The following is a 56,672-nucleotide window of genomic DNA, read 5'->3' on the forward strand; positions in this document are numbered from 1 at the left end:
TTGCAGTTCTACGACGACGGCCCGAAGGTGACGGCGGTTGCCGGCGCGAGTGCGACGCTGTCGGTTGACGAGACGGCGGGCGCGCAGGTGGGCGACCATGATGTTGCCGGCGGTGTGTCGCAAAGCGCGGCGGTGAGCATCGCAGGTCTGTTCAATCCGGTGGTGTATGGCGCAGACGGGAACGGTGGGACGACGTATGCGCTGACGCATTCGGACGGAACGGCGTTCGGAACGACGGCTGGGACGGGTACGGCGACGGGGCTTCACGCGACCTCGGCGCCGGGGACGGAGATCTATCTGTTCCTGAACGGGTCGACGATCGAGGGCCATGTCGGCAACGACCCTGCAGGGGCGCTGGCGTTCACGGTTTCGATCAGCGGCACGAACGCCACGCTGACGCAGATCCTGGCGCTGGATCATCCGAATGTCGGGAACCCGAACGACCTGCTGACGCTGTCGGACAAGGTGTATGTGACGGCGACGGCGACGGATGGCGATCTGGACACGGCGTCGGCGACGTCGGCAAGCGGGTTGGCGTTGCAGTTCTACGACGACGGCCCCCAGTTTGGAACTGTGACCAACGCCTATGTTTCAAACGAAGTCGGGGATCTAAAGGGCGTCTTACAGTACGATACGGGAGCAGATGGCCTCGGATCGCTGACAATTTCCGGCATCACAAGCTTGCCAACAGACTGGACAACCAGTGCTGCCGGAGGCTCCTCGGTCAACATCTTCGCTCCCGACGGGACGCAGATCTTTACCGTGCAACTCCATCTCGATGGCACCTACGATGTCATCCAGTCGGCGGTGCGGCCTGGAACGTCGACAACGATTGATCTGGCTACCAGCATCGCGAATTCACCGACCGGAAATTATGACTTCGGCGTAGTGCAACTGACTGCCTTGACGGATGATACCGGGTCGGCGGCTACAGCTAACTTCAATGCGTATACGGACAATTCAGAGCCCGGCGGCCATGCATTCGGACTTGGAAATCCGACCTTCGACGTTAGCGACAGTTTCAAGATGGATTTTCCTAGCGCGTTGTCCAATTTCAGCCTGAAGATTGCCGATGTTGACAATAAAGGCGTGATAAGCGTTACAGTATCCGATGGTATAACAAGCGCTACAATACTTAAAACCATCGATTCAACGACCGCCTACCTTACTATCACGCAAAGCGACCTCACGGCCCACGGCTTAACAAGTATTACATCTGCGACACTGACGGGAGTTGATGAACCAGGTAAAACCAACGACATCAAGGTGTCGTTCTCGACGTTGTCCTACTCGGAATCCCATCCTGCTGGCGACATGCATTTCACTGTCAACGTGAGCGGCAAAGACGGGGACAATGATGCTGTCAGTACCAGCTTCGACGTCACCTCGGTTGGCGGAGCTACGCCGAACGACCACTTTGTCGGCACTGCGGCAAACGATGTTTTCCACGGCGGGAGCGGCACCGACCAATTTGATGGCGCCGGAGGGACACTGAATATTGTCGACTATTCGGGCAGCCATGACGCTATCTCGATCCATCTCGCCGACAACGGGTCCGCATCGGGCGCACCGGTAGACTTAAACAATCCGGCGCCGGGCAGTATCGGCGGCGGCGACGCGGCTGGTGACACGCTCACAAATATCCAAGGGCTGATCGGCGGCTCTGGCGACGATCATCTGTACGGCAACTCCGGAGACAATTATCTCTCAGGTGGAGCCGGTAACGACACCCTTGTTGGCGGGGCGGGCAACGACCTGCTTGTCGGCGGCGCAGGGGCAGACACACTAACTGGCGGGATCGGCGCCGATACTTTCAAGCTCGATCACCTCGAGCTGAGTATCAACGATCTGATCACCGACTATAACAGCGCGGACGGTGACAAGATCGATTTGACCGCACTGTTTGAGACGGCACCAGCCGGCAACATCAGCGACTATGTCCATTACACCAACGGCACGTTGAGCGTCGATGCCGATGGCACGACCGGTGGTGCCAATTTCGTGAGTGTGGCTCAACTCACAAATCCACCCGCCACCATCAACATTCTCTATGACGACAACGCACATGTGCAGCACACGGCCACCATTTAGCACTTATGCGCCACCACGCTTCCATGCTAAACATCAGCAACGCGTGAATTCGCAATTCGGAGAGGGGCTTACATGAGACATTCCGTAAGATTGCTGGCATCAGTCGCGGCGTTGCTGGTGGCCGGGTCGACGGGTTTTGCCGCCGATATCATCGGCGAGCCGGCGGTGAATTATTGCCGCACGGTGGGCACATCGGATCTGGTGCTGACCGACAACATGGTCGAGCTCAAGGACCATGTGGTGAAGCTGATGGACGAATCGGTCGCCGTCGCCAACAGCCCGGAATGGATCAACTCGTCGCGCCCCGCCTTCGTCTGGGCCTCGGAGGCCAAGGTCGCCTGCGGCATGGCCTATGGCTACCTCAAGACGAACTACAAGGACGAAGACACGCTCAACAAATGCGAGTGCTTCCACGACCGCATGGTCGAGTACATGCACTGAGCTGACGGGCAAACGGACGCCGGCTGGCTGCGATGGTGGCCGACGGAGAACCGGCGAAGGCGGTCGCGCTGGGCCGGTCCGGCGTTTCACCGAAACGGCGAAACGGTCCATCTCTTTGTCTTGACGCAATGCCGAACGGAAGACCGCTGCGCAGTTTTCCTGGAATTGCCCTGGCGGTCGCCTTGCTTGGCCTGGGGCAAACACCTGTCCACGCCAACTGGCTGGAACGACCGCAGCCGCAGCGGACGCAGCCCGTGCGCTGCGACGCGGCGCCCGAGCGGACGCGCGCGACATTCAAGGCATTCGCCACCTGCCAGGCCTCCCTCTACGGCCTCGAGCCGGTGCTGGCGCATGCGGTGATGGAGATCGAAAGCGGCTTCGATCCCGGCGTGCGCGGCGCCGACGGCGAGGTCGGGCTGATGCAGGTCATGCCGGCAACGGCGCGGATGCTCGGCTTTCGCGGCTCGCTCGACGAGCTTGGCGAGCCGGCCACCAACATCGCGCTCGGCGTCAGATATCTGGCGCAGGCAAACAGGCTCGCCGCGGGCGATCTTTGCACCACCGTGATGAAATACCGCGCCGGGCACGGGGAGACCCGCTTCTCGGTCCGTTCGGTCGACTACTGCCGGCGCGCACGCGCAATCCTGGCACGGGAAGGGCTCGACGCGGCCGGGCCGCTGCCGGTGGCGACGATCGGCTTCTCCGACGTCTGGACGATCGGATTCTCCGACGTCTCGACGATCGGGTTCTCCGACGCTTCCCAAGACGGCGCCGTTACCGGCCAGGAGAAACGCGTCTGCGTGCGCCGATCGTTCGTGCCGGGGCCGCGCTACATGAAATGCGCCGACTATCGCAGCCCGGCGCAGGCGAGGACGATCCAGGCGCTGAGAGCGCGGCTGTTCGACGGCTGAAGCCATGACGCAAGAATTGCGGGACGGCCGGGCAGGCAAACGTTAAGAGAAGTGAAGGCAGACCGGGACGAATACTGGCGGCAGATGGGATGGAAGCATCAAATGAAATGTGAGCGGCACGATCCGCGTCTGTTGGCTCTCGCTCTCGGGCTCGTCGCGACGCTGTGCGCATGCCAGTCCAAGAGCGGCGCGTCTGACGTGCTCGATCCGTCGGCGGTCGCTGCACCCGCCGGCCAGGCGGGCGCGCCCGCGGCGCCTGCCCAGCAGGCAAGCGGCCAGACCTTGGGTAGTCCGGCCTTGGCCAGCGCGACCTCGGCCGGCCCGGCCTCGGCCGCCGCCGCCAAGGCCCAGCTGACGCTCGGCACGGGGCCGACCAAGGTGGCCATGCTGCTGCCGCTTTCGGCGCCCGGGAGCACGGGCGAGAACGGCCGGAAAATGTATGACGGCGCGCGGCTGGCGATGGCCGATCTCGGCGACAAGCTTCTGACGCTGACGATCGAGGATACGCGCGGCGACAGCGGCTACGCCAAGGACCTCGCGGTGAAGGCGATCACGTCCGGCCCGGTCAAGGTCGTCATCGGGCCGTCCGAGCTTGCGGCCGCGCAGCACCTTGCCAAGCTCTCCGGCTCCAAGCGGCCGCCGGTGCTGGCGCTGGCCGACAATTTCGCCGGCGGCCCCGGCGTCTATTCCGTGCGGCTCGGCGAAGCCGATAGCGCTGCGGCGGGCGCGGCGGCGGTCGCCGCCAAGGGCGCCAGGAAATTCGTGCTGCTGGTGCCTTCGGGCGCGGACTCAAGCCCGATTGAATCCCGGGTGGCCAACGCGCTCAGCATCTATGGCGCCACGCTTGCGGTGACGCTGCCCTATTCGGCGAGCGACGGCGGCGCCAAGGTGGTGTCCGACATGGGCTCGCTGGTCGAGGCGCCCGACGCCGTGGTCGTCGCCTGCGGCGACGGCAGCCCTATCGCCGTGCTCGCGGCGCTGAAGGCCAAAAGCATTCCGGGCAAGGCGGTGACGCTGATCGGCACCGACCGCTGGCTCGAGCGCCCGATGGATCCGCTCTACGAAGGCGCCTATATCGCGACGCTCGACCAGAGCGAGACCGGCCCGATCGCCGACCGCTTCAAGGCCACCTACAACTACCAGCCGGACGTCAACGTGGCCTATGCCTACGACGTGGTGGCGCTGAGCGCGGGCATCGCCAGCTCCGCCGGCCCCGACGGCTTCAGCAAGCAGGTGCTGGAAAACACCAGCGGCTTCCGCGGCTCGACCGGCCTGTTCCGCTTCCGCGCCGACGGCTCGAGCCAAAGGTCGATGCCGTTCTTCAGGGTGGAGAAGGGTAAGCTTAAGCTGATGGAGAAGTCGACGTCGGGGTTTTAGGGGGCGGAGACGTCTGATGTTAGCTGTGCATTTGCAGCGGCGAGTCGTGGCTGATATCCCGCGATAAATTTCACGGCAAGAATAGAGACTAACCCCACGATCGTGCCTGCAATCACATCAATGAGGTGATGCCCGCCTTCTGGAAGCGTGCTGATGATCATTATCCCATTCAGGCAAGCTACGGGCCAGAAGAGCCACCGATAGTCGCGAAGCGCGTAGACGACCAAAATGCCTAGTGCGGTGTGAAAGGACGGGAAAGTAACGAGGCCCTCGGCTCTTGTAACCAAGAGATGAAACGGCTCTCCCGATCGGAGCTTCATCAGTTCAGTGAAATGCCACATTCCCGCTCGGGCCGTGAAATTGCTGAACTCGATTGGACCTGGCTGGAAATATGCGTAGGCTCCAGCCGCCGGTACAAACAACATTAGCGTGGCGGTCAGCGCCGACGAGACTGCCAGCAAGGCAGTGAACTCGGTGAGGCGAGGACGTCTTGCGAAAGCCAGCAAAAGGATCAGGAGCGGAAGCTGCCGCCCCAATGCATGATAGGCGAAAACGAGCGTCTCGGCGACTAGCGGCTGCTTGTTCGTAAACGAGAGAAAGGCTCGCCAGTCAAACCCGATCGCCGCGTCAAATGCTGCGAGCGTTTGATCCATCAATGGCCTGTCGGTTGCGGACGCCAGATACATGAACCAGACTGATGCAAACGTCAGCGGGACGAACAGGGAGGCGTTCGCGGCCAAAGAGCAGACGGCCGTGGCGCTGGTCGCAATGAACCCCCCAATCCGTGATTTGTCCTGTCTTATTCGCCGTTCAACGAGCTTCATCGTGACAACGACTGCTGCCAGCACCATTAAAACTTGGGCAAGCTCGAACCAGTTTCGTGGATCGAGAACGATGTTCGAACCGTGGAAACAAAAAAAGTCCGCGACAAAGAAGCCTAGTGCAATTGCAACGATGGTAGCGACCAGTCTGAACCCGGTACTGCGCACGGCAACGCCTAGCTCCCTTAGTTCAGTTGTTCCAGTATGCCGGAACTGGTTGCCACCACGATGGCGTGGTACATTTGTAGGGCCACCGCGCATATGGCAGCGGCGGATATCGGCACTCCGAACGGCACGATCCCCTTGCGGTCCATGTGCTGCACGTAGTGGCGGAACATTCCCGCTGGCAGCAGGAAGGGATTCTTGACCACGGCCAGCGTAGCGAGCGCGAAAGCGAGCAGAAATATCGAGAACATGGCGAGGTTGCTTCCGCCAATCAGAAACGGCGTGGCGCTCATCAACTTCACGTCTCCGGCACCGATCTTTTGTAAAAGCCAGAACGGGAAAAGTGCAAGGAACAAGGCAAGACCGCCGAATGCGCTGATGCCCATTTCCAACCATGAATGAGCTTGCAAGGATTGAAATTGCAAAGTCCCTAGGCCAAGGCAAAGCAAAAGCAGTACATCTCGGTTGGATATGCGCTGCGTGGAGAAATCAGTCCAGGCAATCCGCCCGAGCAGCAGAATTGCTACTGCCTTGAACACAAGCGACGCAACCAACAAAAGACTCATGAGCGCTCGATGTTCCGCACGCTGGACGACAGCAGCTTCAGATTGTTGGCGATCGTCGGATCGTTGGGCGCCAGTTCATAGGCCTTGAGGAAATTGCTGCGCGCGTCCTGAAGCTTGCCGCGCAGCAGATAGGAATAGCCGAGATTGTTGTAATATTCCGGCGTCGCGCCGAGCAGCCGGTAAGCCCTGCCGTAAGCCATGTCGGCAAGGTCGAAGCGCCGGATGCGATCGCAGGAGGCGGCGAGGCCAAGCCAGGCGACGCCGTCATTGGGTGCCAGCCTTGTGGCCTTGTAGAACAACGCACCGGCATTGCCGTAATTTTCGGAACGGAACTGCGTCTTTGCTTCGGTGACTGCCTGGTCGGAGGCATAGTAGTCAACATCGCTCACTGTCTTCAGGCCGTCGAAAGTATCGCCGAAGGCCGTATAGTCGCCCTTGGCGGGCTCGTTGGTACGCACCACGCCGCCCGTGGAGTCGCTCGTCTGGCAACCGGCTAAGAAGATCAGCAGCAGACTGGCCGCGGCTGCGAGGCGCTTTGTCATTGTGTGTCCCACGAGTCCCCGACTCTATTTTAGAATCTAATCATATGACGGACTAGAAGAAAATGCCCTTCATGCGAATGATCACCGGCAGCATAATCACCATCATCACGACAGGAAAGATACAGAGCCCCAGCGGGATCATCATCTTGACCGGCAAGGCGTTGGCGCGCTCCTCAGCGTGCAGGATACGCTGGCCGCGCATTTCGGCGCTGTAAACGCGCAAGGCATCGGTTAAGCTGGTGCCCAGCTCTTCCGATTGCCGGAACAGCACCGCCAAAGCCTTTGCTTCTTCGAGCCCGATGCGATCGGAGAGCTCGCGCAAGGCCTCGCGCAACGGCTTGCCCGCTCGCAACTGCAGGTTCATGATCGTAAGTTGGATGCCGAGCCATTTGTGCGTGCCGGCCATTTCCTGGCTGACTCGCTCGACCGCCGCCTCCAAGCTCATGCCGGCGTCGGCGCAGGTAATCATCATGTCCATGAAATCAGGAAAGGCGCGTCGATAGATCAGCTTTTGCGCATTCTCGAAGCGGTCAAGCATGATGCTCGGGATGACGATGCAGCCGAGACCGATCAAGCCAGCGCCAGCGAACGCAACGAAGCCGGGCAGGCGCGGCGGCAATACTTTTGAAAAGAGAGCGTAGGCCAACAGAAAGCCTATGGCGACAGCGCCCAGTCGGCATAGCGTGTAGATAAGGGGGGCACTGGTCTGATAAAAGCCGGCGCGAAAGAGCTTAGCCTCGAGGGCGTCCGGCTCGTTGCGCTCCTTCTCCATCGACTTGAAATAGGCTTCGATCGGTCTCTGCGCCGCCGCCTTGGCAAGCTTATCCTGTCCTAGGATCGAACGGCGATCCACTGGACCATCCCCTACGAGACTGTCGGTAACCAGCCTACGCGTCTGCATCGCCGGCAGAAATACTAAGGCAGCGAACAGGAACAACGCCCCTGCCGCCACGAAAACGGCCAGGGAGACGAAAAGTGTCAAGTCATTTGTATTCGAAAGTAGGCCCACGCCGCCGCCCCTAGAAGTCGAAAGTGACCATACGATACATAATGTAGTCACCAAGTAGCGCCCATAACCCGAACGACAAGAATACTGGCAAAATCAGGGGGCTGTCCCAGACTTTGCCGTAATATGACGGTGATATGAGCATCAGGATCAGAAACATGATCGCAGGAAACAATGAAATGATCCATGCGGAAATGCGACCCTCAGCCGAAAGCGCCCTGATTTTCAATTTCAACTTCTGCCGTTCGCGCAGCACGGACGATAGGTTCGCAAGGATCTCGGTGAGGTTGCCGCCGGTCTTGGCCTGGATCGAAAGCGCCACCGAGAGCAGATGCAAACCTTCGAAACCGACCCGCTCCGACAATTTCCGTACCGCCTGCTCCATGCTGAGCCCGAAGGTGATCTCATCGGCGACGATGCCGAACTCGGTGCCAAGCGGATCAGGCATTTCGCGCGCGACGAGCCCGATGGCCACCGAAGCTGGATGGCCGGCGCGGAGCGAACGCACGATCATGTCGAGCGCATCCGGCAATTGCCTGGCGAATTTTTGGATTCGCTTGTTGCAAGACCGACGCAAGACGAGAAGCGGCAATACGAAACTCACCGCCAGGAATAAGATGAGCGCTGCTGGCGCCGAGAAGCGAAGCAGGAACCAAGAAACTAGAGCTAACGTCAAACCGGCGAGAACGAACGACGCCGCGAAGGTCATTGGATTTCCGGTGATGCCGGATTGGGTATACAGCCGGTTCAACCAGACAAAGCCGGAGACGAAGTCGCCTGTGTCGGTCAGGCCGCGTTCACGCAGCAGGTTTTGCAATGTCTGTTCCGCAGGCGCGTCGTCGGCAATACGGCGCAACCGGTGATTGACCGCAAGTTGGCGCGAGCGGCGGCGGGTAAGGGAGAGGTACAAAGCCTCGCCGGCAAGAATGACAGCGGCGGCCGCGACCACATAGATGAAGTAGAGTAGTGCCTGTCCCGTCAGCATTACAGCGGCACCTGCGGGTTGAAGGCATCCTTGGCGAAATGAAGCCCTAGCGTAGCGGCTTCGGAGGCAAAGCGCGGACGAACACCGGTGGCGCGGAAATCACCGACTATAGCGCCATCGGCGGCAACATCGCGCCTGACATACTGGTAGATTTCCTGCAACTGGACGATGTTGCCTTCCATGCCGGTGATCTCGGAGATGGAGACGACGCGCCTTCCTCCGTCGGATAGACGCTGCGTCTGCACGATGATGTCGATGGCCGACGCGATCTGCGCCCGGATCGAGTCATGGGTCATCGGCAATCCGGCCATGCCGACCATCTGCTCCAGGCGCGAGATTGCATCGCGCGGCGTGTTGGCATGGATCGTCGTCATCGAGCCTTCGTGGCCGGTGTTCATGGCCTGCAGCATGTCGAATGCCTCCTCGCCGCGCACTTCGCCGACGATGATGCGGTCGGGCCGCATGCGCAGCGCATTCTTCACCAGCTCGCGCTGCCGTATCTCGCCCTTGCCCTCGACATTGGGGGGGCGCGTCTCCAGCCGGCCGACATGCGGCTGCTGCAGTTGCAGTTCCGCCGCGTCCTCGATGGTGACCAGGCGCTCCTTCGATGGAATGTAACTCGACAGCGCGTTGAGCAGCGTCGTCTTGCCGCTGCCGGTACCGCCTGAAACCAGGATCGACTTGCGCGCCTGCACCGCGATCCTGAGCATATCGATCATCGGCTGGCGGATCGAATTGAACGCCATCAGGCGTTCCAGCGAATAAGGATTCTTCGAAAATTTACGGATCGAGACCAGCGGGCCATCGACCGAAACCGGCCGCACGGCAATATTGACGCGCGAGCCGTCGGCCAGGCGCGCATCCGCCATCGGCGCGGATTCGTCGACCCGGCGGCCAATGGCCGAGACTATCTTATTGATGATGCGCAGCAGGTGCGCCTCATCGCGGAAGCGGATCGCGGTTTCCTCGATCATGCCGCGACGTTCGATGAAGACGCGCTCATGGGTGTTGATCATGATGTCGGTGATCGAATCGTCCTTGAGCAGAGGCTCTATCGGACCAAGTCCCAACATCTCGTCGGCCGTGTCGCTGGTCAGTTGATCGAGCTCGCGGGCGTTCAAGGGGACGTTCCGACTGCGCACGAACTCGCGCACGATCGGCCGGATCTCATCCAAGATCTCGTCCTTCGACGAATTTTCCAGCGCCGTCAGGTTGAAACGGTCGATGAGATGGCGATGAAGCTCGACCTTCAAGGTCAGAAAGTCGAGACCTTGCGGTTCGGCATCCGTTGCCGCGGCTGTCCCGTTGGCCGCCGCAACCACAGGCGCCACCTGCTGCGCCCGTTGCTCACCTTGCCCTTTGATGAAGCGACCCAACATGCCGCCCGCCCCTTTTTGTTCCCGAGCCTGAAACTAAGCGTTAACCACGAGTGGCACAAGCGGCCTCCGGGCCACAGTCCATGTATTACTTGCGACATAGTTAAGAAGGCGATCAAACTTCCATATAACTGCTTCAAACCCGCTCCACTTACACAGACCAAAGTCCTAAGACCTTTGCCGCGACTAATACACTTAAGTCTGCTAAGGCATTAGATATACTGAATTATGTCGAATTTCTAATACGCCGGCAATGGGACGCTGCCGCGGCGGAATTGTGAATGAATGGTTAAAATGACTTGAAAAATGAGGCGAATCAAGCCTTTATCGAAATTGAGAGAGCTTCAGATCGAGTATTGAAGGGTTAAACTTCCGTTAATCCGTTTGACACTGCTTTTTCGCGCGACCTAGGATTGAACGTGACGGGGGATGCTTGGGTATGGGGTTCATCCTTAGCTCTGTCTCGTCGGGTTCAAACCTCCAAAGGGAGAAATTGGCATGAAGAAGCTCATGACGATGACCCGGCAGTTCCGCGACGACGAAAACGGCGCTGCTATGGTCGAATATACGATCCTTCTCGGCTTGATCGCTGCCGCCACGATCGCGACGATCGTCTTGGTCGCGACCTGGATCACGGGAACGTGGAGCGCCCTCTGCACCACGCTGGATACAAATTCAACTGTGGCCTGCGGCTGAGCCGATAGCCTTGTCAGGCCCGAACAAATCGTTCGGGCCTGACATTCATTCGACCGAAAATTAATCAACAGCTGCGGGGGCAGCGAGAAATGCGCGCCAATACACTCATCATGATCGTGCTCGCCGGTATCTTCGGCGTGCTGGCGGTCGTACTCGTCAACATCTGGCTGGCGGGCCAGCGTAGCGCTTTGGCTCAATCCAACGGCGTGCAGGTCAGCACAGTTGTAGTCGCGGCGGTGCCGCTGAAATTTGGCGACGCTTTGAATACCGACAAATTGCGCGAGATTGCGTGGCCGGCGGGAGCTGTGCCGGTGGGCGCCTTCAAGACGGTCAAAGAGGCGATGGCCGGTAACGGGGCGCGCCAGGCGCTGCAATCGATCAGCGCCAATGAACCTATTCTCGCGACCAAGATTACCGGCCCGGGCCAGCGCGCCACGCTATCAGCTGTGCTGGCCGAGGGCATGAAAGCAGTTTCCATCCGCGTCAACGACGTGCTCGGCGTCGCGGGGTTTGTATTTCCCGGCGACAGGGTCGACGTCCTGCTGACGCGCACTTCGCGTGGCGATGACGGTGCCGACAAGAGCTTCGTCGACGTTCTGCTGCAAAGCGTCAAGGTGCTCGCCGTCGACCAGGTCGCCGACGAAAGCAAGGACGCGCCGCAGGTCGTGAAGGCAGTTACGGTCGAAGTCAACACCAAAGACGCGCAGAAGCTAACGCTTGCGGCCGGCGCCGGACAATTGTCACTGGCATTGCGCCAGGCCGCCGAAAGCAAAAGCGAAACGAATGAGAGGGTAACGCTCGCGGACTTGACCGCTGACACCCCAGAGGACCTCGCCAAGCGCCAGGCCGAGCTTGACAGGCAGGCCGCCGAGGAGGCCGCGCGCAAGCAGGCCGACCAGAAGATCGATGGCCTGGCCAAGGCGGTGGAACGGGTCGGCAGCCAACTCGACCAGATGAGCAAGACAAAGCCGGTTACGGTCGTGACTGCCGCGCCTCAGCAGCCGGCGAAGGAAGTGATCAAATACGTGCAGCCGGAACCGCCCAAGCTGGCGACGATCGGGGTGTTCCGTGGTATCAAGCTGGAGTCGTATGAAGTGCCGCGACAAGACTGACGAGGGTCGGCGCGGCGGAGGCTGTCCTGGGGCAGCAAGCGGGGAGACGGGGAATGAAGGGGTTTTGGGTCAGGATAGCGGCGGCCGCGCTATCCGTGTTGGGCGTATCGGCGATCTCCGGCCATCCGGCTGCGGCGGCCGACCGCTTCATCGACGTGTCGAGCCCGTCGCTGCACCGCGTGTTCGTGCCCGTTTCCCAATCCGCCACGATCCAGGTGAACGCTACCCTGGGCGACATCGTCGTCGGCGACGAGAAGATCGCCGACGCGCAGCCCATGACCGACAAGACGCTCTACATCATCGGCAAGAGCGTCGGCACCACCACGGTCAATCTCTTCTCCGAGGACAAGCGCTCGCTAGGCGCGATCCAGATCGAGGTCGGCCAGGATGTCAGCGATATGGCTGTAGCCATTCGCCAGGTGGCGCCGAAGGCGCGGATCGAGATCGGCTCGATCAACGGCAAGGTTCGCCTGAGCGGTCACGTCAAGGACGCCGCGACGCTGGCATCCATCGTGGAAGTCACGCAGCAATACGGGCCTGACTCCATCATCAATGCCGTCACCATTGACGACAGCGAACAGGTCAATCTTTCGGTGCGCATCCTCGAGGCCAAGCGCAATGCAGGCCGCGATCTCGGTGTATCGATCAGGAGTACGAACAGTCGCGGCACGACGCTAACGGGTACGGGCGTTGCGGCAGTTGATAAGGACAAGGTCGTGCTGGGGTCAGGCGACCTTCTCAGCGGGCTGCTGTCCACTGCTAGTCCATTTGGAGCATTGATTACCCGGGTCATCGACAGCAACGTAAAGGTCGATCTCATCATTGAAGCCTTGGAGTCGAAAGGCGTTGTGCGTCTTCTGGCCGAGCCGAATCTGACGACGGTCTCCGGCGAAACCGCCAGCTTCAACGCCGGCGGCGAAGTGCCAATACGCAGCGTCAACGGACAAGGCGAAGTTGAGATCGTGTTCAAGCAGTTCGGCGTCAATTTGAACTTCACGCCGGTGGTGCTGGACGACGGCAAGATCCATATCAAGCTGGCGCCGGAAGTCAGCGACCTGACCGGCTTCACCCCCGCCGGCGATCCGATCTTCACCAATCGCAAGCTGGCAACGGTGGTTGATTTGCGCGACGGTCAGAGCTTCGCGGTCGGCGGACTGCTCTCCAGCAAGAACACCAGGCAGCAGGATCAGGTGCCCTGGCTCGGCCAGGTGCCGATCATCGGCGCGCTGTTCCATAATTCGAGCACACAGAAGGAAGAGACCGAGCTGGTCGTCATCGTGACGCCGCATCTGGTGCGCCCGGTGCGGCCCGGCGAGCAGTTGGCAACGCCTTTCGACAAGACGAGACCGGCCAACGACCCGGAGCTCATGCTGCTCGGCCAGCTCGAAGTCAACAAGGACATGATCCGCATGTACGAGCATGGCGAAGGCGTCACCGGCCCCTACGGCCACATGCTGGACGTGAAATCGAAGGACAAGCTGGTCTATGTCAAGAAATAAGCTCCTGCTCGTCCTTCTCGGCACCAGCCTGCTGACGGGCTGCGCGGCCGACTATCTGAACAATTACGATACGATGACGCTGGCTTCCGGCGACTCGCAGAAGACCAATCAGCTGCTGCAGACGGTCGACCCGTACAATCCGGTTTCCAACAACACGAAGATCGAGGGCAACGGCGCGCGGTCAGTCGCCGTGGTTCAGAAATACAAACTTCCGCCAGGTGGGTCCGCGCCGGCGACCAACATGACGGTCAATGTCGGCCCGTCGAGCGAGACCAGCGCAGCGAAGTAGAAGGATGCGGTTCGTCAGGCAAGCGAGGACGCCTGGCACGAATGGAACAGAGAGTAGGATCATGTTGAGGACCATTCGTGAATTCTGGCGCGATCAGCGCGGCATAGCGCTCGTCCTTGTCAGCATCATGCTGCCGGCAATCATCGGCTTTTCGCTGCTGGTCATCGACATGAGCCGGGCGAACAACATGCATTTCGATCTGCAGAAAGGGGCGGACGCATTTGCGCTGGCTGCTGCAGCCGAACTTGACGGTCAATCCGACGGTATCGTCCGAGCCGATCGCGCACTTACGACGCTGGTCTCCAATCAGTACAGCTTTTCAGACTCGCAAACCCCAGGGCCACAGGCGCTTTCAGCAGCCGGGGTGACAAGGCGCTATCTGACCAGTCTGCCAGCAGACAATGCCCCGATTCCGGCGGCCTATGTCATTACCGACGAAGTAACTGACGCCAAGAAGGCCCGTTTCGTGCAAATCACCGTGACCCCAGTTGGGTTCTCTGCGATGTTCCCGGTGTCGTTTCTAAGTTCCTCAGCAACTGGAAGTTTCAATATTGCTGCCACTGCGGTGGCTGGATTCACGACATCCGTCTGCGACTACACGCCAGTATTTATCTGTAATCCCTACGAAAATAATCCGGGTGGCATTTCACTTGAGACGGCCGCGAATAATCAGGCCTATCGGCGAAAGCAGATCAAGTTGCGTGGCGACGGGTATTATACCCCCGGAAATTTCGCGTTCCTGCAATCTCCCCTTGGCACCGGCGCCAGTAATCTCGAAAAGTCGCTAGCCAAAGCGAAGCCCTCGGGATGCTACTCTCTCAACGGGGTTAGCACCGAGCCCGGACAAAACGCCGGCCCGGTGAAGGATGGCTTGAATGCCCGTTTTGGCCTCACCAGCACCTATGTCACCAGCGATCCGCCCGGGCCCAATGTCCGGATGGGCCTGAAGACCGTCACATGTCAGAAAGGTGCGGTGAAATCTTATACCTTTGAAACTAATGTAACCATGGGTGCAGGCCTCACACGAGATTCATGCTACCCGAACTGCACACCGCTTGATGGTACGAGAACAGATGCCGGAATGCTCGGCAACGGTGACTGGAAACCATCACTCTATTGGCAATATGCCCACAGCGCCTCGTCAGAACCGTCACTCCCTACGGCACTAGGCACCAACCCGACACGCTATGAAGTCTATCAGTACGAGACCTACACTCACCCTGACCGCATCAAAGACATGTCGTCGAATAACGACGCCGGCGTCCCGGCGTGCAATATCGCTTCAACATCCATTCCGGAGAGGCGAATCCTCTACGGCGCGATCTTGGATTGCAACAGTCTCACGGCACAGGGCTACAAGCTTAGCGGGAGACTGACGAATGTTCCCGCCCGCGCCTTCGGTAGCTTTTTCATCACCGAGCCGATCAAGGACGGCAAGGAAATATTCGTTGAGTTGGTTGACATCACTGGCAAGGGCGGACGTGGCACTTTGGACAACTTCTTCCGCGACGAAGCGCAACTCTACAGGTGATGGCGATGTTTCGGTCTATTGCCCGCAGGTCAAGGAGATTCGGTAGAGACCAGCATGGCGCGGTGCTCGTTGAGATGACACTCGTGGCGCCGTTAATGCTGCTTCTGTCGGCCGGCGTTTTCGAATTTGGCAATCTGATTCACGACAGGTTGCTGATGCAGGCCGGTCTTACCGATGCGGCCCGTTTCGGGGCGCGCTGCAACAGCCAACTTTATACCGATGCCGGCCTGACGATCGATTGTGCAACTGTTGCCGCCAACATCGCGGTGTTCGGCAACACGACAGGAACAGGCAGTCCGCGCGTTCCAAATTGGAATACACAAAGTCCAAATGTGACGGTAACCATTGCCGCCAGTGCCTCCTGCCATGACGCAGTCGTTTCGGGTGTCACCCAATATCGCTCAGTTACCCCGCAGGTCTGCATCGTCCGCGCAGACGGTACCTACGCCTATAGCGGCGTCGGGATGCTGGCGCTTCTCAACATCGGCCCGATCACCTTGAACGACTTCCACGAGGAGCGGTTGATCCGGTTCTGACAATGATGAGGCGCTTCGCAAAATCAGAGCACGGCGCGGCCATGGTCGAGATGACTATCGTCGCTCCCCTGCTCTTTGCGCTGACGTTCGGCTTCGTCGATTTCGGCTACGCTCTCTATCAATGGAACGGTGCAACCAAGGCCGTCCAGATCGGCGCCAGGCTTGCCTCGATTTCCGATCCGGTGGTGTCGACAACCGCGCTGGCTAACGCGGCGCCAAGCTCGGTTCCTGGCGCGCCGGTCGCCGCCGGCTCCTATTCATTCGTCTGCAAATACACTGTCAGCACCGGGGCCTGCAAAGACCAGAACGGCACATCCACCATTTTCGACACCAATGCCTCCAACGCCTTCAGCCGCATCTTCAGAGGCGACACAGCGATCACGAACGATGACGCCTGCCCCGCCCTCACCGGAACCCAAAGGCCCGGCATGTGCCATTTCCTTCCGGGCCTGAAGCGAAGCGAGGTCGTCATCACCTATTCGGCGACAGGACTCGGTTTCCAGACCAGGCTCGGCGGCCCCGTGCCCACCATTACCGTCGAACTGCAAAACCGGACTTTCCAGTTCTTCTTCCTGAGCGGATTGATGGGCTTCGGAAATATCAACATGCCCTCCATGCTGAGCACGGTGACGGGCGAAGACCTGAAAACGAGCGCGCCAACATGAACGCCATCGACACCAGAGTCCTCCCCACAAAACGCAAGCAGGTGGCCCTGTTTTCCGGCGATGCGAATTTCAAGCGCGATGTCACCACGCGGCTCGACGCGCTGGCGATCTATGACGTCAAAGTCTCGGACGCGGCGGAGTTCCTCAAGGGGCCGCCTGTCGACAGCCGGCCCGGCATCATCATCCTCGATCTCGCCAATGGCGAGCTGCTCGGCAATCCGGCAATCGTCGAGGCGCGCGCGGCCTGGGCGTCGGTGCCGCTGATCGCGATTTCCGACGAGCTCACCTCCGAGCAGACGCGCGTTCTGGTGCGCATGAACGCGTCCGACTGGCTGCACAAGCCGCTCGACCCCAAGGAGCTGCTCAACGCCGTTACCTTCCACGACACCGGCAGCCAGGGCACCAAGAGCCGCATCGTCACCTTCATTGCAGCCAGCGGCGGCGCCGGCGCGACCACGCTGGCGATCTCGGCGGCCGAGTATCTGGCCTCGAAATCGGCCGAGCGGGCGGCCTCGACCTGCCTCGTCGATCTCGACTTCCAGAGCGCCAATTGCGGCGCCTATCTCAACCAGTTCAACCAGTTCGACCTGTCCGGCATCATCGGCCAGCCGGACCGGCTCGACGTCGAGCTGATGGACGTCATCAAATTGTCGCGGCCCTCCGGCCTCACGCTCTATTCCTTCGAGCGGCCGCAACTGCCGTTCGAGCCGCGCGGTTCCGACTTCGTCTTCAGGCTGCTCGATCTCGTCGCCTACCGCTTCGACGACATCGTCATCGACCTGCCCAACATCGAGACGCCGTGGCACGATTCGGTGCTGCGCACGAGCGACGAGATCTTCATCGTCTTCGAGCTCAACGTCGCTTCGCTCAGGCAAGGCAAGCGGCTCTACAAGAAGATCCGCGAATTGCGCGGCAACAAGGTCAGCATCACGCTGGTCGCCAACAAGCACAAGCGCAAATGGTTCGGCAACCACTTCTCGCGCAGCGAGCTGGAGAAGATCTTCAAGGCGCCGCACATCAAATCGCTGGCGCTGGACAACGCGCTTCTGGCCGACGCGCTGAATCGCGCCATCCTGCCTTCCGAGGTGGACGGACGCGCGCGCTTCAACAAGGACCTCAAACGCATGTTCAAGGAACGGCTGGACAATGCCCAGCGCTAGCCGATTCACTGCCGCGCGCCTGGCCGGCGCCTTTATGGCGGGCATGATGCTGGTGTCGGCCTGCGGTTTGGCGCAGGCCGGATCGGGACTGCCGCCGCTTCCGGCCATGGGCCCCAGCCTGCGCAAGGCGGTCACCTTCGAGACCGGCGAGCAGCCCGGCACGATCGTCATCCGCAAAAACGAGAAGGCGCTCTATCTGGTGACGGCAGCGGGGCATGCGCTGCGCTACCAGATCAGCGTCGGCCGCGACGGCTTCGGCTGGACCGGAACGGTCAAGATAGCCTCCAAGACCGAATGGCCGGAATGGCGCCCGCCCAGGGAAATGCGCGCGCGCCGGCCGGAGCTGCCGGCAATGGTGCCGGCCGGCCCCTACAATCCGCTCGGCGCCAGGGCGCTTTATCTGTCACGCGACGGGCGCGACACGCTCTATCGCATCCATGGCACCAACGATCCCAAGGGCGTCGGTTTCGACGGCACGTCCGGATGCTTCCGGCTGACGAACACCGATGTGATCGATCTCTTCAAACGCGTCGCGGTGGGCGCAAAGGTGGTGGTTGAATGACGATGATCAGCGAGCCGGACGTTCCGGCAATCGAACTCGGTCACCGGGAAGCCGCTCCGGGAAAGCCCAGCCGGGCCAGGCTGATCGGCGTCGTGGCGGTGGGTGCGTTGCTCGTCACCGTCGTCAACGTGACGGCCGCAGTCTATCTCTATCGCGGCGTCAACGACCTCAAGACGATGGAGGCGCGGCTGGAGCAGCTCGGCCAGTTCGAGCAGCGGATCGGCGCGCGCATCGACACCGTCAATAACGGTTTCCAGAGCCGGTTCGAGACGCTGGACCATCAGTTGCAGGCGAATTTCGGCCGGATCAACGGCAATATCGCCAAGCTTGAGCAAGGCCAGCCCGTCGCCGCCAGCGAGCCGGCGCCCGGCGCGGCCGAGCCGGCCGTGCTCGACAACACTACGGTGGCGGATGCGTCAGCGGCCGACGGAGGCGCTGGCGCCGGAGACGGACAGCCCGCGTTCAAGCGCAAGGTCGCGCCCCCGGGGCCCAACCCGTCCTACCAGCGCATCCAGCAGCCCGACGGCAAGGTCTATTACAAGAAGATCAACTGAGCAGGCGGGTTTTCGCCGCCCGGACCGGCAGATTACAGATCGCGCTGCAGCGCAAGCATGCGGACAGCGCGGGCTTCGGCACGCAGCTTTGCCTCGCGCAGAAACGCGACATGGCAGTAGGCGCATGCCGCGAGACCGAGGCACAGCACCAGGCTGTTCTTCAAGCTGAAGTCGAGCATAAGCGAAAAGCGCCAGCCGTTCGGTACGGTGAAGGCTGCGATGGTGCTCGCCGTTTCCGCGTTGCTGCTCAGCGCCATCATCTTGCCGGCAAAGATCAGCGCGGCGTGATTGGCGAGGAAGAAACCGGCGGACCATTTTGAGCGGCTGGCCATCCAGCAGGCGCCCGCCGCGAAAACGACAATGGCCGCATCGAGCGCCATCGATCCGCCGAGATAGGCGTGCACCTGCTGCCAGAACATGGTCGAGAACGGCCGCAGCTCGAGCCAGGCGTGCCACGCAGCGGGGCTCGCCGGATAGAAGCCGAGAAGCAGCGCCGCCGCTCGCTCCGCCGCCAGCAGAATGAGCACCAGGGCCGGAAAGGCAAAAAGCAGTATCGGCTTGCGCATCATGTCATCCCCTCGACATCCGATGGCGATTCTAGGCCGCATTGGTTGCGCGAGACTTAACGCAACGCCTTGCTTTTCAAGGAATGTCGCTCACATCTAATGTATGGTCCGGTTCAGCGGTCGGGGGTGGCGCCATGTCGACAGGAGCTAACGGGTCGGGCTCGGGTTGCACCGCCGGCAATCGGCACGATCCCGCGGAGGCCCGCGCGTGAACAAGGTGAGCCCGTCCGGCCGCCCGCTGCTGGCGTCCGCGCTAGCGCGTTTCACCGTTTCACGGAAACGACGAAACGCCCTATCTCTTTGTTTTTTATACAATTCCGGACGGAAAACCGCTCACACTTTTCCTGGAATTGCTCTCGGCGGTCTCGGTCTGCTCGCAGGCATGGTGCTGATCGTCGAGGGTGGCCGCCTGCTGCCGCCCACTTCGATCACACCGGCTCAGGACGCCGGCGACCTGAAGCCGGCCTTCCATGGCCCGATCCATGACGCGCGGCCAGGCCGGCCGGCGCGCAAGATCGCCGAGGACCTCATTGCGCCGCCGCCGCTCGACCCATCCGGGATCGAGCGCATCGAACCGCGTCCTCCGCTTGGCGAACTCGGACTTGCGCCGCGGCCGCAGACGCCGATGCCGCAGGATTGGCGCGAGACGCTGCTTTTCCGTCCCGTCGCGACCTCCTCGGCGGTCGTCGAAGCCATGGGACGCACCGTCGCCATCAGCGGGACGGTCGACATAGGCCCCGACAGGACCTGCATGTTCGACGACACCGCCTGGCCCTGCGGCCGGCGGGCGCGGGCCGCCTTCAACGCCTGGCTGCGCGGGCGGGCGCTGAAATGCTTCCTGCCGCCGGACGTCGACCGTTTCGCCATCGCCGCGCCCTGCGCGCTCGGCACGCAGGATGTCGGCGCCTGGCTGGTTTCCAACGGCTGGGCGATGGCCGCTCGCAGCGGCATTTACGGCAAGGCGGAGGTGGTGGCGAGGACCGCCCGGATGGGCATTTTCGGCCCGCCGCAATAGCGCTGCCGCGAGAAAACCGGTGGCCGGTTCCCTCGCGCACTTGCGTGAAAGCAGAATGGTCAGAGCGGTTCAGCACTTCTAAAACCCGGACTGGGCCGACGACCGGCAGGTCGTCAGCCGTGGACCGCGGCCGCCGGTGTGCCGGACCTTGGCATGGAGACGATGGCGACTTGCATCAAATTGTACGCTTCCCTGACACCGAAATCGTAACGGACCTCCTGTAAGCCGATGCATCGAACAGGAGATTGGCCCTTGACCACGAGAACACCGACCGCGCCGGTTCGCACGTGGCAGCACCTTATCTGGCTGGCCGCGCTTGGCACCGCCGCCTGCGTCGCGCTTTCGCTCGGCTTGAACTACCTGCTGCTTTTCAGCGACAGCCTCACGCCATTCGGCCGCGGGGCCATTACGGCAATCATCGTGCCGATCGTCATCGGTCTGCCGTTGTTTGCCCTGCTCGGCTGGCAACAGGTGGAGATCCGCCGCTATCGGCAGGAACTCACGAGGTCCGGCACCTACGATCAGCTGACCGGCTGCCTGAACGGCAAGGTGTTCACCTCGATGGTCGACAGGAGGGCGGCGAAACCAGCCGGCCCGCGCTCCGGCGCTTTTCTGGTCATCCATCCGGAACATCTGGCATCGATCAACCTGCGTTTCGGTCTCGAATGGGGCGACGAGGCCTTGCGGCTGATCGCATCGGCCATCCGATCCGCGGTGCGCAAGGACGATCTGATCGGCCGGATCGGAACCTCGATGTTCGGCGTCTTCCTGCCGGGCGCGAGCGAAGAGGACGCCAAGGACGTCGGCGAGCGCATTCGCGGCACGGTCGGCGAGATCTATTTCGCGCCGAAAGGCGACAAGGACGTGCTCGCGATCAAAGTCGGCGGCGTCATTTTCGAGCGCGAGCTGGATTTCGGGGACATGTTCCGCTTCGCGGAGGAAGGCATGGTCGAGAACCCGGACGAAGCCGGCCTGCGGTTGTCGCATGTCACCAACTGAGCCGGCGTGATCGCCCGACACGCCCACCAGGATGTTTCGGAAAGCTGGTGCTGCGAGAGAGGATTGAACTCTCGACCTCTCCCTTACCAAGGGAGTGCTCTACCACTGAGCTACCGCAGCCTGCGATGGCGGCGCTTCTGCCATATCGAACCGGTTAGCGCAAGGCCAAGAAAAACCCAAAGCGTCGCATGTGATTCCCGCCAGCAATTATGCGGTTTGGGGCGGCATGCGCGGCCGATCCACAGGATCAAATCCGGCTCTCGGCCCGCTTTCATGACATGGCCGCGCGAAAATGCTAGCCATTGCGGAATCGCGGCCGGCTGACCGCCGGTCAGGAATGGACGATGGACGACAAGGCAAATCCACCGAAAAAAGGCGGCGGCGAGCGCAAGGACCGGCTGGCCGAGGCGCTGCGCGCCAATCTGCAGAAGCGCAAGATGCAGGCGCGTTCGCGACGGGTTGGTGACCCTGACAAGCAGCGCGCTGGCGACGTTCACAAGCAGCGCGCCCGCGACGCTGACGAACAGCGCGTCGGCGATCCCGACGATCGGCCGGAAGGGTTGCCGGCTGCTGGAAAAATGCACAAGGACTGACCAAATCAGCCATACTGGCCGGCCACAGTCGGTCCGGTTTTGAGAAAAATCCTATTTCTTGAACCAAGCCGGCCAATAGTCTAAGCCGGGCACACTCAACCGATTGAAGCGGCCTGTTCCGGGCCGAGGGGACGTTTTCTCATGGATCGCATCAGAATTGTCGGCGGCAATGAGCTTGCCGGCACCATTCCGATCTCGGGCGCCAAGAACGCGGCATTGCCGCTGATGATCGCCTCACTGCTCACCGACGACACGCTGACGCTGGAAAACGTGCCGCATCTGGCCGATGTCGAGCAGCTGATCCGCATCCTCGGCAATCACGGCGTCGATTATTCCGTCAACGGCCGGCGCGAAAAGCAGCAGGAAGGCTATTCGCGCACCATCAATTTTTCCGCCCGCAATATCGTCGACACCACCGCTCCCTACGAGCTGGTGTCAAAGATGCGCGCTTCCTTCTGGGTGATCGGGCCGTTGCTTGCCCGCATGGGCGAGGCCAAGGTGTCGCTGCCCGGCGGCTGCGCCATCGGCACGCGCCCGGTCGACCTGTTCCTCGAGGGCCTGCAGGTTCTCGGCGCCGAGCTCGACGTCGACAATGGCTATGTCATGGCCAAGACCAAGAACGGCCGCCTGATCGGCAATCGCTACGTGTTCCCGAAGGTCTCGGTCGGCGCCACCCATGTGCTGATGATGGCGGCCTCGCTCGCCAAGGGCGAGACGGTGCTGGAGAACGCCGCCTGCGAGCCGGAAATCGTCAATCTCGCCGAATGCCTGATCGCCATGGGCGCCAAGATCCACGGCGCCGGCACCTCGACCATCACCATCCACGGCGTCGAGGTGCTGTCGGGGGCGCGCGTGCGCGTCATCCCCGACCGCATCGAGACCGGCACCTATGCCATGGCGGTGGCCATGACCGGCGGCGACGTGATGCTCGCTGGCGCTCGTCCAGACCTGTTGCAGACCGCGCTCGACGTGCTTGTCGAGACCGGGGCCGAGATCACGCCGACCAATGAGGGCATCCGCGTCAAGCGCAACGGCTCAGGCATTGCGCCGGTCGACGTGACCACCGCCCCCTTCCCCGCCTTCCCGACCGACCTGCAGGCGCAGTTCATGGGTCTGATGACGATGGCCAAGGGCAAGTCGCGCATCACCGAAACGATCTTCGAGAACCGCTTCATGCATGTGCAGGAGCTCGCACGGCTGGGCGCCCACATCACCCTTTCCGGCCAGACGGCGATCGTCGACGGCGTCGCCAGACTGAAGGGCGCGCCCGTGATGGCGACCGACCTGCGCGCCTCGGTGTCGCTGGTCATCGCCGGCCTTGCCGCCGAAGGCGAAACCACGGTCAACCGCGTCTATCACCTCGACCGCGGCTTCGAGCGGCTGGAGGAGAAGCTCTCCGGTTGCGGCGCGGTGATCGAGCGCATTTCGGGCTGATACGCACGAAGCAGGTGCCCGAGACAAAATAAACCTCTCGCGTGTTGGTGCCGCCAATTTTCGAAATCGGCGCCGCCCCTCATCTGCCTGCCGGCATCTTCTCCCCGTGAACGGGGAGAAGGGGCTGTCCGCAGCCTTGGCGCCCTTCCTGAAACGTTCGCGATTGGCGAAGTCGCCGGCGAAAGCGCCACTTCTCCCCGTCACTATACGGGGAGAAGTGCCCTGCAGGGCGATGAGGGGCAGCACAGAGCTGACGTGATTGCCTTTTGCTGCGTCCGTATCGAGGTTGCACGGACTGGAAAGACCGCCTAACAGAAGGCTGAAACCAACCTTAGGTGCGCATTCCGCATGGCAGCTCTCAAGCTCATCGCGCTCGACGACCAGGATCTGAGCATCGTCTCGGCGCATGTCCAGGACGCCGTGATGAAGGTCTCCGACCTCGAATATCTGCCGGCGGCCAAGCGCTTCGTGCTGACCATGAACCGCTTCGTCTGGGAGGCGAAATCCGGCTTGTTCCGCCAGCACAATGAACGGCGCCAGAGCGTCTTGCATTTCGATCGCGTGCTCGGCGCCAAGACCAGCGGCATTGCGCGCGGCAAGCCGGCCGAGGTGCTGTCGCTGCTGGCGGTCAGCTTCATCGCCATCAGCAAGCCGGCCGGCATCGTCGAGCTGATCTTTTCGGGCGGCGGCACCATTATGCTCGACGTCGAATGCATCGAGGCCAGGCTTGCCGATATCGGCGGCTCCTGGGAAGCCACCTCGCGCCCCCTGCACAGAGGCTGAAGCGCGATGGCGATAACGCTCCGACAGCAGGACGCCGATTTCGAACAGCGTTTTTCGGCGTTCCTCACCACCAAGCGCGAGGTGTCGGCCGATGTCGAGGCCGTGGTGCGCGACATCATCGCCCGCGTGCGCGCCGAAGGCGACAAGGCGCTTGTCGATTACACGCTGAAGTTCGACAAAGCCGATCTCAACACGCTCGGCATCGCGGTGTCGAAGGAAGACATCGCCAAGGCCTATGAAGCGGCCGATCCGGCGACCGTCGAGGCGCTCAAATTCGCGCGCGACCGCATCCGCTCGCATCACGAGCGACAGAAGCCGAGGGACGATTGCTATACGGATGCCGCGGGCGTCGAGCTCGGCTCGCGCTGGACGGCGATCGAAGCCGTCGGCCTTTACGTGCCGGGCGGCACGGCGAGCTATCCAAGCTCGGTGCTGATGAACGCCGTGCCGGCCAGGGTCGCCGGCGTCGAGCGCATCGTCATCGTCGTGCCGGCCTCGGGCGGCGTCATCAATCCGCTGGTGCTGGTGGCGGCCGACCTTGCCGGCGTTTCGGAGATCTACCGCGTCGGCGGCGCGCAGGCCGTTGCAGCGCTCGCCTATGGCACCGAGACGATCAGGCCGGTCGCCAAGATCGTCGGTCCAGGCAATGCCTATGTCGCGGCGGCGAAGCGCCAGGTGTTCGGCACGGTCGGCATCGACATGATTGCCGGGCCGTCGGAAGTGCTGGTGGTGGCCGACGCCGACAACGATCCGGACTGGATCGCGGCCGACCTTTTGGCGCAGGCCGAGCATGACGTTTCGGCGCAATCGATCCTGATCACCGACGATCCGGAATTCGGCAAGGCGGTCGAGCAGGCGGTCGAGCACCAGCTCAAGGTGCTGCCGCGCGGCGAGACGGCCGGGGCGAGCTGGCGCGATTTCGGCGCGTTGATCTTGGTGCCGACGCTCGACGCATCGCTGCCGCTGGTCGACAGGATCGCGGCCGAGCATGTCGAGCTCGCCTTCGACGACGCCGAGGCATTCCTTTCCAGGATGCGCAACGCGGGCGCCGTGTTTATCGGCCGCCACACCCCGGAAGTGATCGGCGATTATGTCGGCGGCTCCAACCACGTCTTGCCGACGGCGCGGTCGGCGCGTTTCTCGTCGGGTCTGTCCGTGCTCGATTTCGTCAAGCGCAGCTCGATCCTGAAGCTCGGGCCGGAGCAGCTCAAGGCGCTGGCGCCCGCCGCGATCGCGCTCGCCAAGGCCGAAGGGCTCGATGCCCATGCCCGCTCCGTCGCGATCAGGTTGAACATGTAACGATGTCCGGCCGCGACCAGACCCGCGACAGGCTGATCGACGTCGAGCTCGACGAATCGATCGGGCGTTCGACGCCCGACGTCGAGCACGAGCGGGCCGTGGCGATCTTCGACCTCATCGAGGAGAACCGTTTTCGGCCGGTCAATGATGATGGCGCGGGTCCTTACAAGCTCAAGCTTTCACTGGCCGAGTCCCGCCTGGTCTTCGGCGTCAGCCGCGAGGACGGCGCCGAGGTGGTCACCCACATCCTGTCGCTGACGCCGCTGAGGCGCATCGTCAAGGACTACTACCTGATCTGCGAAAGCTACTACGAGGCCATCCGCTCCTCGACGCCGAGCCATATCGAGGCGATCGACATGGGCCGGCGCGGCCTGCACAATGAAGGCTCGCAGACGCTGATGGACCGGCTAGCCGGCAAGATCGAGATCGACTTCGACACGGCGCGCCGGCTGTTCACGCTGGTCTGCGTGCTGCACTGGCGGGGCTAGATCAGGATGATGTTTCGTTGAAACACCATCCTGATCCAGTTCTTTGTTGGAGCATGATCTTTTCCAAAAACCGGTTCCCACTTTTTGGGATCATGCTCTAGTGGCCGCCCTGCCCCATTCGATCCTGTTCCTATGCGGCATGAACGCCGTGCGCTCGCCGATCGCGGAACAAATGGCGCGCCGCATGCTTCCCGCCACCACCTTCGTCGCTTCGGCCGGTGTGCGCGCCGGCGAGCGCGACCCGTTCGTCGATGCAGTGCTCGCCGAAGAAGGCGTGTCGCTTGGCGAGCGCCAACCCAGGACGCTGGCGGACATGGAGGACGATTATTTCGACCTGATCGTAACGTTGGCGCCGGAGGCGCATCATGCGGCGCTCGAGCTCACCCGCTCGCTCGCCGTCGAGGTCGAATACTGGCCGATGCCGGACCCGACCGACGCAGGCGGCACGCGGGAGCACATCATGGCCGCCTATCGCGATGTGCGCGAGCGGCTGAAAGCGCGCATAAGCCGACGTTTTCTGCTTCCTGAGGCAAAAACCCGGCCGATTAAGCATGTTCACAAGCGGGCGATTATCATATAGGTTCCGCCGCAAATTCCGGCCGGAGTCGGATGATTTCCGGTCGGTTCGGCCGGAAATCATCCGACTCCGGATCAAAGAACTAGAGCACGATGTCGCCCGAAAACCGCTTGACACTTTTCGGCATCATGCTCTAGCCGCCGGAACCGCCATCCAAGCAAAGGTATCGAATGCCGAAGGAAGAAGTCCTCGAGTTTCCAGGTGTGGTCACCGAACTGCTGCCCAATGCGATGTTCCGGGTGAAGCTCGAAAACGAACACGAAATCATCGCCCACACGGCCGGCCGCATGCGCAAGAACCGCATTCGCGTGCTGACCGGCGACAAGGTCCTGGTCGAGATGACGCCCTACGACCTGACTAAGGGCCGCATCACCTATCGCTTCAAGTAACCATCTAGCGCGGACCCAGAGCCGGATGATTTCAGGTCTGCTCGACCTGAAATCATCCGGCTCCAACTCAGGGAGTGGAGCATGATGTCGTCCGAAAACCGCTTCACACTTTTCGGCATCATGCTCCCATGAGCATCCTGCAGAAGCTCGTACTTGCGTCTGGTTCTCCGCGCCGCATCGAACTCTTGCAGCAGGCCGGCATCGAGCCGGACCGGGTGCTGCCCGCCGACGTCGACGAGACGCCGCTGCGCGCCGAGCATCCGCGCTCGCTGGCCAAGCGCCTTTGCAAGGACAAGGCCGAGAAGGCGCTGACCTCGCTGAAGAGCGAGGAGGACTATGCGCCTGCCTTCATCCTCGCCGCCGACACGGTGGTGGCGGTCGGACGGCGCATCCTGCCCAAGGCCGAGACGATCGACGACGCCGTCAATTGCCTCGGCCTGCTTTCCGGCCGCTCGCACCGGGTGTATTCCGGCATCTGCCTGATCACGCCCGGCGGCAAGCTGCGCCAGCGGCTGGTGGAGACAAGGGTGCGCTTCAAGCGGCTACCGCGCGAGGAGATCGACGCCTATGTCGCGTCGGGCGAGTGGCGGGGCAAGGCCGGCGGCTACGCCGTGCAGGGCCTGGCCGGCTCGTTCGTCGTCAAGCTGGTCGGCTCCTACACCAATGTGGTCGGCCTGCCGCTCTACGAGAGCGTGGCGCTGCTTTCCGGCGAAGGCTTCAAGGCGCACCAGCACTGGCACGCCGCGCGCTCATGAGCATAGTCTACACATGAGCTCGGGCGACAAGGTAACGCCGCTGAGGCCGAAGCGGCCCTGCCCCGAATGCGGCAAACCGTCGGCGCGCGAGCATTATCCGTTCTGCTCGGCGCGCTGCAAGGACATCGACCTCAACCGCTGGCTGAAGGGCGCCTATGTCATTCCCGGCCGCGACGGCGAAGAGGAAGAAGACGACAGCCCGAAGCCGGGCCCGACGCCCAAGGACGAGCCGTGAGCGCAGCCGGCGACCGGTCGTTTTCCAGCGATTTTTCTTTCCTGACGAAATCAACACCTAGGCGCTGGACAGGCAAGATTCCCGTGCTATAACCCACGCGCTTTCAAGGGGCGCCGCCTGGCGCCTTCGTGAAACCCGGTGGGCGCATCCCGTTAGCCGGCACAGGCCCAGATAGCTCAGTTGGTAGAGCAGCGGACTGAAAATCCGCGTGTCGGTGGTTCGAATCCGCCTCTGGGCACCATCCCCTCATTCTCCCGATATTCCCCTTCGCCGAAGCCTCTACGCTCAGTCGAAGAAACCCGCATCCTCTTCCCTGAGATATTTCCTGGCCGCCTCGGCATCGATATCGAGTCCCAGCCCCGGCGCTTCCAGCAGGTCCACCATGCTGTCCTTCACGATCTGCGGCGGCAGGCCGATGACGATGTCTTCCCACCAGGGATCGGACGCGCTCGGATATTCGAAGGCAATGTAGTTAGCGGGCAAGGTGGCGCAGACATTGATCAGCGCGCCGAGGCCGAGCAGGCCGTTGGCGGTGCCGTGCGGCGCCATCAGGATGGAATGCATGTAGGCGTGCTCCGCCACCCATTTGAGCTCGGCGATACCGCCTATATCGGCCGGATCCGGGCCGATGACGCGCACCGCCTGCGTCTCGATCAGCTCCTTGAAATTGTGCCGCAGGTAGATCTGCTCGCCGGTATGGATCGGCGTCGAGGTGGAGGTGGTCAGCTCCCGATAGGCCTGCGGATTGACCCACGGCACATAGTCGCCGGTCAGCATGTCCTCGAGCCACATCAAATTGTACTTCTCGACCGCGCGGGCGAACCTGATGGCATCGGGCAGCATCCAGCCCGGGCCGCAGTCGAGCGCCAGGCTGACCTTGTCGCCCAGCGCCTCCTTCATCGCGATCACGCAGTCGAGCACATGGTTGAAGCCGCGCTCGCTGATAACCCCCTGATCCATGGCGCCGTGATAGCCGGCCTTCTTCTGCGTCACGCCGTAGTGAAAGCCCTCGACGCTGTCCTTCATATTGGAGTGGAACGAGATGCCCTGCTTGACCATGAAGAAGTTCTGCGGCTGCTCCATCATCCATTTGACGTCGGCGGCGTAGTCCTCCGGCCGGTCGCCGGTGCGCTTGCGGCGGATCGAGCCGTTGTAGACGCGCACCTTGTCGCGCACCTTGCCGCCAAGCAGCTTATAGACCGGCACGCCCGCGGCCTTGCCGGCAATGTCCCACAGCGCATGCTCGATGGCGCTAACCGCCGCGCCATAGGGCTTGAAGGAGCCGCGCTGGCGGATCTTCAGCATCACCCGCTCGACGTCGGTCGGGTCCTCGCCGATCAGCGCCTCGCGGAAATGCAGCACAAAGGGCTTGAGGTAGGTCTTGGTGAACTCGACTTCGCCAAGGCCGTAAAGACCTTCGTCGGTCACGATGCGCACGATGGGGTGCTGGCCGATGACGGCGCAGCGCAGGTCGGTGATCTTCATGGCGCAGTCCTAGTTCACAGAGGAGAAAGCCGTCGGCGTGAGCAGTTGGCTGCTGATATTGGCAATGATCTGCCCGTCGCGCTCAGACTCGTCCGGGGCCCTGTGCCATGCCGGATCGGTGACGAAAGCCGTCCATTTCACCTCACGCTCGGCCAGCGAATCCCAGGCGAGGAAATAGGTGAGGCGATTGCTGTTTTCGCCGATCGCCGTGGTGAAAAACCCGGCTTGGCGGATGCCATGCCTCTCCCAGATGGCCAGCGTTTGGTCGGAAAAGCGCTTGAGCAAAGCCGGCAGCCTGCCCGGCAGGCAGTCATAGATACGCAGTTCGTAGATCATGCTTTCGTCCGTTTCCTTCTTCACCTCTCCCTTGGGAGAGGTCGACACGAATGGTCGGTCGTTGGCCCTGTGAACCTGGGGGAATGAGGGCGGGGGGTCTGGCTAACTCCAGGTCCGGTCCCAGCTATATTCATTGTCCCAATGCTCGGTGGATTGCCATATCCCCCCGACACCGGGCTGCAGATGCTGCGCGATCACCTCGTCGACGACGTCATCGATCCCCAAGCCCGGTCTGTCCGGAACGGTGATGAAGCCGTCCTTGACGAGCGGCGTCGGCAGGCCGGTGACGATATCGTCCCACCAGTCGACATCGGCGGAATGGTATTCGAGCGCCATGAAGTTCTCGGTCGCGGCCGCGACATGTGCAGCGGCCATCGCAGCGATCGGGCTTTCGGCCATGTGGATCGCCATGGCGACGCCGTGGTCCTGCGCCATGTCGCCGATCTTCTTGGTCTCGAGGATACCGCCGCTGGTGAGCAGATCAGGATGGACTATGGAGAGGCCGCCGCTCTTCAGCAGAGGTTCGAAGCCCTCCTTGAGGTAGATGTCCTCGCCGGTGCAGATCGGCACCGAAGTCGCTTGCTGCAGCTGCCGGTACTGCTCGGTGTACTGCCAGGGAATGACGTCCTCGAGCCAGGCAGGGACATATTTCTCGATGCGACGCGACAGGCGGATGCCGTCCTGCAATGAGATGTGGCCGACATGGTCGATGGCCAACGGGATCTCATAGCCGATGACCTCGCGAACCTCGTGAATGTACCGCTCGAGAAGGTCGATGCCCTTCTCGGTGAAATGCAGACCGGTGAACGGGTGCCGCACGTTCTGCGCGTCATAGGCGAGGTTGCGGGCCTTGCGCTCCTCGATCGTGCCGCCGCGGCCGCGCGGATTGGCGTGAAACCCTTCGAGCGCGCCGGCGGGCGATGTCACAGTGCCCGGAATATGGGCGATCTGCATCAGGCCTAGATCCATCTTCAGGAAGGTGAACCCGCGGTCCATGCGTTCCTTGAGGCGCTTGCCGGTCTCGGTGCCGCTCGGTTTCTCGGCGTCGGTATCGCAATAGACGCGCACGTGATCGCGGAACTTGCCGCCCAGCATCTGGTAGATCGGCACGCCGTAGGCCTTGCCGGCGAGATCCCATAGCGCGATCTCGACCGCCGACACGCCGCCGCCTTGCCGCCCGTGGCCGCCGAACTGCTTGATGCGTCGGAACAGGCGGTCGACATCGCAGGGGTTTTCGCCGAGCAGCCGGCTCTTCAACATCAGCGCATAAGTGGCGCTGGCGCCGTCGCGCACCTCGCCAAGCCCGACGATGCCCTGGTTGGTGTAGATCTTGAGCAGCGCCGAGGTGAACGGCGCGCCGACGATCTCGGCCACCCGCATATCGGTGATGCGGAGCTCGGACGGCCTGGAATTCGTATTCACCCGATTGAGGGCCTCGTCGGCTACACCCGTCTTTGGCATGACTTATCCTCGTTCTCGTCGATGGGTTATGCCCCTCGCGCGGCCCGCACAGGTCGTTGCTAGCCCAACTCGATCTCGTGGGCCTGCAGGTAGTCGCGATTCATCTCAACACCGAGACCCGGCTTCGACGTCAACCTGAGGCTGCCGTTCGAAACGTCGAGCGGCCTGTCGATGAGGTGATCGTATTTGGAGAGGTCCCACTCCGAGGTTTCGAGCTTGTAGAAGTTGGGAACGGTCATCATCACTTGCGCCCCCGCGACCACGTTGATCGGTCCGGCGGCGTCATGCGGCGAAACCGGCACATAGTAGGCTTCACAGAGGGCAGAAATCTTCTTGAGCTCGGTGATGCCGCCGGTCCAGGTGACGTCGGGCATGATGTAGTCGGCGAGCTTGTTCTCGAGCACCGGCACGAAATCCCACTTCGTGTGGCCGCGCTCGCCCCACGAGATGGCGGCGCTGATCTTGTCGCGCACCTGTTTGAGCGCATTGAGGCTCTCGGGCGGACAGGGCTCCTCGAACCAATCGATCTGGCCCGCCTCTTCGAGGCTGCGGCAGAGGCGAATGGCGGTCGGAACATCGAAGCGGCCATGCGCATCGATGAGGATGTCGACATCGGGGCCTGCCGTTTCGCGGATCAGGGCCGTCAGTTCGGCGGCTTCGCGCTCGTCCTTGCGGGTCATGCTGCCGTCGAGATAACCGTCCCGCCTTTCGCGGGCCACGCCATCGACGCTGGGGCCCTGATGGGGAAAAGGATCGAACTTGAGCCCGGTATGCCCGGACTCGACAATATCTCGAATCTCGCGGACCACCGCCTCCTTGCTGGTGAATTTGGCTTGGTTGGGATGGGTATAAAGCGCGATTTCATCGCGTACCGGTCCGCCCAGCAGCTCGTAGATCGGCTTGCCGAGGACTTTGCCCCGGATGTCCCAGAGGGCTATGTCGATGGCGCTGACGCATTCGACGGCGGCGCCGCGGCTGCCCATATAGGTGAAGCTGCGGAAAATCTTGTGCCAGAGATATTCGATACGGGCCGGGTCCTCGCCCGTCACGGCTATCCCGATCTGCCGCAGGATCGTACACAGTGCGCGGTTGGCGAGCTTTGTCGTGGTGGTGATCTCCCCCCAGCCGCTGACCCCCTCGTCGGTCGTCACTTCGACGAACAGATACTCGCCCCAATAGGACGCGTCGGACTTGATCAGCCATGGCCGAATGCTGGTGATTTTCATCTGAACTACCCTTTTTTGAAGTGGCCAGGATGATGTTGCCGATCGGCTATCCGGCTCGAGCCGCAATGCGCGCGCGCATATGTTCGAGCACATGTCGGCCGGAGCCCTCGACATGGCGGGCAATGAGTTCGGCCGCCTTCTCGGCGTCTCCCGATTTAACCAGCGCGATGAGCTCGCGGTGCTCGCGGATGATCGCGGCGCGTCTGGCAAGCGTGAAATTGAACCGTCGGCTGACCGCCCTCAGCACCTCGCGATGCTTCCACCAGAGCTCGGCCGCATGGCGGTTATAATGCCGCTGATACATCACGGTGTGGAAGGCGGTATCGAGCTCGCTGTGCCTTAACGTGTCGACAAAATTGTTCTCCTCGATCAGGCCCTGGAGACGTTCGAGCTCGGCGATGTCCTCGTCGGTGGCCATGTTCACGAACCATCGCGTCAGGGCGGGTTCGATCAGGACGCCGATCTCGTAGATATCCCGGACAAAGTCCTGATCTATGGGTCGCACGCGCGCACCGCGATTGGGGCTGAAGATGACAAAGCCCTCTCCGCGCAACAATTGCAGGGCCTCGCGCACCGGGTTGGTCGAGGTGCCGTGACGCCGGGCGAGATCGGCGACCACAAGCCGTTCGTTGGCGGCTAGCCGTCCCTCGATGATGTCATCCCTGATCAGTTCATAAAGCGAGGCGCCCTCGCTGGAAGCCCCGATGGGGTCAATTCCCGCAGGTGGCTCCGCTTTGAAATCGCTTGTCTCGGCCAAGGCCCATCTCCCCCAAGTGAATACACCCTCCGCCCTATATCACGCTCGGTTTCGATAAAACAATGTACGATTCTTCGCGTTGACAGATAATCTGTGATCTGAAAACGTACAAAGTCGTCGAAGGGATACATTAGAACCGGCAAATATCCCGCGATCGAACGAGCAACGACCGCTTGCCTCGACGCAGAGCGGCACGGGAGAGAAACCTGGAGGATACCTATGACGAGGATTACGCTCGGCGGTGCCGTCCTGCGCGGCACTGTCTCCACTGCGTTAATGGCATCGTTGATGGCCGCGCCGGCGCTGGGCGCGCCGCCGGTCGACCTGAGCAAGTGGTCGCCGGAATATGTGCGCTCCATTGCGGGCACGCAGGATTTTGATACTGCGGGCGATTGCGCCAAGGTCACCCCGCTCGACTACAAGGGGCGACTGACCTTCTGGTATCAGGGCGTGTTCGAGGGCGATCCGGACCTTTTGCGCCAATACTACAAGGATTTCTTCGCAACCTTCCGCAAGACCTATCCGAACATCCAGCTCGAGGAACAAGCACTCACCTATAACGACCTTCTCGACAAGTTCCGCACGGCGCTGCTCGGCAACGCAGCGCCGATGGCGGTCCGCCTGCAAATCCTGGGCGGCACCGAGTTCGCCTCGAAGGGCTATCTGCAGCCGCTCAAGCCTGAGGATGTGGGGTATTCGACCGAGGACTTCTGGCCCGGCGCCATGAAGGCCGTCACCTGGGACGGCGTGACCTACGGCATTCCGACCAACAACGAGACGATGGCGTTCATCTGGAACGCCGACATCTTCAAGCGCGCGGGCCTCGATCCGAACAAGCCCCCGGCAACCTGGGACGATGTCGTCAAATATTCCAAGCAGATCCACGACAAGCTCGGCATTGCCGGTTACGGCCTGGTGGCGCGCAAGAATGCCGGCAACACGCCTTACCGCTTCATGCCGCAGTTGTGGGCCTATGGCGGCGGCGTCTTCGACGAGGCCACCGCCAACCCCACCTACAAGCAGATCGAGCTCGACAGCCCGCAGAGCAAGGCGGCGCTGCAAGCCTCCTACGACATGTATGTTCGCGACAAATCGGTTCCGGTCTCGGCGCTCACCAACCAGCAGGCCGACAACCAGCCCCTGTTTCTCGCTGGCCAGCTCGGCATGATGATCTCGCATCCGTCCGACTACAACGTCATGCTCGACCTGCAGAAGAAGGCGACGGGCACCGACAAGGACAAGGCACAGACCGTCATCGACAACATGCGCTACGGCCTGATTCCGACCGGCCCCGACGGCAAGCGCGCCGTCGTGTTCGGCGGCTCGAACATCCACATCCTGAAGCCCGAATATGTCGAAGGGGGCAAGGTGGACGAGCCGGCCGCAAAGGCCATCATCTGCATGTGGACGAGCCCGGAATGGTCGCTGAAGATGGCCTATGCCGGATCGAACCCGGGCAACCTCAACGGCTTCAAGACCAAATGGATGAAGGAACGCCTGGATAACATCAAGTTCCTCGACGTCACGACCTCGATGCTGCCATACGGCATCCCGTTCCCGGCGCTGCCGCAGTCGCCCGAAATCATGAACATCATCGTCCCGGACATGCTGCAGAATGCCCTGACCGGAGCGATGACCGTCGACCAGGCGGCGGACGACGCGGCCAAGAAGGTGAAAGACCTGATGGGAGGCGGGCTCTAATCCGGGCCTGACCGACGATCCGATCGGCTGCGCCGCGAGCGCAGCCGATACTTCCCCAAGAACAAGGGCGCGCTACAGTGACGATCGCGACCGGCAAGGCCGAGGCTCGCCGCAGATTGCAACCCGCCGGGTCCGGCTTGCTCCGCAGTATCTGGGAGCATCGCGCCGACTACGCGTATGTGCTTCCCGCGATCGCCGTGATGCTCATCGTCATCGCCTATCCGATCTACTACACAATCGAGCTGTCCTTCTTCAACACCCCGCCCGGCCTGCAGCTTCGCGACAAGATCTTCGTCGGCATCAACAACTACACGGCCATCCTCACAAGCGAGGTGTTCTGGAAGGTCACCTGGAACACGCTTATCTGGACAGCGGCCTCCACTTTCATTTCCTTCGTCCTTGGCTTTTGCGCCGCGCTGGCGCTCCACCGTGACTTTGTCGGCCGCGGTATCCTGCGCGCCATCCTGATCATTCCCTGGGTCATCAGCGCGGTCGCCGCTTCCTATATCTGGAAGTGGATCTACCATTCGGATTTCGGGGTCATAGGCGCGGTTCTGGTTGGCCTCGGATTGGCCGGAGGGCCGCCGAATTTCATCGATAATGTCAGCACGGTGCTGCCCTCCCTGATCGTCGTCAATATCTGGCGCGAGTTTCCGTTTGCCATGATCATGATGATGGCCGGCCTGCAGACGGTTCCCGACCAGTTGCTGCGCGCCGCGACGGTCGACGGTGCCAATGCATGGCAACGCTTTTGGCACGTCACCTTCCCGCATTTGAGAAACGTCTCGACGGTGACGATCCTGCTGCTCGCGGTAGCCAACTTCAACTCCTTCATCATCCCATGGATCATGACCGGCGGCGGGCCGTCCAACGCGTCGCATATCTGGATCACCCACATCTATGAGCTTGCCTTCGGCCGGCAGCGCTGGGGCGTGGCGTCGGCCTATTCGGTGCTGCTGTTCTTCATCCTGATGACACTCGGCTATTTCTATGTCCGTGCGCTGAGCGGCAACGAGCGGAAGGACGGGAGCGCATGAGCACGATTGCCGAGACGGCCCCTCGAGACCGGGCCCGTCGCCGCATGCGAATCGACGGATGGCGGTGGGGCGGCCGCATATTCCTGGTGTTCATGCTGCTTTACACCGCCTTGCCGATGATCTGGATGCTGCTGACCTCGATCAAGTCCGGCTTCGCGGCGATGCAATTTCCGCCGCAATGGTGGCCGGACCAGCCCACTCTTGCCAGCTACCAAAAGCTGCTCGATCCGCAGAACAGCGTCGGCCAGGATTTCCTGCGCTTCTTCTGGAACAGCCTTTACGTTTCCAGTGCCACGACCATCCTTTCGGTGATCGTGGCGGTTCCCGCGGCCTACGCGTTTTCGCGCTTCACCTTCCCGGGCCGGAACTTCCTGTTCTTCGCAGTGCTGCTCCGAAATATGTTCCCGGCGGTGATCTTTCTCGTGCCGCTGTTCATCCTGATGCGCGCGCTCGGGCTGGTGAACACGCATGGATCGCTCATCCTCACCTATCTGACCTTCGGCCTGCCGCTGGCGATCTGGCTGCTCAAGGGCTTCTACGACAACATCCCGGTGCAGCTCGAGCAGGCGGCGCGCATCGACGGCGCTACACGTTTCCAGGCATTCATCCTGATCGTGATGCCGCTCTCGACGCCGGGGATCATCGCCACCGCGATCTATTCCTTCATCGGCGCCTGGAACGAGTACATCTACGCCTACACCTTCCTCTCCAAGAACGAACAGTTGACCCTGCCGGTCGGCATCCAGCGCTTCTTCTCGGAAAATACGACGGACTTCCCGGGCCTGATGGCGGCAAGCTTCATAATGAGCGTGCCCGTCGTCGTGCTGTTTCTCGTCTTGCAACGATACTTCGTACGCGCCCTGACGGAAGGCGCGGTCAAGCACTAGGAGTCGCTGCCGATGGCCCACGTGGTCCTCAAAGATCTCGTCAAGACCTATGGCGGCTTCAAAGCTGTCAACGACGTCTCGCTGACGGTCAACGACGGGGAGTTCGTCGCTCTCGTCGGCCCTTCAGGCTGCGGCAAGACAACCACGCTTAATCTCGTAGCAGGTCTGACCTCGGCAACATCGGGCGACATCGTCATCGGGGACCGCGTGGTCAACGGCCTCGATCCCAAGGACCGGGACATCGCGATGGTGTTCCAGAACTATGCGCTCTACCCGCAGAAATCGGTCTACAAGAACCTGGCCTTCCCGCTGCAGATGCGCAGGCTGCCCAGGGACGAGATCGACAAGAAGGTCAGGGAAGCGGCGCGCGTGCTCGATATGACGCAGTTGCTCGAGCGCAAGCCGCGCGAGCTTTCGGGTGGTCAGCAGCAGCGCGTGGCCCTGGGCCGCGCCCTCGTTCGAGATCCCGCTGTGTTCCTGATGGACGAGCCGCTCTCCAATCTCGACGCAAAACTGCGCGTTCAGATGCGGTCCGAGATAAAGCGGTTCCACCAGGACCTGAAGGCGACGATCATCTATGTGACGCACGACCAGCTCGAGGCCGTGACTATGGCGGACAGGATGGCGGTGATGAACGGCGGCTATCTGCAGCAATATGATTCGCCGGCGCAGGTTTTCGCCCATCCCGTGAACATGTTCGTCGCAAGCTTCGTGGGCAGCCCGGCAATGAGCCTTATTCCGCTCGAGGCATCGACGGCGAACGGCGGCACGGTGTTGACCAGCGCGGAGGGCTGGAGCCTTGAACTGTCGCCGCCCAATGCCCGGAAGGTCGCGACAGCAACGACCCGGAAAGTCGTGCTCGGCGCGCGACATTCGACGATCAAGCTGCACAAGAGTGCGGTGCCGGGCAGCGTTCCGGCCAAGGCCTACACGGTGGAGCCGACCGGCGACGTGACTTTCGTTCAGGCGTTCCTGTCCGGCGCCATCGTCAATGTCAGCGTGCCGCCGAGCATTGCCGTCGCGCCCGACGAGCGGATCTGGCTCGAGTTCGACCAGGAGCGGATGCATCTGTTCGACAGCGAAACCGAAATGGCCCTCAGGGCCGATTGACGCGGTGGATGCGTGTGGACGTGGCGCGAATGACGACGAAACTTAAGATCACCGCGATCAAGCCCTACCCAGTGTGGGTGGGAACGCGCAACCAGATGCTTGTCAAGGTCGAGACCGACCAGGGCATCTTCGGCTGGGGCGAGAGCGGCTTGAGCGGCCGCGAGAAGGCCGTGGCCGGCGCCGTCGAGCATTATCGCGAGTTCCTCGTCGGCCGCGACGCCATGCAGATCGGCCGGATCTGGCAGGAGCTTTATCGCTGCCAGTATTTCGAGGGCGGGCGGGTTCTGCAGGCGGCGATTTCCGCCATCGACATCGCCCTTCACGACATCAAGGGCAAGGCGCTGGGAGTGCCGGTCTACGAACTGCTCGGCGGCAAGCAGCGCGACCGCATCCCCACCTTCGCCTCGACCGGAGACGAGGCCGAGGGCGATGCTGCCATCGAACGCGCCCATGAGTTGCGCGCGCAGGGATGGCAGGCGATCCGCTTCTTTCCCTCCGGCCAAAGCAGCAAGGACATCTTCGAGCCGCGCGAGTCGATCGGCGCTACGGCGAGCATGCTGAACAAGGCGCGCGCGGCGCTGGGCGAGGACGTGGTGCTCGGCATCGACTATCATCATCGGCTGTCGGTGGCGGAGGCCGCGAGCTTCTGCAACAAGCTCGGCCGCGGCGTGCTCGATTTCCTCGAGGAGCCGATACGCGACGAGACGCCGGAGGCCTACGAGTCCCTGCGCAGGATGACCGACATCCCCTTTGCCATCGGCGAGGAATTTGCCAGCAAGTGGCAGTTCCTGCCCTATATCGAGCGCGGCATCCACCAATTCAACCGGCTCGATGTCTGCAATGTCGGCGGGCTCACCGAGGCGATGAAGGTAGCCGGCTGGAGCGAAGCGCATTATGTGGACCTGATGCCGCACAACCCGCTCGGTCCGGTGTGCACCGCCGCGACCGTGCATCTGGCCGCCGCGGTGCCCAATTTCGCCTGGCTCGAAACCAGGGCGCCTGAACGAAAGCTGGGCTTCGATAACTCCGACTTCTTCCCTGTGCAGCCGCGGCTCGACGGGACCGATTACCCGGTGGGCGATCTGCCGGGGCTCGGCGTCGAGGTCAACGAGGAGGCGATCAAGGCGCAGAGTTTCCGCTTCTGGGAAGCGCCTCATCTCAAGCGCCGCGACGGTTCCGTCACCAACTGGTAATTCTTTCACACCGGAGTTCGACAATGACGCATATTCCCGACATCACGCGTCCGCCCAAGGACGTGATCGACGCGCTGAAGGAGATCGGCGCCGCGACGGTTGCCGGCACGCTTGGCCATATGGGCTTCCGCAGTCCGCACATGGTCGGCCCGGTGGCACAGAACCATGGCAAGTCGATCGTCGGACCGGCGTTGACGCTGCAATTCCTGCCGCAGCGGCCGGACCTGTTCGACGAGGGAGAATATACCGATCCGGAGACGCAACTGCACCGGCACGTGCTCTACCATGCGCAGGAGGGCGACGTGGTCGTGGTCGACGCCCGCGGCGATATGAGCTCGGGCGTCTTCGGCGATATGATGTCGACCTATTTCAAGGGCAGAGGCGGCGCCGGCATCGTCATCGATGGATGCATGCGCGACCGGCCCAATGTCGAAAAGCTCGATCTGCCCCTGTGGCTGCGCGGCTGGACGCCAAACTATCATGTGCAGACCAGCATCTATCCCAACGCGGTCAATGTTCCGATTGCCTGCGGCGGCGTCACGGTGATCCCCGGCGACATCATCGTCGCCGACGATGACGGCGCGGTGGTGGTTCCCGTCGCAATGGCCGCCAAGGTCATCGAAGAGGCACAGAAGCATCACGATTGGGAAGAGTTTTCACGCGAGAAGCTGATGCAGGGCGCTCCCTTGCAACGATACTATCCGCTGCACGACGATGCCCGCACAGAGTATGAGGAGTGGCGCAGGACAAGACGCCTTTGAGTTGGCAAGCGCGCTCCCAGCCCGGCGGCACGAGGCATCGACCATCCGGTCGCGCAAAGGCGGCTTCCCTCGCCATGAAGGCCTATTCGAACGAGTAGGTAAATCCTTCCGGCGACGCGCCGACGATGACTTTCGCCATCTTCTTGCCCTCGAGCGAGCGGTTGAGGACGCCGCGGCTGAGTTCAGGCAGCAGCGTGTTGGTGAGGATGGCGTCGATCATGCGGCCGCCGGACTCGATCTCCGTGCAGCGCGCCTTGACCAAGTCCATGACGCCGTCGCCGATCACGAGCTCGGCGTCATTGGTGTCCTTGAGGCGCTTGGCGATCTTGCCGAACTGGTGACGGGCGATCGCCTCGATCATGGAATCCGACAACGGGTAATAGGGTATCGTGACGACGCGACCGAGGAAGGCGGCCGGGAAGACCTTCAGCAGCGGGGCGCGCAGCGCGGTATCGAGATCGTCGATGCCGGTGCGCACCGTGCCGTTCCTGGTGCGATCCATGATGACGTCGGATCCGACATTCGAGGTGAGCAGGATCAGCGTGTTCTTGAAGTCGATGCGGCGGCCTTCGCTGTCGTCCATCATGCCCTTGTCGAAGACCTGGAAGAATATCTCGTGCACGTCGGGATGCGCCTTCTCGACCTCGTCGAGCAGGATCACCGAATAGGGTTTCCTGCGCACCGCCTCAGTCAGGATGCCGCCCTTGCCGTAGCCGACATAGCCGGGCGGCGCGCCCTTGAGCGTCGAGACGGTGTGCGCTTCCTGGAACTCCGACATGTTGATCGAGATCAGGTTCTGCTCGCCGCCGTAAAGCGTCTCGGCAAGCGCCAGCGCGGTCTCGGTCTTGCCGACGCCGGAGGGGCCGCAAAGCAGGAACACGCCGACCGGTTTTTCCGGGGCGCCGAGGCCGGCGCGGCTGGTCTGCACGCGCCTGGCGATCATCTCCATCGCGTGATCCTGACCGACCACGCGCTCGGACAGGGTCGCGACGAGCCTGAGCGCCTTTTCTGTCTGGCTGGACAGCATGCGTCCGGTCGGGATGCCGGTCCAGTCCTGTACCACGGCGGCGACCGCATTGCGGTCAACCGAGGGCAGGATGAGCGGTGTCTCCCCCTGCGCCGCGGCAAGCTCGGCCATCAGTTCGCGCAGCCGCGCCAGATTGGCAGCGGCTTCGTCCGCCGGCTCGGCGGACACCGCTTCGGCCTTCGCAGCCTTGGCGTTCGTGGCCTCGGCCTTCTTGGTCTCGGCAGCCTTGCCGTCGCCAATCTTGCTCTCGCCGATCTTGCTCTCGGGAGCCCTTTGCTCTGGCGCCTTCGCCGCGCCCTCCGCGCTCTCTGCCTCCGCAGCGGCCCCTTCGTCCGGCGCCGCATCGAGCGGCACGCCCTCGCCGCGCAATTTTGCGCGCAGGTCGAGTATCTCGGCCACCAAGGCCTTTTCCCGGTCCCAGCGCGCCTGGGCAGCGGCCAAAGCGGTCGCGGTTTCCGCCAGCCCGGCGTCGACACGGGCCTGCCGGTCGGCGACGTCGATGCCGATCGCGGCCTCGCGGCCGATGATGCCGCTCTCGACCTCCAGCGCCTGGCGGCGGCGCAGGATGTCCTCGACCTCGGCCGGCGTCGCATGCTGCGAAACCGCGACGCGCGCGCAGGCGGTATCGAGCAGGCTGACCGCCTTGTCCGGCAATTGCCTAGCCGGGATGTAGCGGTGCGACAGCGAGACCGCCGCCTCGATCGCCTCGTCCAGGATCTGCACCTTGTGGTGCTGCTCCAGCACGCCGGCGACGCCGCGCAGCATCAGCACGGCCACCGCTTCCGACGGCTCGTCGATCTTGACCACCTGGAAACGGCGGGTGAGCGCCGGGTCCTTCTCGATATGCTGCTTGTACTCAGCCCAGGTCGTGGCCGCGATGGTGCGAAGCTCGCCGCGCGCCAATGCCGGTTTCAAGAGATTGGCGGCATCGCCGGTCCCGGCCGCGCCGCCAGCGCCGATCAGCGTATGCGCCTCGTCGATGAACAGGATGATCGGCACCTCTGAGGCCTGGACCTCGTCGATGACCGCCTTCAGCCGCTTCTCGAATTCGCCCTTGACGCTGGCGCCGGCCTGCATCAGCCCGACATCGAGCATGCGCACGCTGACATTCTGCAGTGTCGGCGGCACGTCGCCCTGGGCGATGCGCAGCGCAAAACCCTCGACGACCGCGGTCTTGCCGACGCCGGCCTCGCCAGTCAGGATCGGGTTGTTTTGCCGACGGCGCATCAGGATATCGACGATCTGCCTGATTTCCGGGTCGCGGCCGACGACAGGGTCGATCTTGCCGTCGCGGGCGCGCTGGGTGAGGTCGGTGGCATATTTCGCCAGCGCCGAATCCCCACCCGGACCGCGCTTCATCGGTGTCTCGGCAGCGCGCTCGGCGGGCGGTGAGCCGGCCTCGAGCGAGCCTTCGGTGACATCGGCGAAGCGGGAGATGACCCCATCGGCGTCGATCTTGTCGAATTCGGCGCTGATCTTGGAGACCAGGCCCTCCAGCACCGGCGTCTTCAGGCAGGCAAGCAGGATATGGGCGCTGCGCACTTCCTCGACGCCGAACTCCAGCGTCGCAAGATTCCATCCTTCCTGGATGGCGTGGAAGATGTGGTCGGAAAATTCCTCCACCGAGGTGGCGCCGTAGGGCAGCTTGTCGATGGCACGGGTCATGTCGGCCGTCAGCCGGCTGGCATCGAGTCCGGCGTCGGCGACGATCATCTGTACATCCGAGCGCTCTGACAGCACCAGTTGCTGGATGAAATGGACAAGCTCGACATAAGGATTGCCGCGCAGCTTGGCCGTGTCGGCCGCGGCCTTGAAGGCGCGCACCCCGGTGGCGTTCAGCTTGGCGACCAGTTCCTTACGCTTGAAGCTCTGCGATGACCGGCGCTGTTCCATCGAACCTGCTCCCGCAACCTGCCGACCGTACCCTGCCATATAAGCGGCTGCTTGACAAAGCCGCATGCCGGATAAGGTTTTTTGAATCCATCCGGGCGGCACCGCCCGGTTACACAAGCCTTGCAAACTCGTGGCCAACAAACACGATTGCTCTCCAGGCTATGCGAGCCATTTCACATACCGGGTCCGGCAATCGCGCAATGGGTTTGGCCGAAGAAAAAACGGTGGCGTTTAGCTTCCGTTAGTTTTTGCGCAGTTGCTCAATTGTCGTCGCATGAGGCCGGTGATAACGTTACGTCACATAGGGGTCTCAGGGCCGCTGGCTGGGGGTTGGTGTGATTGATCTCGCACTCTGGCTGAATCCTCTGAACGGTGAGAATCCGTCGGGAGAGGACTTGCGCAACGACCCGGCCTTTCATGAGCTGGAGCGCCTGGCCGAGCCTCAGCTCAAAGTTGTCCATGACGGCAACAGCAAGCCCACTTCGCAATCCAGTCCGGTCGACTGGGCGGCGGTGCTCGAAAGGGCCGAAGAGTTGCGCGCCCGCGGCCGGGACCTGCGCCTGCTGGTTATCGTCACGCGGGCCTTGGCCAACGAGGAAGGGCTGGCCGGCCTCGCCCAGGGCCTGACGTTGATCGCCAAGACGTTCGACCAGCATTGGGACACGATGCATCCGGCATTACGGGCGAACGCGCCGCCGCGCGATGCTGCCTTGCGGCGCATCAACGCGCTGCTCGATCTGCAGAACGGCCAGGAAGGCTTGCTGGCGAACCTCAGGCAGATGGCCTTCTTCTCCCCGCGCGCGATCGGACCGATCAGCGGCCGGGACCTCGAACAGGCTGCGCTCGACGAACGCGTCATGCTCCAGGAAGCAGCCTCCGGCCTTGGGACCGCCGAAAAGGCGGCGCTGACGAGCGCCCACAATCAGCTGTTGAACCGCGTGCGGACCGGATGCGCGGCGCAAATCGATCAAGCAGCGGATGTGATGACGTCGCTGCTCGCCGACGCGCGGGCCGCGATCGCCGCCCTCGACGCGGTGGACGCCGCGCTCAATGCCCGCATCGACGGCCATGGCGCCACGGTCCCGGAATTGAAGAAGTTCCTGCAGCGTTTGCTGACGACGCTGGAGCGGAATTCCGGTGCCGGCGCCACGGCGAATGGCGCCGCGAAGGCCGCTCCGCAGGCGGCGGCGGAACCAGCAATGCCCGCCCGCAACGGTCATGGAGCCGAGACGATGGCAAGTGTGGCAAGCCCTGTGGACGCGGGCGCCGGTCTGCCGGACCGGATCAACTCGCGTGACGAGGTCGTCAAATGCCTCGACCTCGTGGTCGCCTTCTACGACCGCACCGAACCATCCAGCCCCATTCCGCATCTGGCGCGGCGCGTGCGCCGGATGGTGCACATGGATTTCGTGGAACTGATGGAAGATCTCGCCCCGTCGGGGCTGAAGGAGTTCCGGCTGCTTGCCGGCGTTCCCGATCCCAAGAAGCCGGCCCAGAAGGATGAAAGGTAGAAAAGCATGCCAGCAGAGAGCAAAGCGAAGGTCATCGAAAGAAACCGCGCGCCGCGCGTGCAGATCGCCTACGACGTCGAAACGTACGGCAGCCCGACGACGATCGAACTGCCGTTCGTCATGGCCGTGATGGCCGACCTTGCGGGCGCTTCGCAGACCAAGGAAGCGTCGAAGTCGGTGCTCGACCGCAACTTCGTCGAAACCGACGCCAACCGCTTCCCGAAATTCATGGAGGCGATGGGGCCGCGCGTGAAGGCGCGGGTGAAGAACACCCTGCCGCAGGCCGAGGGCCAGGAGCGGGACGAAGAGCTCATGGTCGATCTCACCTTCTCCAAGATGGGCGACTTCGCGCCGGACAAGATCGCCGAGCAGGTCCCGCAATTGGCCGAGATCCTGAAGATGCGCCGTCAGCTCGAGGAGCTGCTCGGCTTCATGGACGGCCGGGTCGACGCGGAGAAGCGCATCGCGCAGCTTTTGAACAACGAGCCGCTGCTGAGCAAGATCGCCAGCCAGGCGATGGATGACGGCAAGGGCGAGGAGTAAGTCATGGCCGAAGAGCAAAAGACCGCAGCCGCCACCGCCGAGGCGGAAGCCATAGATCTTGGCGAATTCAGCGGACTTCTGGAAAAGGACTTCAAGGTCAAGAAGGACGACAGCGAGAAGCTGCAGCAACTGGTGCGCAACCTGGCTTTGGCCGCACAGTCGCGCTCCGAGACCACAACCATCTCTTCCAATGCGATCAAGTCGATCAAGTCGCTGATCGCCGGCATCGACAAGATGCTGACGACGCAGGTCAACGAGATCCTGCATGCGCCGGAAGTGCGCGAGATGGAAGGCACGTGGCGCGGCCTCTGGTACCTGATCAACAACACCGAGACCGATACCAAGCTGAAGATCCGGGTGATGAACATCTCCAAGGAGCAGCTGGCCGACACGCTCGAGGATTATGAAGGCCAGATGTGGGACCAGAGCCCGATCTTCAAGAAGGTCTACACGGACGAGTATTCGATGCTGGGCGGCGAGCCGATCGGCTGCATCATCGGCGCCTACGAGTTCTCGAACCACCCGCGCGACGTCGGCCTGCTGCGCAACATCTCCGGCGTCTGCGCCTCGGCGCACACGCCGTTCATCGCCGCCGCCTCGCCGCGGCTGTTCCGCATGGACAGCTGGCAGGAACTGCCCAACCCGCAGGACCTGCAGATGATCGTCAACAACCCGGCCTATGCCTCGTGGCAGTCGCTGCGCGAGAGCGAGGACGCCCGCTATATCGGGCTCACCATGCCGCGCGTGCTGGCGCGCCTGCCCTACGGCTCCGAAACCGTTCCGGTAAAGGGCTTCACCTTCGAGGAGGAGGTGGGCGGCGACCACAACAAATATGTCTGGATGAACGCCGCCTTTCCCATGGGCGTCAACATCAACCGCAGCCACAAGCTCTATGGCTGGGGCACGCAGATCCGCGGCGTCGAGAATGGCGGCACGGTGCTCAACCTGCCGGTGCACGCCTTCCCGACAGACGACGGCTCGATCGCAATGAAATGCCCGACCGAGGTCGCCATCGACGACCGGCGCGAGGCGGAACTGGCCAAGCTCGGCCTGATGCCGATCCTGCACCGCAAGAATACCGACCTGGCGGCCTTCATCGGCGCTCATTCGCTGCAGGACGACGAGACGCGCGCCGGGCGCCTGGTCGACCCCGACGCCCAGTCGAACGAACGGCTGAGCGCCAACCTGCCCTACCTCTTCCCGGTGTCGCGCTTCGCGCATTACCTGAAGGCGATCGCGCGCGACAAGATCGGCTCGTTCAAGGAACGCACCGACATGCAGATCTGGTTGACCGAATGGATCAACCGGTACGTGCTGGCCAATCCAGCCTTCGCCGACGACAAGGCGCGCGCCAAGCGCCCGCTCGCTGCGGCCGAGGTCCAGGTCGACAGCGTCGAGGGCCGGCCCGGTTACTACAATGCCCGTTTCTACCTGCGTCCGCACTACCAGCTGGAAGGCATCAATGCCTCGCTCCGGCTGGTGTCGGAATTGCCGTCAGTGAAGGGCTGAAATCGCAAGCAAAGTCATCTTGTTTCGTAGCGGTGGAGAAAGACAATGCCAGAAAGAACCGATGCGCCTTCGATGAAGATCGACGGCTTCCTGAAAGTCCCGGACATCAAGGGCCCTAGCAAGCGCGACGGCCATGAAGACGAAATCGAGATTCATGGCGTCGACTACAAGATGATCGCGCCTTACGACCCCAATTCGCTGTCGCGGCGCGGCCGCGTGTCGATGGGAATGATCAAATTCTTCAAGCATTATGACAAGTCGTCGCCCTACCTGAAGAAGGCGCTGTTCGAGAACAAGGCGCTCGACGAGGTGGTGTTTTCGGCGCGCCGCACCATCGACGGCGAGACCAGCGACTATCTGGTGGTCACGCTCACCGACGCCTCGATCATGGAATACGACATGCGGCAGGCCCGCGACGAGGCGGACCTGATCGAGGAAGAAGTCAGCTTCGCCTACAAGAAGATCAAGTTCGTCTACGACAAGGACGACGAGATCGAAATGGACGTCTATGTCGGCAAGTGAGGCCAAGCGGCCTGGCTCGAAAGCGCAGCTCGCGGGCAGCTCGCGGGCAAAACGCGAGGCGGTCCAGCCCTCCCTCTGGGACCGCCTCGTCAACGATCTGCCCGGGCTGACGTCGGAAATCGACGGGCTGCGCCGCCTGCTGGACGAAGAACTCGGCGCCGAGCGCGCCGAGGCTCTTCTTGCCGGCAGCGCGCGCGCCATCGATGCCGATGCCGAGTTGACATCCGAGCAGAAACGGCGGCTGCACAGGCTGGTCTTCCAGACCGAGCACCGCACCGAGATCGAAAGCCGCGGCGTGGTGGTGTCGGCGCGCGTGCTCAGGGAAGCGGTCCGGCGCGACATCGAGGCCCTGTTCAACACCGAGCGTTTCGAGTCCGTCCCGATGCTTTCCGATGCCGAGCATGAACAGCCTTTGGACGAATTGCCGCCGCTCGCCGACTTTCCGGAAGTGCGCCGCAGCGTCGTCAATTACGGCGTGCCGTCCTTTTCGGGCCGTTCGTCGCGGGATTTCGACCGCGATACTTTAGCGCGCGAGATCCGCGCGGTGCTCGCCACTTTCGAGCCGCGTCTCAGGGAAAGCGCGACGACCGTGAATGTCACGCTTGGCGACAAGACCGTCGGTCTCAAGATCGAGATCGACGCGGTGCTGATCATGACGCCGACGCCGGAACGCATGCGGCTGCGCACCACGATCAATCTCGACAACGGCCTGGCGCGAACCGAATTCCGGGAGACCTGAGATGGATCGGGTCTTCGTGGAGTATTACGAAGAGGAACTGACCCATATCCGCGCGCTGGCCGCGGAATTCGCCGACATGCATCCGGCGGTGGCCCGCAATCTTTCCCTCGACACCGTCCCCTGCCCCGATCCCTATGTCGAACGGCTGCTCGACGGCGTGGCCTTCCTGGCGGCACGCACGCGGCTCAAGGTCGACGCGGAGCGCTCGCGCTTCTCGCGCGCCGTGCTCGACGTGCTCTATCCCGACCTTGTGACGCCGGCGCCGGCGACGGCGATGGCCGTGCTGAAACCTGGACAGCAGGTGCAGTCGATGATCGCCGGCCATGCCGTGGCGCGTGGCACGCGGCTGGTTTCCGGCCTGCATCCTGGGCTTTCGACGCGCTCAACCTTCACCACCGCGCAAGAGGTCACGCTGTGGCCGATCGCGATCGATTCGGTCAGCTATTTCCAGGACCGCAGCGCGCTGGCCGCCGCCGGCATCGCGGCGGTCGGCGGCGTGCGCGGCGAAGCGGCGTTCCGCATCGCGCTTACCCGGACCGGAAAGAGCAATCTCGGCGAATTGTCGCTCGACCGTCTCGACCTCTATTTCGCCGGGCGCGCCAAGGCGCCGCTCATCTTCGACGCGATCTTCGGCGCCTGTTCGGCCGTCGGCGCGCGGCCGGAAGGCAAGACCAATCCGCTCACCGCCCTGCCCGAGCCCGAAATGATCGGCATCCACGACGATGAAGCGCTGATGCCGCGCACGCGGCCGACCTTCGAGGGATACCGGCTGCTGCGCGAATATTTCATGATCCCCGAGCGCTTCCACTATGTGCGCGTCGCCGGCCTTCAGCCGGTGGTGCGCAAATGCGACGGGGGAATGGAGATCATCTTCCTGTTCCGACGTCCGGTGCCGGAACTCGCCGATGTGGCAGTGGCCGATTTCGAGCTGTTCGCGACGCCGATCATCAATCTGTTCGAACGCGAGTGCAACGTCATCGAGATCGATCCGCGGCGGACGCGCCAGGTGCTGCACGCCGACCGCACGCGGGCGCGCGACTTCGAGATATTCCGGGTAACGCGGGTTGAGGACGCCGACGCGGAAGGCAGCGAGGCAATCATTCCTGAATTGTTCAGCCTGGGGCAGAACCGCGGCAGCGGCTGGGTCTATTCGACCGAGCGGCGCCCGCGACGGGCCACGGAGGATGAGCGGCGCGACGGCCTGACCCGCACCTCCTACACCGGCGACGACGTCTTCCTCGCCATCTCGCGGCCGGCCGGCAGCCAACCCAACCGGGCGCTCAAGCGGCTCGACGTGATGGCGCTCTGCACCAACCGCGACCTGCCGATCCTGGACGATACGCCGTCGCTGACGCTGGAGACCGCCGACCCGGTGGAAGCGGTGCGCCTGCTCGGCGCGCTGCGGCCGCCGCAGCCGGCGATCCCGGCAGCGCTGCCGGCCGGCGCCGAAGGCGAATCCCGCGCCGACAATCTCGCCTGGCGGCTGGTGGCGCAGCTCTCGCTCAATTTCCTGAGTCTCGCCAAGGAAGGCCGCGGCGTCGATCCGCTGCATGCCTTGCTCGACCTCTATGCCGATCGCGGCGATCCTAGCCTTGCCCGCAACGTGCATTCTATCACCCGCATCGACTCGCGGCCGGTGATCGAGCGGCTCAAGATCGACGGACCGATGTGTTTCGGCCGCGGCACCGAAGTCACGCTGCATGTCGACCAGTCGGTGCTGGCGGGGCAAAGCACGCTGCTGCTTTCGGCCCTGCTGGCGCGGCTGTTTGCCCGCCATGCCGGGATAAACGGTTTCGTGCGGACGCGTACGCGGCTGCTGCAGAAGCAGGAGGATGTGCCATGGCCGATGACGCCCGGCAATCGCTACCTGATCTAGCGCAGCCGGCCCCAGCCGAGACCGAGGCGCTGTCGGAGAGCTTCGACTTCTTCGAGCTGCTGCGCCGCCTGGAGCAGCGGCGCGGACTGTTCGGGCATTCCGGAACCGCCGACCGCGAGCCGGCAAGGCTCGGCCAGCATGTGCGGCTGAGCTTCTCGGCCAGGGACGTGATCAAATTCCAGGATGCTGGCGAAAAGGCTCCGGCGCGGGTGACGATCGCCAATCTCGGCCTGCTCGGGCCGGAAGGACCGATGCCGCTGCATCTGACGCGCTGGGTGCTCGACCGGCTGTCGCAGCGCTGGTTCACCGGCGCCGACGCCCAGCAGACCAGCGACACGACCTTCGTCGACTTCGTCAACATCCTGCAGCATCGCATGATTGCGCTCTACTACCGCGCATGGGCCGATGCGCATCCGGCGGTGCAGGTCGAACGTTCGGTCGGCGGGCGCGTGCGCGCCATGCTGGAGGCCATGGCCGGGATCGGCCTTCCCGGCACGCAGGATCCCGAGCTCGATACGGTGCGGCTGCGCCAGGCCGGGTCGCTGGCCAACCAGGTCGACGGCGCGGAGCGGCTGGCGCTTTTTCTCGCCACGGCCTTCAAGGTGCCGGTTGAGATAAAGGAATTCGTCGCCGCCTGGATCACGATTCCCGCGGCGCTGCAGAGCCGCGTCGGCAAGGCCTATGCCGCGCTCGGCGGCGGAGCGACGATCGGCCCGCGCGTCTTCAGCCGGCAGAGCCGGATCGAATTGCGTGTCGGCCCGCTGAGCCTCGACGATTTCAAGTCGTTCCTGCCCGGAGAACGGCGCCTTGGCCTGTTCAAGAAGGCGGTGCGCGACATGATCGGCGAAGCGCTCGACGTCGATCTGCGCATCGTGCTCGCGCGCGACGCCGTGCCTTCGCCGAAGATGGGAACCATCCAGCTCGGCCGGACCTCCTGGCTTTCGCGTCCCGCCGAAAAGGGCGACGCCGACGATCTCAGGCTGCGCACCATCGTCGGCTGGCGGCCGGACATGGCGGAGGCAGCCTGATGAGCCTGCTGCTGACCCTGGAACAAGGCCCGCGCTCGCAGGCGGTCAGGCAGGCCCGGCTCGACGAGGGCGAACTGGTGATCGGCCGCAGCGCCGATGCCGGTTGGCAGATCGACGATCCGGACATGTTCGTCTCGCGCGCGCATTGCAAGATCAGCGGCGGCCGCGACGGCTATTACGTCACCGACACGTCGAGCAGCGGATTGTTCATCGACGATTCCGACAGCCCGCTCGGCACCGGCAGGTCGACGCGCCTGCAAAGCGGCATGCGGCTGCGCATGGGCGACTATGTGCTCCATGTCGAGGTTCAACCCAGCGCCGGCCACACGTCGATCGGTCAGGCGCCGATCGCCAACGCCGCGCCGGCATGGTCGCCACAATCGCGGACGCCAGCCAGCATCGGCGGCGACGATTTCTTCTCGGCCAAGGTCGAGGAGGAGCCGCTGCGGCCGCGCCCGGCCGGGCTGCCGGATCCGTTCGAGCAGCCTGTGCCCGGAGCCTACGATCGCGCCTCGAACCAGCGCAGCTCGCCCGCCTTCGACGACCCGTTCAGCCTCGATCCGGTTGCGACGCCGGCCTCGGACGAGGAGCCCGCCGTCGGCCGGTCGGATCCGTTCGGCTTCGGCAACATGCCGTTGCGCAGCGATATGCCCGAACCCGCGGCGAAACCGTCCGGCTTCGACGATTTCAGCTTCGGGCCAGCCGCGATGCCCGCTTCCGGCAACAGCGCCGATCCAGCTGGCCGCGTCGAAAAGGCCGCCGAGAAGCCGCAGGCCGCCCGCCCATGGGAGACGCCGGTGCGGGCCGAACCCGCTGCGCCGCCGCGTCCCGCTTCCAAACCGTCGCGTCCGACGCAACCGGCGCCCAGCGACATGGCGTTGCGCGCCGCGTTCCTGCGCGGCATCGGCGTCGAGGAGGCCGACTTTCCCGGACGCGACGCGATCGCCGAAATGGAGAAGTTCGGGCGCGAATACAGGCTGATGCTCGACGGCCTGATGCAGCTCCTGCGCAAGCGCGCCGAGGAAAAGGGCAGCGCGCGTGTCGCCCAGACCATGGTCGGCGCCTCCGAGGTCAACCCGCTGAAGTTCCTGCCGACGGTCGAAGACGTCATCGTGACCATCATCGCGGAACGCAGCCCCGGCTTCCTCTCCGGCGAGGCGGCGATCGGCGACGCGGTGAAGGACCTCGCGCAGCACCACGTGCGCGCCTGGCGCGGCGTGCAGGCGGCGCTGCGGCGCATGATCGACCGCTTCGATCCGGCCGCGATCGAGGAAGAGCTCAAGTCCAGTTCCGCGATCGGCAATCTGCTCGCCGGCGGGCGCAATGCCAAGCTGTGGGAGCTTTACCAGAAACGCCACCGCGACATCGCCCAGAGCGCGGAATCGAGCTTCCTGGGCGAGATCGGCGCAGATTTCAGGGATGCATATGAAGAGGAGTAGGGACATGATCGACAGACGTGGATTCATCGTCGCCATCGGCGCGGCGGGGCTGCTTGCGGCTTGCCAGAGCGGCCCGCCGAAAGCATCGGTCATCTCGGTCAACGTGACCGGTGGCGCCGGCATGAATCCGGGACCGGGCGGCGGCGACAGGCCGGTGACCGTGCTGGTGATGCGGCTTGCCAGCACCGGCAAGTTCAACTCCGCCGATTATTTCGCGCTGCAGGGCGATGCCGGCTCGGCGCTGGGCGCCGACCTCATCGGTTCGGACGCGATCTCGGTCGCTCCCGGCAAGACGGCGGCCAAGACCATCACGGTCGAACCGAACGCGACGGCGCTCGGCTTCGTCGCGCTGATCCGCGAACCCGGCGGACGCAATTGGCGCACGACCAAGTCGGTATCGCCGGGGTCGAAATTCACCATCAACGTCAGCCTCGGCAAGGGCGGCATTTCCGCCTAGCAGACTGACGACAAGGCAGTGCAGAGAGCAGTGGCATGAGCGACGCAAACAGGGTGCTGTGGTCAGAGGGCCTGTTTCTCAGGACCCAGCATTTCCAGCAGCAGGACCGGTTTTTCGAGGGGATGGTGCGCGGCGCCTTGCAGGCCGGCCAGCTCCATACGTTCGGCTTCCAGCAGCTGACGCTCGACCAGTCGCTGCTCGATGCCGGCCAGGTGTCGATCGTGTCCGCCCGGGGCATCTTCCCGGACGGTACGCCCTTCTCCATCCCGGAGCTGATGGACGCGCCGAAGCCGCTGCCGGTCACCGCCGACACCGGCGCCGGGTCGGTGCTGGTGGCGTTGCCACTGGAGCCGCCCGGCGGCGTCGGCTTCGATCCGGCGCATGCCGCGTCGACGGGCGCGCGCTACCACGGCAAGATCGTTGCGGTGCGCGATGCCGTGCAGGGCGGCGCCGATCCGGAGGAGATCGAAGTCGCCCGGCCGCAAGCCGTGCTGCTGGCGCCTGGCAAATCGGTCGGCGGCTACACGGCGCTGCCGGTCGCCGACATCAAAGGCGTGCGCGCGGACGGCGGCGTCTCGCTCGACCAGGCCTTTTTGCCGCCGACGCTGATCACCGGCGCGGTCCACTGGTACCGGCAATTGCTGCAGGAGGTCGTCACCGGCCTCGACCAGATCGCCGAGGCGCATGGCAAGATGGTGATGGGCGGCGCCGGCCGCAGCGTCGAAGATTTGCTGATGCTGCACCTCGCCAATGCCGCGCGGCCGCGCCTTGCGCATATGCTGGCGCAGGATGTCTTCCATCCGGCCGAGCTCTATCTCGAGCTTGCCGGCCTCGCCGGCGAGATGGCGACCTACGGCTCGAGCTCGCGGCGGCTCGGCGAATTGCCGGCCTACGACCACATGGCGCCCGGCCCGGCCTATATGGCGCTGGCGGACGCCTTGCGTTCGCTCATCCTCAGCCTGCGCTACATCGAGCCGAAATCGCGCGCGCTGCCGGTCATGCGGCACGCGACCAATGTCTGGAAGGTGCGCATCGACAACCCGAAGCTTTTGGTCGCCAGCCGCATCGTCATCCGCGTCGGCTCCGAGCTTTCGGAAGATGCACTGCGCAAGATCTTCGTCAACCAGGCGACAGTCGGCTCCGCCGACCAGTTCGAAGGGCTGTGGAAGTCGCGCCTGCCCGGCATTCCGCTGAAACCGCTCCATTCGCAGCCGCGCGAGATCCCGTATGACGGCGACAGGCTGTGCCTGGAGCTCGACCAGAAGAGCGAGCATTGGGCCTCGCTACTCGACGCGCCCGGCTTCGTCATCGGCGTTTCCGGTGTCCTGCCGAGCGAGCCGCAGGTCGACTGCTATTCGGTGAACAGGTGAGGTCATGAGCCGGGATGATCCTTTCGGACTGTCGGAGGATCGCGAGCGCACCCGCATCCGCCTGACCGGTGCCGCGCCCCGGCCGATGGCGCCGCTGGCGCCCGGCGCGCCGGTCAAACGGGCGCGCGCCCATCCCAACACGCTGATCAACATCTTCGCGCCGCTGCTCGAATTCGCGCCGGAACTCGAAAGCGCGCTGGCGCCGGAGAACCCGGAAGTCATGCGCACGCGCCTGCTCGACGAGCTGGTGCGGGCCCGCGATGCCGCTGTTGCCGCGGGCTCATCGCTGGAGCGCGCCGACCAGGCGGCCTGGGCGGTGGCGGCGCTGCTCGACGATCTCGCGCTCAACACCCCATGGGGCGGCGCCAGCGCCTGGCCGCGCCAGCCGCTTGTGGTCATGCTGCGCGGCGACGTCGATGCCGGCACCCAGTTCTTCACCCGCCTCGACGAGCTGGAGCGGCATCCCAACCGCGACCGCGAGATGCTGGAGCTGCAATATTACTGCCTGGCGCTCGGCTTCCGCGGCAAATACCGCGTGCCCGGCCGCGCCGGCGACCGTTCGCTCAACGCCGTGCGCGTGGCGGCGGCGCGCTTTCTACGCAACGCGGACGCCGAGGACGCGCCGCTGTCGCCGAACTGGAGAGGCGTGATCGCCTCCGACGAGCCGCAGCGCTTCATCGTTCCGATCTGGGTGATGGCGCTTGCCGCGATCGTCGTTGCCGCGGCCGCCTATATCGGCCTGTCGATGGGCCTGAGCAGCCAGGCGGTCGAGCTTTCCGCGCTGGTGCGCACGCTGCCGCCGGCCTCGCGCGGCGACATCACCCGCGCGGCGCCCAAGCAGGATGCGCCCGCGCCCGAGCCGCAGCCGGTTGATTTCGCGCTGCTGCCGGAATTCAAGGCCGAGGCGCCGGACAACCTCAAAGGGGCGCTCAGCGGCACCGAGAGCGTCTCGCTGGCCAAGCTGGTCATCCAGTCCTCCAATCCCGAGCTCTTCCAGTCCTCCCGACCGACGCTGACGGAAGGATACGAACCGCTGATCGCAGCGATCGCCAAGGTGATCCTGGACAACAAGGAGCTGATCGGAAAAATCACCGTCGTCGGCCATACCGACAATGTGCGCCTGCAAAAATCCAACCCGCTGGCCAGCAACCAGCGTCTGTCGGAAGCGCGCGCCGAGACCATAGCCAAGCTTCTGGTGCAAGCCGGCGTGTCGCAGGAGAGCATCTCTTCCGAGGGCCGCGCCGAAACCGATCCGGTGGCGGACAACTCGACGCGCGAGGGCCGCTCGCTCAACCGGCGCGTCGAGGTTCTGGTCGAGAAGAGGCTCTGAGATGTTCATCCTGCGCTTCCTCTGGGCCGTTATCACCTCGCGTTTTCTCTGGACGCTGATCGGCATCGCGCTGCTTTCGCTGCTGATCTGGGTGTTCGGCCCGATCGTGCAGATCGGCCCTTACGCGCCGTTCGAATCCGACAATGTGCGTATCGCCATCATCGCCGGGCTGATCATCCTGTGGCTGATCTGGCTGATCGTCGCGCAACGCCGCGCGATCCGCGCCAACCGCATGTTCGTCGCCGAGATCGCGGCGCCGGTCGCCGAAAAGCAGCTTACGCCCGGCGAGGAAAGCGTGGCCGCCGTCGGCGCCAAGTTCGGCGAGGTGATGGCGGAGCTGAAGCGCCGCAAGCTCGGCGGCAGAAAGTTCCTGCGCGAGATGCCCTGGTACGTGATCGTCGGCCCGCCGGCCACCGGCAAGACCACGGCATTGCGCCAGTCCGGCCTCAATTTCCCGATCGACCTCACGGACGACCTGCAGGGCGTCGGCGGCACGCGCAATTGCGACTGGTTCTTCTCCGAGAACGCGGTGCTGATCGACACAGCGGGCCGCTACGTCCAGCAGGAAAGCCAGCCGGATGTCGACGCGGCGGAGTGGCTGGGCTTCCTCGACCTCCTGAAGAAACATCGGGGCCGCCGCGCGCTCAACGGGGTGATCGTCGCACTGTCGATCGACGCGCTGTCGGAGGGCGACGACGCGATCAAGGCGCATGGCAGGAAGATCCGCCGCCGGCTTGCGGAGCTTAACGACCGGCTGGAGATCCGCCTGCCTGTCTACCTGATGCTGACCAAGGCCGATCTGATCAAAGGGTTCGAAGCGTTCTTCGGCGGCTTGTCGACTAATGCGCGCGAGCAGGTGTGGGGAACCACTTTTCCGCTCGACGCCCGCGTCAGTGCCGGCACGATCCAGACGGAACTCGCCAGGCTTGCCGCCGAGCTGGAGCGGCGGCTGGTGCCGCGGCTGGAAGACGAGGACAAGCTCGGCCAGCGCGCCGAGATCTTCCGCTTCCCGGCGCAGCTTGCCAGCCTGTCCGAGCCGATCCAGGTGCTGGTCGAGGCGATGTTCGGCGAGAGCCGCTATGAGGAAGCCGCCTGGCTGCGCGGCCTCTATCTGACCTCGGCGACGCAGGAAGGCGCGCCGATCGACCGGCTGACGGCGGCGCTGTCCTCATCCTTCGGACTGCCGCCGCGTCGCGCCATGCCGGCGGCGCGCGTCGAGAAGCGCAGCTTCTTCCTCAGGAATCTGCTCACCGAAGTGATCTTCAAGGAAGGCGGCCTCGGCACATTCGATCCGCTGGCGCAGCGCCGCCGCGCCTGGATCTGGCGCGGAGCCGCCGCCGCCTGTGCGCTCGCAGCCCTGCTCGCCGGCGGACTGTTCACCTGGTCCTATCTCGACAACCGCAATGCGATCGCCGAACAGGCCGGCCAATTCGAGGCGCTGCAGGCGCCGCTCACG

General features: G+C 63.2%; 56 protein-coding genes and 2 tRNA genes (1 of these 58 running past the window's edge). 44 read left to right on the top strand and 14 right to left on the bottom strand.

Features of this window, described 5'->3' with window-relative positions:
• The 4 genes from FJ980_RS06410 to FJ980_RS06425 all read left to right on the top strand — a co-directional run.
• On the top strand, positions 1–2,091 hold a 2,091-nt coding region (locus FJ980_RS06410; RefSeq protein ID WP_140542091.1), incomplete at its 5' end, for a DUF5801 repeats-in-toxin domain-containing protein.
• Positions 2,092–2,163: 72 nt separating this feature from the next.
• Positions 2,164–2,532, top strand: a complete 369-nt coding sequence (locus FJ980_RS06415; protein WP_140542092.1) for a hypothetical protein — start codon at positions 2,164–2,166, stop codon at positions 2,530–2,532.
• 128 nt (positions 2,533–2,660) lie between these two features.
• Positions 2,661–3,443: a lytic transglycosylase domain-containing protein gene (locus tag FJ980_RS06420; protein WP_140542093.1), complete on the top strand. Its 783-nt coding sequence runs from the start codon at positions 2,661–2,663 to the stop codon at positions 3,441–3,443.
• A 132-nt stretch (positions 3,444–3,575) separates the two neighbouring features.
• Positions 3,576–4,820, top strand: a complete 1,245-nt coding sequence (locus FJ980_RS06425) for a penicillin-binding protein activator (RefSeq protein WP_348640647.1) — start codon at positions 3,576–3,578, stop codon at positions 4,818–4,820.
• Here FJ980_RS06425 and FJ980_RS06430 read toward each other — a convergent pair.
• From FJ980_RS06430 to FJ980_RS06455, 6 genes are read right to left on the bottom strand one after another with little or no spacing between them, the layout of a single operon-like run.
• The gene (locus tag FJ980_RS06430) at positions 4,817–5,809 is read right to left on the bottom strand and encodes a phosphatase PAP2 family protein (RefSeq protein WP_181181122.1); all 993 of its coding nucleotides are present in this window, start codon (positions 5,807–5,809) and stop codon (positions 4,817–4,819) included. The two genes, FJ980_RS06425 and FJ980_RS06430, sit on opposite strands and share 4 nt — an antisense overlap.
• Positions 5,810–5,826: 17 nt before the next feature.
• Positions 5,827–6,372, bottom strand: coding sequence for a prepilin peptidase (locus FJ980_RS06435; protein WP_140542096.1), 546 nt, complete (start codon positions 6,370–6,372; stop codon positions 5,827–5,829).
• A complete protein-coding gene (locus tag FJ980_RS06440) occupies positions 6,369–6,914 on the bottom strand; it encodes a tetratricopeptide repeat protein (protein WP_140542097.1) in 546 nt (181 codons plus the stop codon). Before FJ980_RS06440 ends, FJ980_RS06435 begins: the two co-directional genes overlap by 4 nt.
• 52 nt (positions 6,915–6,966) lie before the next feature.
• Positions 6,967–7,896 carry a type II secretion system F family protein gene (locus FJ980_RS06445; protein WP_140542098.1) on the bottom strand — a complete coding sequence of 310 codons (930 nt, stop codon included), beginning with the start codon at positions 7,894–7,896 and terminating at the stop codon, positions 6,967–6,969.
• A 37-nt stretch (positions 7,897–7,933) separates the two neighbouring features.
• Positions 7,934–8,905 (bottom strand): type II secretion system F family protein, encoded by a 972-nt coding sequence (locus FJ980_RS06450; protein WP_140542099.1) that lies wholly within the window; start codon positions 8,903–8,905, stop codon positions 7,934–7,936.
• Positions 8,905–10,284, bottom strand: coding sequence for a CpaF family protein (locus FJ980_RS06455; protein ID WP_140542100.1), 1,380 nt, complete (start codon positions 10,282–10,284; stop codon positions 8,905–8,907). Before FJ980_RS06455 ends, FJ980_RS06450 begins: the two co-directional genes overlap by 1 nt.
• Positions 10,285–10,779: 495 nt before the next feature.
• Here FJ980_RS06455 and FJ980_RS06460 point away from each other — a divergent pair, with 495 nt between their 5' ends.
• From FJ980_RS06460 to FJ980_RS06505, 10 genes are all read left to right on the top strand, one after another.
• A complete protein-coding gene (locus FJ980_RS06460; protein ID WP_140542101.1) occupies positions 10,780–10,977 on the top strand; it encodes a Flp family type IVb pilin in 198 nt (65 codons plus the stop codon).
• Positions 10,978–11,066: 89 nt separating this feature from the next.
• Positions 11,067–12,089, top strand: a complete 1,023-nt coding sequence (cpaB, locus tag FJ980_RS06465) for a Flp pilus assembly protein CpaB (RefSeq protein ID WP_140542102.1) — start codon at positions 11,067–11,069, stop codon at positions 12,087–12,089.
• 53 nt (positions 12,090–12,142) lie between these two features.
• Complete coding sequence (locus tag FJ980_RS06470; RefSeq protein ID WP_140542103.1) at positions 12,143–13,588, top strand: type II and III secretion system protein family protein; 1,446 nt, start codon at positions 12,143–12,145, stop codon at positions 13,586–13,588.
• Positions 13,575–13,877: a hypothetical protein gene (locus FJ980_RS06475; RefSeq protein WP_140542104.1), complete on the top strand. Its 303-nt coding sequence runs from the start codon at positions 13,575–13,577 to the stop codon at positions 13,875–13,877. The genes FJ980_RS06470 and FJ980_RS06475 overlap by 14 nt, the downstream gene beginning before the upstream one ends.
• Before the next feature lie 61 nt (positions 13,878–13,938).
• Positions 13,939–15,408, top strand: coding sequence for a pilus assembly protein TadG-related protein (locus FJ980_RS06480; protein ID WP_140542105.1), 1,470 nt, complete (start codon positions 13,939–13,941; stop codon positions 15,406–15,408).
• Between the two features lie 5 nt (positions 15,409–15,413).
• Entirely contained in the window at positions 15,414–15,944 is a 531-nt protein-coding gene (locus FJ980_RS06485; RefSeq protein ID WP_281406319.1) for a TadE/TadG family type IV pilus assembly protein, read from the top strand.
• 41 nt (positions 15,945–15,985) lie between these two features.
• Positions 15,986–16,609, top strand: coding sequence for a TadE/TadG family type IV pilus assembly protein (locus FJ980_RS06490; protein ID WP_246676327.1), 624 nt, complete (start codon positions 15,986–15,988; stop codon positions 16,607–16,609).
• Complete coding sequence (locus FJ980_RS06495) at positions 16,606–17,769, top strand: AAA family ATPase (protein ID WP_140542107.1); 1,164 nt, start codon at positions 16,606–16,608, stop codon at positions 17,767–17,769. Before FJ980_RS06490 ends, FJ980_RS06495 begins: the two co-directional genes overlap by 4 nt.
• The gene (locus FJ980_RS06500) at positions 17,756–18,331 is read left to right on the top strand and encodes a L,D-transpeptidase (RefSeq protein WP_140542108.1); all 576 of its coding nucleotides are present in this window, start codon (positions 17,756–17,758) and stop codon (positions 18,329–18,331) included. Before FJ980_RS06495 ends, FJ980_RS06500 begins: the two co-directional genes overlap by 14 nt.
• Positions 18,328–18,885, top strand: a complete 558-nt coding sequence (locus tag FJ980_RS06505) for a hypothetical protein (protein ID WP_140542109.1) — start codon at positions 18,328–18,330, stop codon at positions 18,883–18,885. The genes FJ980_RS06500 and FJ980_RS06505 overlap by 4 nt, the downstream gene beginning before the upstream one ends.
• 32 nt (positions 18,886–18,917) lie before the next feature.
• Here the strand turns inward: FJ980_RS06505 and FJ980_RS06510 are convergent, their stop codons facing one another.
• On the bottom strand, positions 18,918–19,454 hold the full coding sequence (locus FJ980_RS06510; protein ID WP_140542110.1) for a hypothetical protein: 537 nt from the start codon (positions 19,452–19,454) through the stop codon (positions 18,918–18,920).
• A gap of 379 nt (positions 19,455–19,833) precedes the next feature.
• Here FJ980_RS06510 and FJ980_RS06515 point away from each other — a divergent pair, with 379 nt between their 5' ends.
• Together FJ980_RS06515 and FJ980_RS06520 are read left to right on the top strand one after the other, a co-directional pair.
• Positions 19,834–20,466 (top strand): thermonuclease family protein, encoded by a 633-nt coding sequence (locus FJ980_RS06515; RefSeq protein ID WP_246676328.1) that lies wholly within the window; start codon positions 19,834–19,836, stop codon positions 20,464–20,466.
• A 252-nt stretch (positions 20,467–20,718) separates the two neighbouring features.
• Positions 20,719–21,465 (top strand): GGDEF domain-containing protein, encoded by a 747-nt coding sequence (locus FJ980_RS06520; RefSeq protein ID WP_246676329.1) that lies wholly within the window; start codon positions 20,719–20,721, stop codon positions 21,463–21,465.
• Between the two features lie 45 nt (positions 21,466–21,510).
• Here the strand turns inward: FJ980_RS06520 and FJ980_RS06525 are convergent.
• Positions 21,511–21,585 (bottom strand) — tRNA-Thr (locus tag FJ980_RS06525).
• Positions 21,586–21,809: 224 nt separating this feature from the next.
• Here FJ980_RS06525 and FJ980_RS06530 point away from each other — a divergent pair.
• The 10 genes from FJ980_RS06530 (at position 21,810) to FJ980_RS06580 (ending at position 28,259) form a co-directional block, all read left to right on the top strand.
• A complete protein-coding gene (locus tag FJ980_RS06530) occupies positions 21,810–22,058 on the top strand; it encodes a hypothetical protein (RefSeq protein ID WP_140542112.1) in 249 nt (82 codons plus the stop codon).
• A 141-nt stretch (positions 22,059–22,199) separates the two neighbouring features.
• The gene (gene murA, locus FJ980_RS06535; protein ID WP_140542113.1) at positions 22,200–23,492 is read left to right on the top strand and encodes a UDP-N-acetylglucosamine 1-carboxyvinyltransferase; all 1,293 of its coding nucleotides are present in this window, start codon (positions 22,200–22,202) and stop codon (positions 23,490–23,492) included.
• Positions 23,493–23,840: 348 nt separating this feature from the next.
• Positions 23,841–24,275, top strand: a complete 435-nt coding sequence (locus FJ980_RS06545; protein ID WP_140542114.1) for a DUF2948 family protein — start codon at positions 23,841–23,843, stop codon at positions 24,273–24,275.
• Positions 24,276–24,281: 6 nt separating this feature from the next.
• Positions 24,282–25,574 (top strand): histidinol dehydrogenase, encoded by a 1,293-nt coding sequence (hisD, locus tag FJ980_RS06550; RefSeq protein WP_140542115.1) that lies wholly within the window; start codon positions 24,282–24,284, stop codon positions 25,572–25,574.
• A 2-nt stretch (positions 25,575–25,576) separates the two neighbouring features.
• Positions 25,577–26,062, top strand: a complete 486-nt coding sequence (locus FJ980_RS06555; protein WP_140542116.1) for a UPF0262 family protein — start codon at positions 25,577–25,579, stop codon at positions 26,060–26,062.
• Between the two features lie 100 nt (positions 26,063–26,162).
• A complete protein-coding gene (locus tag FJ980_RS06560; protein WP_281406320.1) occupies positions 26,163–26,642 on the top strand; it encodes a low molecular weight phosphatase family protein in 480 nt (159 codons plus the stop codon).
• Between the two features lie 167 nt (positions 26,643–26,809).
• On the top strand, positions 26,810–27,028 hold the full coding sequence (gene infA, locus FJ980_RS06565; RefSeq protein ID WP_006200926.1) for a translation initiation factor IF-1: 219 nt from the start codon (positions 26,810–26,812) through the stop codon (positions 27,026–27,028).
• 128 nt (positions 27,029–27,156) lie between these two features.
• Positions 27,157–27,783, top strand: coding sequence for a Maf-like protein (locus FJ980_RS06570; protein WP_140542117.1), 627 nt, complete (start codon positions 27,157–27,159; stop codon positions 27,781–27,783).
• 13 nt (positions 27,784–27,796) lie between these two features.
• Positions 27,797–28,018, top strand: a complete 222-nt coding sequence (yacG, locus tag FJ980_RS06575; protein ID WP_095765709.1) for a DNA gyrase inhibitor YacG — start codon at positions 27,797–27,799, stop codon at positions 28,016–28,018.
• Between the two features lie 165 nt (positions 28,019–28,183).
• A tRNA-Phe gene (locus tag FJ980_RS06580) sits at positions 28,184–28,259 on the top strand.
• 44 nt (positions 28,260–28,303) lie between these two features.
• Here the strand turns inward: FJ980_RS06580 and FJ980_RS06585 are convergent.
• The 5 genes from FJ980_RS06585 to FJ980_RS06605 form a co-directional block, all read right to left on the bottom strand.
• Positions 28,304–29,503 carry a mandelate racemase/muconate lactonizing enzyme family protein gene (locus FJ980_RS06585; protein ID WP_140542118.1) on the bottom strand — a complete coding sequence of 400 codons (1,200 nt, stop codon included), beginning with the start codon at positions 29,501–29,503 and terminating at the stop codon, positions 28,304–28,306.
• A gap of 9 nt (positions 29,504–29,512) precedes the next feature.
• Positions 29,513–29,839 carry an NIPSNAP family protein gene (locus tag FJ980_RS06590; protein WP_140542119.1) on the bottom strand — a complete coding sequence of 109 codons (327 nt, stop codon included), beginning with the start codon at positions 29,837–29,839 and terminating at the stop codon, positions 29,513–29,515.
• Positions 29,840–29,941: 102 nt separating this feature from the next.
• Entirely contained in the window at positions 29,942–31,300 is a 1,359-nt protein-coding gene (locus tag FJ980_RS06595) for a mandelate racemase/muconate lactonizing enzyme family protein (RefSeq protein WP_140542120.1), read from the bottom strand.
• A 59-nt stretch (positions 31,301–31,359) separates the two neighbouring features.
• Positions 31,360–32,526: a mandelate racemase/muconate lactonizing enzyme family protein gene (locus tag FJ980_RS06600; RefSeq protein WP_140542163.1), complete on the bottom strand. Its 1,167-nt coding sequence runs from the start codon at positions 32,524–32,526 to the stop codon at positions 31,360–31,362.
• A 46-nt stretch (positions 32,527–32,572) separates the two neighbouring features.
• On the bottom strand, positions 32,573–33,283 hold the full coding sequence (locus FJ980_RS06605; protein ID WP_140542121.1) for a GntR family transcriptional regulator: 711 nt from the start codon (positions 33,281–33,283) through the stop codon (positions 32,573–32,575).
• 219 nt (positions 33,284–33,502) lie between these two features.
• On the opposite strand from FJ980_RS06605, the gene FJ980_RS06610 reads away from it, so the two are divergent.
• The 6 genes from FJ980_RS06610 (at position 33,503) to FJ980_RS06635 (ending at position 39,972) form a co-directional block, all read left to right on the top strand.
• A complete protein-coding gene (locus tag FJ980_RS06610) occupies positions 33,503–34,984 on the top strand; it encodes a sugar ABC transporter substrate-binding protein (protein ID WP_140542122.1) in 1,482 nt (493 codons plus the stop codon).
• 77 nt (positions 34,985–35,061) lie between these two features.
• The gene (locus tag FJ980_RS06615) at positions 35,062–36,021 is read left to right on the top strand and encodes a sugar ABC transporter permease (protein ID WP_140542123.1); all 960 of its coding nucleotides are present in this window, start codon (positions 35,062–35,064) and stop codon (positions 36,019–36,021) included.
• Positions 36,018–36,908 carry a carbohydrate ABC transporter permease gene (locus FJ980_RS06620; protein ID WP_140542124.1) on the top strand — a complete coding sequence of 297 codons (891 nt, stop codon included), beginning with the start codon at positions 36,018–36,020 and terminating at the stop codon, positions 36,906–36,908. Before FJ980_RS06615 ends, FJ980_RS06620 begins: the two co-directional genes overlap by 4 nt.
• Before the next feature lie 12 nt (positions 36,909–36,920).
• The gene (locus FJ980_RS06625; protein WP_140542125.1) at positions 36,921–38,018 is read left to right on the top strand and encodes an ABC transporter ATP-binding protein; all 1,098 of its coding nucleotides are present in this window, start codon (positions 36,921–36,923) and stop codon (positions 38,016–38,018) included.
• A 29-nt stretch (positions 38,019–38,047) separates the two neighbouring features.
• Positions 38,048–39,211 (top strand): mandelate racemase/muconate lactonizing enzyme family protein, encoded by a 1,164-nt coding sequence (locus FJ980_RS06630; RefSeq protein ID WP_140542126.1) that lies wholly within the window; start codon positions 38,048–38,050, stop codon positions 39,209–39,211.
• A 23-nt stretch (positions 39,212–39,234) separates the two neighbouring features.
• Positions 39,235–39,972: a ribonuclease activity regulator RraA gene (locus FJ980_RS06635; RefSeq protein WP_140542127.1), complete on the top strand. Its 738-nt coding sequence runs from the start codon at positions 39,235–39,237 to the stop codon at positions 39,970–39,972.
• 82 nt (positions 39,973–40,054) lie between these two features.
• Here the strand turns inward: FJ980_RS06635 and tssH are convergent, their stop codons facing one another.
• Complete coding sequence (gene tssH / locus FJ980_RS06640; protein ID WP_140542128.1) at positions 40,055–42,892, bottom strand: type VI secretion system ATPase TssH; 2,838 nt, start codon at positions 42,890–42,892, stop codon at positions 40,055–40,057.
• A gap of 335 nt (positions 42,893–43,227) precedes the next feature.
• On the opposite strand from tssH, the gene tssA reads away from it, so the two are divergent.
• The 12 genes from tssA to tssM form a co-directional block, all read left to right on the top strand.
• Positions 43,228–44,403 (top strand): type VI secretion system protein TssA, encoded by a 1,176-nt coding sequence (tssA, locus tag FJ980_RS06645; RefSeq protein ID WP_140542129.1) that lies wholly within the window; start codon positions 43,228–43,230, stop codon positions 44,401–44,403.
• 6 nt (positions 44,404–44,409) lie between these two features.
• Positions 44,410–44,946 carry a type VI secretion system contractile sheath small subunit gene (gene tssB, locus FJ980_RS06650; RefSeq protein ID WP_140542130.1) on the top strand — a complete coding sequence of 179 codons (537 nt, stop codon included), beginning with the start codon at positions 44,410–44,412 and terminating at the stop codon, positions 44,944–44,946.
• Between the two features lie 3 nt (positions 44,947–44,949).
• Positions 44,950–46,455, top strand: coding sequence for a type VI secretion system contractile sheath large subunit (tssC, locus tag FJ980_RS06655; protein ID WP_140542131.1), 1,506 nt, complete (start codon positions 44,950–44,952; stop codon positions 46,453–46,455).
• Positions 46,456–46,527: 72 nt separating this feature from the next.
• A complete protein-coding gene (locus FJ980_RS06660; RefSeq protein WP_164772067.1) occupies positions 46,528–46,977 on the top strand; it encodes an Hcp family type VI secretion system effector in 450 nt (149 codons plus the stop codon).
• The gene (gene tssE / locus FJ980_RS06665) at positions 46,964–47,716 is read left to right on the top strand and encodes a type VI secretion system baseplate subunit TssE (RefSeq protein ID WP_140542133.1); all 753 of its coding nucleotides are present in this window, start codon (positions 46,964–46,966) and stop codon (positions 47,714–47,716) included. Before FJ980_RS06660 ends, tssE begins: the two co-directional genes overlap by 14 nt.
• 1 nt (position 47,717) lies before the next feature.
• Positions 47,718–49,592, top strand: a complete 1,875-nt coding sequence (gene tssF, locus FJ980_RS06670; protein WP_140542134.1) for a type VI secretion system baseplate subunit TssF — start codon at positions 47,718–47,720, stop codon at positions 49,590–49,592.
• Positions 49,556–50,620, top strand: a complete 1,065-nt coding sequence (gene tssG, locus FJ980_RS06675) for a type VI secretion system baseplate subunit TssG (RefSeq protein WP_140542135.1) — start codon at positions 49,556–49,558, stop codon at positions 50,618–50,620. The genes tssF and tssG overlap by 37 nt, the downstream gene beginning before the upstream one ends.
• Entirely contained in the window at positions 50,620–52,059 is a 1,440-nt protein-coding gene (gene tagH, locus FJ980_RS06680; RefSeq protein WP_140542136.1) for a type VI secretion system-associated FHA domain protein TagH, read from the top strand. Before tssG ends, tagH begins: the two co-directional genes overlap by 1 nt.
• A 4-nt stretch (positions 52,060–52,063) precedes the next feature.
• Positions 52,064–52,516 carry a type VI secretion system lipoprotein TssJ gene (gene tssJ, locus FJ980_RS06685; protein WP_140542137.1) on the top strand — a complete coding sequence of 151 codons (453 nt, stop codon included), beginning with the start codon at positions 52,064–52,066 and terminating at the stop codon, positions 52,514–52,516.
• Between the two features lie 35 nt (positions 52,517–52,551).
• On the top strand, positions 52,552–53,886 hold the full coding sequence (gene tssK, locus FJ980_RS06690) for a type VI secretion system baseplate subunit TssK (protein ID WP_140542138.1): 1,335 nt from the start codon (positions 52,552–52,554) through the stop codon (positions 53,884–53,886).
• A gap of 4 nt (positions 53,887–53,890) precedes the next feature.
• A complete protein-coding gene (gene icmH / locus FJ980_RS06695; RefSeq protein WP_140542139.1) occupies positions 53,891–55,216 on the top strand; it encodes a type IVB secretion system protein IcmH/DotU in 1,326 nt (441 codons plus the stop codon).
• A 1-nt stretch (position 55,217) separates the two neighbouring features.
• Positions 55,218–56,672, top strand: partial view of a type VI secretion system membrane subunit TssM gene (gene tssM / locus FJ980_RS06700; RefSeq protein WP_140542140.1) — the start only. 2,085 nt of this gene lie beyond the right edge of the window; 1,455 of the gene's 3,540 nt are visible here — the first part of the coding sequence; its start codon is at positions 55,218–55,220; its stop codon lies off the right edge, out of view.

The organism is Mesorhizobium sp. B1-1-5 (assembly GCF_006443065.1).
Classification (GTDB): domain Bacteria; phylum Pseudomonadota; class Alphaproteobacteria; order Rhizobiales; family Rhizobiaceae; genus Mesorhizobium.

Coding starts and splice junctions, on each gene's coding strand:
- FJ980_RS06415 (WP_140542092.1), top strand. CDS start 2,164: ATGAGACATTCCGTAAGATTGCTGGCATCAGTCGCGGCGTTGCTGGTG.
- FJ980_RS06420 (WP_140542093.1), top strand. CDS start 2,661: ATGCCGAACGGAAGACCGCTGCGCAGTTTTCCTGGAATTGCCCTGGCG.
- FJ980_RS06435 (WP_140542096.1), bottom strand. CDS start 6,372: ATGAGTCTTTTGTTGGTTGCGTCGCTTGTGTTCAAGGCAGTAGCAATT.
- FJ980_RS06440 (WP_140542097.1), bottom strand. CDS start 6,914: ATGACAAAGCGCCTCGCAGCCGCGGCCAGTCTGCTGCTGATCTTCTTA.
- FJ980_RS06450 (WP_140542099.1), bottom strand. CDS start 8,905: ATGCTGACGGGACAGGCACTACTCTACTTCATCTATGTGGTCGCGGCC.
- FJ980_RS06455 (WP_140542100.1), bottom strand. CDS start 10,284: ATGTTGGGTCGCTTCATCAAAGGGCAAGGTGAGCAACGGGCGCAGCAG.
- FJ980_RS06460 (WP_140542101.1), top strand. CDS start 10,780: ATGAAGAAGCTCATGACGATGACCCGGCAGTTCCGCGACGACGAAAAC.
- cpaB (WP_140542102.1), top strand. CDS start 11,067: ATGCGCGCCAATACACTCATCATGATCGTGCTCGCCGGTATCTTCGGC.
- FJ980_RS06470 (WP_140542103.1), top strand. CDS start 12,143: ATGAAGGGGTTTTGGGTCAGGATAGCGGCGGCCGCGCTATCCGTGTTG.
- FJ980_RS06475 (WP_140542104.1), top strand. CDS start 13,575: ATGTCAAGAAATAAGCTCCTGCTCGTCCTTCTCGGCACCAGCCTGCTG.
- FJ980_RS06480 (WP_140542105.1), top strand. CDS start 13,939: ATGTTGAGGACCATTCGTGAATTCTGGCGCGATCAGCGCGGCATAGCG.
- FJ980_RS06485 (WP_281406319.1), top strand. CDS start 15,414: ATGTTTCGGTCTATTGCCCGCAGGTCAAGGAGATTCGGTAGAGACCAG.
- FJ980_RS06490 (WP_246676327.1), top strand. CDS start 15,986: ATGGTCGAGATGACTATCGTCGCTCCCCTGCTCTTTGCGCTGACGTTC.
- FJ980_RS06495 (WP_140542107.1), top strand. CDS start 16,606: ATGAACGCCATCGACACCAGAGTCCTCCCCACAAAACGCAAGCAGGTG.
- FJ980_RS06500 (WP_140542108.1), top strand. CDS start 17,756: ATGCCCAGCGCTAGCCGATTCACTGCCGCGCGCCTGGCCGGCGCCTTT.
- FJ980_RS06505 (WP_140542109.1), top strand. CDS start 18,328: ATGACGATGATCAGCGAGCCGGACGTTCCGGCAATCGAACTCGGTCAC.
- FJ980_RS06510 (WP_140542110.1), bottom strand. CDS start 19,454: ATGATGCGCAAGCCGATACTGCTTTTTGCCTTTCCGGCCCTGGTGCTC.
- FJ980_RS06515 (WP_246676328.1), top strand. CDS start 19,834: ATGGTGCTGATCGTCGAGGGTGGCCGCCTGCTGCCGCCCACTTCGATC.
- FJ980_RS06530 (WP_140542112.1), top strand. CDS start 21,810: ATGGACGACAAGGCAAATCCACCGAAAAAAGGCGGCGGCGAGCGCAAG.
- murA (WP_140542113.1), top strand. CDS start 22,200: ATGGATCGCATCAGAATTGTCGGCGGCAATGAGCTTGCCGGCACCATT.
- FJ980_RS06545 (WP_140542114.1), top strand. CDS start 23,841: ATGGCAGCTCTCAAGCTCATCGCGCTCGACGACCAGGATCTGAGCATC.
- hisD (WP_140542115.1), top strand. CDS start 24,282: ATGGCGATAACGCTCCGACAGCAGGACGCCGATTTCGAACAGCGTTTT.
- FJ980_RS06555 (WP_140542116.1), top strand. CDS start 25,577: ATGTCCGGCCGCGACCAGACCCGCGACAGGCTGATCGACGTCGAGCTC.
- infA (WP_006200926.1), top strand. CDS start 26,810: ATGCCGAAGGAAGAAGTCCTCGAGTTTCCAGGTGTGGTCACCGAACTG.
- FJ980_RS06570 (WP_140542117.1), top strand. CDS start 27,157: ATGAGCATCCTGCAGAAGCTCGTACTTGCGTCTGGTTCTCCGCGCCGC.
- yacG (WP_095765709.1), top strand. CDS start 27,797: ATGAGCTCGGGCGACAAGGTAACGCCGCTGAGGCCGAAGCGGCCCTGC.
- FJ980_RS06585 (WP_140542118.1), bottom strand. CDS start 29,503: ATGAAGATCACCGACCTGCGCTGCGCCGTCATCGGCCAGCACCCCATC.
- FJ980_RS06590 (WP_140542119.1), bottom strand. CDS start 29,839: ATGATCTACGAACTGCGTATCTATGACTGCCTGCCGGGCAGGCTGCCG.
- FJ980_RS06595 (WP_140542120.1), bottom strand. CDS start 31,300: ATGCCAAAGACGGGTGTAGCCGACGAGGCCCTCAATCGGGTGAATACG.
- FJ980_RS06600 (WP_140542163.1), bottom strand. CDS start 32,526: ATGAAAATCACCAGCATTCGGCCATGGCTGATCAAGTCCGACGCGTCC.
- FJ980_RS06610 (WP_140542122.1), top strand. CDS start 33,503: ATGACGAGGATTACGCTCGGCGGTGCCGTCCTGCGCGGCACTGTCTCC.
- FJ980_RS06620 (WP_140542124.1), top strand. CDS start 36,018: ATGAGCACGATTGCCGAGACGGCCCCTCGAGACCGGGCCCGTCGCCGC.
- FJ980_RS06625 (WP_140542125.1), top strand. CDS start 36,921: ATGGCCCACGTGGTCCTCAAAGATCTCGTCAAGACCTATGGCGGCTTC.
- FJ980_RS06630 (WP_140542126.1), top strand. CDS start 38,048: ATGACGACGAAACTTAAGATCACCGCGATCAAGCCCTACCCAGTGTGG.
- FJ980_RS06635 (WP_140542127.1), top strand. CDS start 39,235: ATGACGCATATTCCCGACATCACGCGTCCGCCCAAGGACGTGATCGAC.
- tssH (WP_140542128.1), bottom strand. CDS start 42,892: ATGGAACAGCGCCGGTCATCGCAGAGCTTCAAGCGTAAGGAACTGGTC.
- tssB (WP_140542130.1), top strand. CDS start 44,410: ATGCCAGCAGAGAGCAAAGCGAAGGTCATCGAAAGAAACCGCGCGCCG.
- tssC (WP_140542131.1), top strand. CDS start 44,950: ATGGCCGAAGAGCAAAAGACCGCAGCCGCCACCGCCGAGGCGGAAGCC.
- FJ980_RS06660 (WP_164772067.1), top strand. CDS start 46,528: ATGAAGATCGACGGCTTCCTGAAAGTCCCGGACATCAAGGGCCCTAGC.
- tssE (WP_140542133.1), top strand. CDS start 46,964: ATGTCGGCAAGTGAGGCCAAGCGGCCTGGCTCGAAAGCGCAGCTCGCG.
- tssF (WP_140542134.1), top strand. CDS start 47,718: ATGGATCGGGTCTTCGTGGAGTATTACGAAGAGGAACTGACCCATATC.
- tssG (WP_140542135.1), top strand. CDS start 49,556: ATGGCCGATGACGCCCGGCAATCGCTACCTGATCTAGCGCAGCCGGCC.
- tagH (WP_140542136.1), top strand. CDS start 50,620: ATGAGCCTGCTGCTGACCCTGGAACAAGGCCCGCGCTCGCAGGCGGTC.
- tssJ (WP_140542137.1), top strand. CDS start 52,064: ATGATCGACAGACGTGGATTCATCGTCGCCATCGGCGCGGCGGGGCTG.
- tssK (WP_140542138.1), top strand. CDS start 52,552: ATGAGCGACGCAAACAGGGTGCTGTGGTCAGAGGGCCTGTTTCTCAGG.
- icmH (WP_140542139.1), top strand. CDS start 53,891: ATGAGCCGGGATGATCCTTTCGGACTGTCGGAGGATCGCGAGCGCACC.